Raw genomic sequence first — 57,671 nt, 5'->3', positions numbered from 1 at the left:
CGCGGGTTCTTCGCACCGGCCTCGACCAGCACTTCGCGGACGTTCTCGGCGTCGTTCTCGATGGAGGAGGCGACGGCGTTGACGCCGACGATCCACTGGCTGTTCTTGCTCATGCGGGCGGGGACCGGAAAGGGGGTGGCTATGGTAGAGCATCGGCGGGCCGGGCGCTGCGGCGGGGCCCCTGTTGAGCCGAGCCTGCGCTCGCTGCCGGGCTGAGGCCGCGGCGACCTGCCAGCCGAGCCTGGGCTCGGCGCTACAGGGGCGTTACCGGCTGCGCGGCGGCCAGTGCGGCGTGTCGTGGTCCGGGTGCTGATGGGACACGATGGTGGCCAGGAACTCCAGCGCCGCGATGTCTTCCTCGGTACGACGGGCCGGCAGGCTGGCCAGCGTATCGACGAACGGCAGCTTGCGCTCGACCCCGTACTGGATCGTCGGCGGCAGGCGCTCGGGTTCGTCAAAGGCACCGGCCGCCACCGCCACACCGTCCGGCGCCTCGTAGCTCAGCGGCGTGCCGCAGTCGGCACAGAAGCCCCGGCGCACCACGTTGGAGGACTGGAAATAGCGCGGCTGGCCACGGGTCCAGCTGAACTGCACGCCGCGCACCGACACCAGCGGTGCGTAGTAGGCACCGAAGGCCTTCTGGCACATCCGGCAATGACAGATCGAACTGTCGGTCAGCGCGCCACGCACCTGGAAGCGGATCGCGCCGCACTGGCAGCCGCCACTGTATTCGGGTTGGCCTTGCATGCGATGTCTCCTGGTGGTGCCGGCCGCTGGCCGGCAACCCGTCGGTGCCGAGGGTGCCATGGATGCCGGCCAGCGGCCGGCACTACCACGGTCATCAGTATTTCTCTTTCTTCCGCTTGGCCGGCTTGCCACGCTCCGGCAGCGGCGGCAGGCCATCGCCTTCGTCCTCGCCCTTGTGTTCGACCAGGCGGAAGTCGATCTTGCGCTCTTCCATGCTGGCCTTCAGTACCAGGATCCGCACGCGGTCACCCAGCCGGTAGCTGCTGCCGCGGCGCTCGCCGGTCAGCGTCTTGCGCGTGGCGTCGAACTTGTAATAGTCCTGCGGCAGCTGGGTCACGTGCACCAGGCCCTGCACCTTCGACTCGTCCAGCTCCACGAACAGGCCGAAGCTGGTCACGCCGCTGATCACGCCATCGAACTGGCCACCCACGTGCTTTTCCATCCACGCCGCGCGGTAACGCTCGTCGACCTCGCGCTCGGCTTCATCGGCACGGCGCTCGCGCTCGGAGCACTGCAGCGCCAGCGCAGCCATTTCGCGCGCGTTGTAGGTGAACTTGTCCAGCGGCTTGCCGGACAACGCGTGCTTGATCGCGCGGTGTACCAGCAGGTCGGGGTAACGACGGATCGGCGAGGTGAAGTGCGCGTACGCCTCCAGTGCCAGGCCGAAATGACCGTGGTTCTCCGGGCTGTAGATCGCCAGGCTCTGGCTGCGCAGCAGCACCGATTCCAGCAGCGTGGCATCGGGGCGGTCGCGGATCTTCTTCAGCAGCTTGGTGTAATCGCCCGGGCGCACCTTCGACCATGGCGGCAGGCTCAGCTTGAACTCCTTGAGGAATTCCAGCAGGTCGGCGTACTTGGTTTCCGGCGGCTTTTCGTGGATGCGGTACGGGGCCGGCACATGGCGCGACAGCAGGTACTTCGCCGCCTCCACATTGGCCGCGATCATGCATTCCTCGATCAGCTTGTGCGCGTCATTGCGCACCAGCATGCCGGCCTGGGTCACTTCACCGCGGTTGTCCAGCACGAAGCGCACTTCGCTGCTTTCGAACTCGATGGCGCCACGCTTGGCACGCGCCTTGGACAGGACCTTGTACAGCTGGTGCAGGCGCTGCACCTGCGGCAGCAGGTCGCCCATCCAGGCTTTGGTATCGGCATCGTCCTCACCCACCGCCTTCCACACCTGGGTGTAGGTCAGGCGCGCATGCGAGTTCATCACCGCTTCGTAGAAGCGCGAATGCGTGACCAGGCCGTCGCGGTCGATCTGCATGTCGCAGACGAAGCACATGCGGTCGACCTTCGGCATCAGCGAACAGATGCCGTTGGAGAGCGTCTCCGGCAGCATCGGCACTACGAAGCCCGGGAAGTACACCGAGGTGGCACGCTTCTGCGCCTCTTCGTCCAGTGGCGTGCCGGGCCGGACGTAGTTGGAGACATCGGCAATCGCCACCACCAGCCGGAAGCCATCGGCGTTCGGCTCGCAGTACACCGCGTCGTCGAAGTCCTTGGCATCTTCACCGTCGATGGTGACCAGCGGCATGCTGCGCAGGTCCACGCGGTCGCCGATCATCGCCGGCTCGACCACCAGCGGCACCGAGGCGGCTTCGTCCAGCACTTCCTGCGGGAACTCGAACGGCAGTTCATGGCCGTGGATGGCGGTCTCCACCACCAGCGAGGCGGTCAGCTTGTCGCCGAGCACGGCGATGATGCGGCCGATCGGCGGGCGACGGCTGTCCGGCGCCTGGGTCAGTTCGCAGACCACCAGCTGGCCGTCGCGCGCACCACCGGTCTGGTCCGGCGGCACCTGCACGTTGCGCTGCACGCGCTTGTCGTCGGGCACCACATAGTTGATGCCCATCTCGATGCTGAAGCGACCGATCAGACGGGTCATGCCGCGCTCCAGCACGCGGGCGATGCTGCCTTCGCGGCGGCCACGGTGGTCGATGCCGGTCACGCGGGCCAGCACCTTGTCGCCGTGCATGACCTTGCGCATTTCATACGGCGGCAGGAACAGGTCGTCGCCGCCCTCGACCGGGCGCAGGAAGCCGAACCCCTCCGGGTTGGCGATCACCACGCCGGTGACCAGGTTCAGGGTCTGGATAGGGGCGAAGCCGCCGCGGCGGTTCTGCACCAGCTGGCCGTCGCGGACCATGGCGCCGAGCCGGCGCGACAGTGCTTCGGCACGGTCCGGGGCGGTCAGGCCCAGGCGTGCGCCCAGTTCCTCTGCCGTCTGCGGCCCTTCGCAACGCTCCAGCAGGGCCAGGATGGCTTCGCGGCTGGCGATGGGCTGTTCGTACTTCTCTGCTTCGCGGGCGGCATAGGGATCGTCGATCACCTTGCCGGTCGGCGGCAACTTGCGGCCCGGGGCCGGGCCCGGTGCGTCGCTGCTGCGGACCTTGCGGCCACGCGGCGGTGCGCCGCCTTCATTCAATTCAGGGAACCAGCCCGGCAACGGCTTGCCCGGCTTGGTGGCGCGGGCCGTGCCCGCCTTGGCGCCCTTCTTCGGGGCCTGGCCGCGGGAGGTGCTCCCGCCCTTGCTTGGTTTTTTGGTAGTCATCGCCCTACATGGTAGCCGTTGACGGCGTGCAGAACGGGTCAGTGGCCGTCCTGAAGGCCTTGCGTGAAAAATATTCAGGAAGTCGTTGACAGCCTGCGGATTCATCTTCACAATTGCGCCTCTGGAACGCCCAGGTGGCGGAATTGGTAGACGCACTAGTTTCAGGTACTAGCGGGTAAAACCGTGGAGGTTCGAGTCCTCTCCTGGGCACCAACGAAAAAACTCCTCGCTTCGGCGGGGATTTTTTTTGCCTGCAATCCAGCAACGGGGCCGAATTCCTTTCCGAAGGAAAGCGCTCCGACCCCAAGCGAGTGAGATGGGGTCAGAGCCCGCTCCGCAGGCGAAACGACGTCCGACACCGGATCCAGAAAAAGTGTTGACACCCCCGTAACAACACCCCATAATCTCGCTCCTCGACGCCCAGGTGGCGGAATTGGTAGACGCACTAGTTTCAGGTACTAGCGGGTAAAACCGTGGAGGTTCGAGTCCTCTCCTGGGCACCACGTCGAGAATGAGAAAAACCCGCGAGAGCGGGTTTTTTCATGCCCGGCATCAGAGCAGCGGCCGCAGCACCAGTTCCAGCCCGAGCAGCAGCAGGAAACCCAGGAAGCAGCCCCGGAACACCCGCGCACTGATGCGCTGCCGGATCACCTGCCCCAGCCACATGCCCAGCAATGCCGGCAGCACCGCCAGCGCACTCAGCCCCAGCTGCTGGATGCCGAATGCGCCATGCAGCACCAGGCCGGCGGTCAGCGAAATCGTTGACACCGTGAACGCCAGCCCCAACGCCTGCACCAGCTCCTCGCGCTGCAACCCCAGCGACTGCAGGTACGGCACCGCCGGCATCACGAACACGCCGGTGGCGCCGGTCACCACGCCCGACAACGCCCCCACCAGCGGCCCCAGCCAACGCTCGCGCCGCTGCTGCACGCGGAACACCGGCGCAAGCAACGCATAGGCGGCATAGACCACCAATGCCACGCCCAGCGCAACGCGCGACCAGGTGCGATCGACCCGCACCAGCAGCGCGGCCGAGCCCAGCGTCACCATCACCACCGCCAGCATCATCGGCCACAGCCGCCGAACGATGTGGCCCAGCGACGGCCCCGACAACAGCTGCCACGCATTGGTGACGAAGGTGGGAATGAACAGCATCGACGCCGCCGCCACCGGCGACAGCGTACTGCCGAGCAGCCCCATCGCCACCGTCGGCAACCCCATCCCAGTCACACCCTTGACCACACCGGCCAGCACGAACACCACCACCAGCAACAGATAGAAGTACGTCGATTCATTCATGCCGTCATTGGATCGGGCCGTAGCCAGGCGCACAATGCGGTCTTCCCGGCCTCGCCTTCGGCTGATCCGAAGGCGCAGCCGTTGCGATGAGGGCATCACATGCGGATGGATATCGCCGACCTGCGCCTGTTCCTGGCGATTGCCGAGGCGGGCAGCATCACGGCCGGCGCAGCGCAGGCAAACCTGGCACTGGCGTCGGCCAGCGAACGCCTGCGCACGATCGAAGCCGATGCCGGCACCGCGTTGTTGAACCGGCATCCGCGCGGTGTCAGCCTGACCGAAGCCGGTGCCGCCCTCGCCCACCATGCACGCCTGATCCTGCAGCAGCAGGCACAGCTGCGCGGTGAACTGCAGGCGTTTGCACACGGTGCGCGCGGCACCCTGCATCTGTATGCCAACACCGCAGCGCTGACCAACTACCTGCCCTCGCGGCTCGCGCCATGGCTGGCCGAACGCCCGCGCCTGCACGTGGAACTGCTGGAGCGCACCAGCCCTGAAGTCGTGCGTGCGATCAGTGCTGGCCAGGCCGAGGCCGGCATCATCAGCGATGCCGTCGACGCTGCCGGCCTGCAGCAGCATGTGGTCGCCGAAGATCCGCTGGTGATGCTGCTGCCCGCAGACCATCGCTTCGCATCGCGGCGCAGCGTGGCCTTCACCGATGTTGCCGGCGAGACCTTCGTTGCCCTGGCCGATGGCAATGCACTGCAGACCTACATCGAAGACCAGGCGCGCGACATCGGGCGTCGCCTGGACGTGCGCATCCGCATGAAGACCTTCGAGGGAGTCTGCATCATGGTCGGCCACGGCATTGGTGTCGGCATCGTGCCGCGTACCATTGCGCGCCAGCATCGACGCAGTACGCGTACCGTTGCGGTGCCGCTTGCAGATGCGTGGGCACAACGCCGCCTGTGCGCCTGTTTCACCGGATGGGCGCAGCTTTCACCGGCGATGCGCAGCCTGCTGCTTCACCTGGGCGTGCAGCCGCAGAAAAATGTGTGAAATGTTGTTGACACACTCTCTGCCGTCCCGCACAATTCATCTCCTGAGTCGCCCAGGTGGCGGAATTGGTAGACGCACTAGTTTCAGGTACTAGCGGGTAAAACCGTGGAGGTTCGAGTCCTCTCCTGGGCACCACGACTCAAGATGATCAAACCCGCGAAAGCGGGTTTTTTCGTTTCCGGGGTTTGGCGATCCTGGCATCGCAACCGCCACTCGGACTGTCGTATCTCGCACCGTCAGGGCGTCGTCTGCGGGTGCATACCTACTCCCGGCGCGTCGTCACCGGACCTTGAACGGCCCCCTTTTGGGGCGCATTTCACGTTCCCCGTTCAATTCGTACTTTTCCTAGTCGAGATCCACCCGATTCCTTTTCGGTGGGAGGCAGATTTGCGGGAGCCGGCTGCGGGTGTATCGCCACGACCTGACCAGCGCCCCTCCTCTCCCCCAAAGGACGCACCAATGCAGCGCAGCATCATCTGCCCACACTGCCATACCGGCTCGAACCACGGCGTAAGCGTATGCGTGGGATGCCAGGCCGAGGTCCATTACGGCGCATCAAAGGAGGCCGTAATGCTTGTCTTTGTCGCCGCCATCATCTGCGGCGCACTTGTCGGCAGCCGATTTCAGGCCACTGCCGGCTGGCTCGCATGCGGCGCCGTACTTGCGGCGGGGATCTGGGCCATTTCCCGATTGTCTTCCGACCGGGTGGTGTTCAAACGCGTCTATCGCACGCGCTGAACCTGCGCCGTTGCACCACCCCGAGGGCAATGCCCGCGCGACCAGCGTCGCCCCAACAAAAACCCCGCCTCGCGGCGGGGTCAAAATACAGCACGGTGTTTCCAGGGAGTTTCAGTGCCCACCACCGGCGGCTGCACCCGCACCTGCGCCGAATGGCGGCTTGGCCAGCCACAGGAACGTGATGATCGCCAGGAAGATCCAGCCCAGCAGGAAGAAGATGTCGTTGAAGCCCATCTGCGATGCCTGGTGGTTGATCATGTTGTTCAGTACCGCTGCGCCGTGCTGCAGGTCGCCCTGCCCCATCGCCGCCACTTGGTCCTGCATGCCCGGCTGATAGGCCGAGATATGCTCGGTCAGGTCGGCATGGTGCACCTGGGTGCGCCGCGCCCACAGCCACGTCGTCAGCGACGCCGCGAAACTGCCACCCAGCGTACGCAGGAACGTGGCCAGGCCGGAGCCCGCCGCGATCTCGCGTCCATCCAGGTCCGACAGCAGGATCTGCAGCACCGGCATGAAGAACAGCGCGACGCCGATGCCCATGATCAGCTGTACGCCGGCCACGTGCATGTAGTCCACCTGCAGGTTGAAGTTCGATCGCAGGAAGCTGGTCATCGACAACACGATGAACGCGACCGTGGCCAGCATGCGCATATCGAAGCGCGACGCATACTTGCCCACGAACGGGGTCATGATCACCGGCAGGATGCCGATCGGCGCCGTCGCCAGGCCCGCCCAGATCGCGGTGTAGCCCATGTCACGCTGCAGCCACTGCGGGATCAGCAGCGCCACGCTGAAGAACGCTGCGTAGGCCACCACCATCGCCAGCGTACCGGCGCGGAAGTTGCGGTGCCGGAACAGCTTCAGGTCAACGATCGGATCCTTGTCGGTCAGCTCCCAGATCAGGAACACCGTCAGTGTCACCACCGCCACGCAGGCCAGCACCACGATCTTCATCGACGAGAACCAGTCCTCGTCGTTGCCCAGGTCGAGGACCAGCTGAAGCGCACCGACGCCGATCACCAGGGTGACCAGGCCGACGTAGTCCATCTTCGGCTTCTCGATCTGCTCCGGGCGCCCCTTCAGCTGGTTGCCCACCACCAGCGCGGCGAAGATGCCCAGCGGCACGTTGATCAGGAAGATCCACTCCCAGCTGTAGTTGTCGGTGATCCAGCCACCGAGGATCGGGCCACAGATCGGCGCAACCACCGTGATCATCGCCAGCAGTGCCAATGCCTGCCCGCGTTTCTCGCGCGGATAGATCGAGACCAGCAGCGACTGCGTGATCGGGTACATCGGGCCGGCCACGAAACCCTGCAGCGCACGCGACAGCACCAGCATGCCCATGCTCTGCGCCAGGCCGCACAGCAGCGAGGTGATGACAAAGGCCAGCGTGGCCCAGACGAACAGCTTGCGTTCGCCGAAACGGCGGCTGAGCCAGCCGGTCAGCGGCAGCGCGATGGCCGTGCTGACCGCGAACGAGGTGATGACCCAGGTCGCCTGCTGCGAACTGGCGCCGAGATTGCCGGCGATGGTCGGCAGCGAGACGTTGGCGATGGTGGTGTCGAGCACCTGCATGAACGAGGCCATCGCCAGGCCCACGGTGCACAGTGCGACGCTGGGCGGCAGGAACCCGGAGGCCGCACCCGGCGCCGCCGGTGCGCCCGGAGCGCCGGGCGCGGCTGGAGCTTGTGCGGACATGGCGACCTCAGCCCACCTTCGCCTGCTGCTGCGGCAGGTTGCCCTGGATGATCGTGTGGATCACCTCGTCGGCATCATGCAGCTGCTTGGCATACACGTCGGTGTCGAACACCGTGCCCTTGGCCGGAGTGCTCGGCAGCACTTCGCCCTTCTGGTCGCGCAGGCTCACTTCAGCCTTCATCGACAGGCCGATGCGCAGCGGGTGTTCGGCCAGCTGCTTGGCATCGATGGCGATGCGCACCGGCACGCGCTGCACGATCTTGATCCAGTTGCCGCTGGCGTTCTGCGCCGGCAGCAGCGAGAACGCGGAGCCGGTGCCCAGGCCAAGGCTCTGGATGCGGCCCTTGTACTTCACGTCACCGGCGTACAGGTCCGACTTCAGTTCCACTTCCTGGCCCAGGCGCATGTGGCGCAGCTGGGTTTCCTTGAAGTTGGCCTCGACCCACATCTGCTCGGTCGGCACCACGGCCATCAGGGCATTGCCCGGCTGCACGCGCTGGCCGACCTGCACCGAACGCCGGGCGACGTAGCCGGTGACCGGCGCGACGATGCCGGCGCGGGCGTTGTTGAGGAAGGCCTGGCGCAGCTGCGCGGCAGCCGCCTGCACGTCCGGCTGGGTGGCGATCACGGTGTCGTCGACCAGCGCGCGGTTGCGCTCGACGGTCTCGCGCGAGCCGGCCACGGCCGCTTCGGCGGCAGCCAGCTCGTCACGGGCGTGGGCCAGTTCTTCGTTGGAAATGGCGCCGGTGGCGGCCAGGTCCTTGCGGCGGGCGAAGTCTTCGCGCACGCGCTTCAGGGTCACCTGGCGGGCGTTCAAGTCCGCTTGGGCGCCTTCCACGCTGCGGTACAGACCGCGGGTCTGGCGCACCGTCTTGGCCAGGTTGGCTTCGGCCTGCTGCAGTGCCACCGCGGTGTCGGACGGGTCCAGCTGCACCAGCAGCTGGCCGCGCTCCACGCGCATGCCGTCATCGGCGTTGATGGCGACCACGGTACCGGCCACCAGCGGGGTGATCTGCACCTGGTTGCCCTGCACGTAGGCATCGTCGGTCTCTTCGAACCAACGGCCGAACATGAAGTACCACAGCGCCAGTGCGGCAAGCAGCAGCACGACGATCACGAACAGGCCGCGCAGCAGGTTGCCGCGGCGGTTGGGGGCGGCCGGGGCCGCGGTGTCTTGGGTCTGGCTCATGGCGGGCGTCTTCAGGAATGCGAGGAATCGGAATGGGAGGCGATCGGTGCGCGGTCGGCGTCAGCGGGCTGGAAACCACCGCCCAGCGCCTTGCTCAGGCGCACCGAGGACTGCACCTGCTGCGACTGCAGGCCGGCCAGCTGCTGCTGCGACTGCAGCAGGGTGGACTGCGCGGTCAGCACGTCCAGGTAGCTGCCGATGCCGGCGCGGTAACGCTGCTGGGCCAGGTCGAAGGCCGAGCGTGCGGTATCCACCGCCTGCTGCTGCGAGTGCGCCTGCTGCGCCAGCGAGCGCACCGCGTTGACCTGGTCGGCGACGTCGCGCAGTGCGTCGAGCACGGTCTGGTTGTAGTTGGCCACCGCCAGGTCGTACTGCGCATCGGTGTTGGCCAGGTTGGCGCGCAGCTTGCCACCTTCGAAGATCGGCAGGCTCAGCGCCGGGCCGATGTAGGCGAAGGTGGAGCTGCTCTTCAGCAGGTCACCCACGTTCGGGGCGACCACGCCGGCCAGCGCGGTCAGGTTGAAGCTCGGGTAGAACCTGGTCTTGGCAACCTTGATCTGCTTGTCGGCCGCTTCAACGCGCCAGCGTGCGGCAACGATGTCGGGGCGACGGCCCAGCAGTTCGCTGGGCAGCACGCCCGGCAGCTGCAGCGCCACCGGGTTCAGCGGCTGCGGGCGCTGGATCGACAGGCCACGGTCCGGGCCCTTGCCGACCAGCGCGGCCAGTGCGGTGCGGGCCGCGTCGATCCGCTGCTGTGCGGCCTGCACCTGCTGCTGCGCGGCCGGTACGCGGGCCTCGGCCTGGCGCACCTGCAGATCGCTGTCGATGCCGGCGCGGCGGCGCTGGCGGGTCAGTTCCAGCGACTTCTGCGAGCGGGCCAGTTCTTCTTCGGCCACATCATTGAGCTGCCACGCATAGGCGAGGTCGGCGTAGGCCTGGGTGATGCCGGTGGACAGGTTCAGGCGTGCCGCCTGCGCCTCGACGGTGGCCGCATGCGCGCCATCCACGGCGGCTTCCCAGGCGGCGCGCTTGCCGCCCCACAGGTCCACGCCATAGCTGAAGTCGAAGGCGACCTGGCTGCTGCCGGCGTAATGGCCACCGATCTCGCTGCCTGCCATCGACTCAGGCAGGCGCAGCCCGGTATAGCCACCGGACACCGACAGGCTGGGCAGCTCATCGGCACGTGCGGTGCCGACCTGGGCCTGGGCCTGGCGCAGGCGCGCGTCGGCGGCGTCCAGGCTCGGGTGGCCGGCCAGGCCCTCGGCGACCAGCGCGTCCAGCTGCGCATCGCCCAGCGCCTTCCACCAGTCCTGCGCCGGGAAGCCGGTGGCGCTGAGGTCGGTGTCGGCCAGGGTGCGTTCGCTGTGCAGACTGTCCACGTCAAGCACGTGGCCCTGCGGGTTGAGGCCACGACTGCTGGCGCAGGCGGCCAGGGCCAGGGCCAGCGCTGACACCAGCAGCGCGCGCCCGGACCGGCGGAGAGTGGAATGCGGGATCGGGTTCATGGGGTCGTCAGGGAATCGCGGATTCGGGTAAGGAGGGACAGCAGCAGCGTGCGCTCGTCGGCGGAAAGATCACGCAGGGCGTAATCCATCACCGCGTCGCCACGCAGCTTCAACCGCGCCCACAATGCGCGGCCTTCATCGGTCAGCACGATCTGCAGCGCACGCCGGTCCTGCGCATGCGGTTCGCGGCGGACGCAGCCCAGTGCCTCGAGCTTGTCCAGCAGGCGGGTGACTGCGCTGGGTACCTGGTCGATGGCCTGGGCCAGTTCGTTGGCCGTGCACGGGGCCATGTGCGAGAGCACCTTCAACCCGATGTAGTGGGTGAAGCCGATACCCAGGTCTTCTTCAGCCATGGATGCGTCGAGTTGACGGACCAGGCCGTCGCGCACCTGGCGCAGCAGCAGCCCGAAGCTGGGGGGAGTGGTTGCAGGACAGATCATGGGGGAGCATTCTCTTCCAAAAAAAATATTTCTCAATGGAAATATTCGATCTGGCATCGAATGCTGTGTTGCAGCAGTGGGCTGGATCAATGAAGGCGCCTACCTTAATGATCTGGTCAGGTGGCCCGGTAGTACAATTCAGCCAATGGATGACACATTTCAGCCAGCGGACATGATGAACAAGGCAGAAATTCCCGCTCCCAAGCGCCTGCTCAGGGACGACGCACTGGATTGGTTCGAGCGCAACGATGGCCCACCGGTGGTCGCTTTCCGCTTTGACAGCCCGCAGGGGCTGGTCCGGGAGGTGGACTGGCACCACCACCAGCGCGCCCAGCTGATCTGTGTCGAGCGTGGCCTGCTGACCACCCGCACCTCGCACGGGACGTGGTCGCTGGCGCCGGGCTCGGCCGGCTGGATGCCGCCGCTGGAGCCGCATACGGTGACCCTGGATGGTCCGCTGCGCGGCTGGGGCATGGCGCTGGCCGCGCCGGCCTGCGCCACCCTGCCCGCCGATCCCTGCGTACTGGGCCTGTCCAAGCTGGCGCAGGCGCTGGCCGACCGCATCTGCGAATGGCCGCTGGGCTATGACACCACGCCCGAGCGCCAGCACATCATCGAGGTGCTGCTGGACGAGATCCGCACCGCGCCGCGCCAGCGCATGCACCTGCCGATGCCGCACGACCGGCGCCTGCTGAAGATCGCCTCGCAGCTGCTGGCCGACCCGTCCGACGAGCGCAGCCTGGCCGAATGGGCGCATTGGGCCGGCCTGTCGCCGCGCAGCCTGACCCGTCACTTCCGCGACGAGACCACGCTCAGCTTCGCCCAGTGGCGGCAACAGGCCCGCCTGTCCGAAGCCCTGCGCCAGCTGACCGATGGTCGCAGCGTGGCCGACATCGCCCATGCACTGGGCTTCAGCAGCGCCAGTGCCTTCGTCACCGTGTTCCGCCGCCACTTCGGGCTGCCACCGGGGCGCTATCTGGCGCGGGCCGGGCATGGCCTCGAAACCGGGCTGGACCCTGCACGTGGCTTGGCATCCCCCGCCGCATCCGGATAATCACAGGATTGCGAGCGGCGACCGCCGTCGCCGCCTCCCGACATAGGTAACAACGCCGCATGACCGAACTTGCCCGCCCCGTGTTCCACGGATTCGAACAACTGCCGCTGCGCGAGTACGCCGAACGCGCCTACCTCGACTACTCGATGTACGTGGTCCTGGACCGCGCCCTGCCGTTCATCGGCGACGGCCTGAAGCCGGTGCAGCGCCGCATCATCTATTCGATGAGCGAGCTGGGCCTGAATGCTGCGTCCAAGCCGAAGAAGTCCGCGCGCACCGTCGGTGACGTCATCGGTAAGTACCACCCGCACGGCGACAGCGCGTGCTACGAGGCGCTGGTGCTGATGGCGCAGCCGTTCTCGTACCGCTACCCGCTGATCGAGGGCCAGGGCAACTTCGGCTCCAGCGATGACCCGAAGTCGTTCGCGGCGATGCGTTACACCGAATCCAAGCTGACCCCGATCGCCGAAGTACTGCTGGGCGAACTGGGCCAGGGCACCACCGACTGGGCACCGAACTTCGACGGCACCCTGCAGGAACCGACCTGGATGCCAGCGCGGCTGCCGCACCTGCTGCTGAACGGCACCACCGGCATCGCCGTGGGCATGGCCACCGACGTGCCGCCGCACAATCTCAACGAGATCGTCAGCGCACTGCTGCACCTGCTGGACAACCCCGATGCGACCGTGCGCGACCTGTGCGAGCACGTGCAGGGCCCGGACTACCCGTCCAGCGCCGAGATCATCACCGCCGCCAACGATCTGCGGAACATCTACGAGACCGGCAACGGCAGCGTGCGTGCGCGTGCGACCTTCGACAAGGAAGCCAACAACATCGTGGTGACGGCGCTGCCGTTCCAGGTGTCGCCGTCGAAGGTGATCGAGCAGATCGCCGCGCAGATGCGCGCCAAGAAGCTGCCGTGGCTGGAAGACATCCGCGACGAATCCGACCACGCCAACCCGGTGCGCGTGGTGCTGGTGCCACGTTCCAACCGCGTCGACGCCGACCAGCTGATGGGCCACCTGTTCGCGACCACGGACCTGGAGCGCAGCTACCGCGTCAACCTCAACGTGATCGGGCTGGACGGCCGTCCGCAGGTGAAGAACCTGAAGATGCTGCTCAGCGAATGGCTGACCTTCCGCAGCAACACCGTCACCCGCCGCCTGCAGCACCGCCTGCAGAAGGTCGAGCGCCGCCTGCACCTGCTGGAAGGCCTGCTGGTCGCCTTCCTCAACCTGGACGAGGTGATCCACATCATCCGTACCGAGGACGAACCGAAGGCGGCGCTGATCGCGCGCTTCGGCCTGTCCGAGGAACAGGCCGAGTACATCCTGGAAACCAAGCTGAAGCAGCTGGCCCGCCTGGAGGAGATGAAGATCCGCGGCGAGCAGGACGAGCTGGCCAAGGAACGCGAGAAGATCCTCGGCATCCTCGACAGCAAGGCCAAGCTGAAGAAGCTGATCCGCGACGAACTGACGGCCGACGCCAAGAAGTTCGGCGACGCGCGCCGTTCGCCGCTGGTGCAGCGCCAGGCCGCGCAGGCCATCGACGAGACCGAGCTGGTGCCGAGCGAGCCGATGACCGTGGTGCTGTCGGAAAAGGGCTGGATCCGTGCCGCCAAGGGCCATGACGTCGATGCGTCCGCCCTCTCCTACCGCGACGGTGATGCCCTGCAGGGCGCGGTGCGTGCGCGCAGCACCCAGCAGGTCGCGTTCCTCGACAGCGAGGGCCGCGCCTACTCGACGCCGGTGCACACCCTGCCCTCCGCGCGTGGCAACGGTGAGCCGCTGACCGGCCGCTTCTCGCCGGCAGCGGGTACCAGCTTCGTGACCCTGGCCAGTGCCGAGCCGGATGCCCGCTTCGTGCTGGCCTCCAGCCATGGCTACGGCTTCGTCACCCGCTTCGAGAACCTGATCGGCCGCAACAAGGCCGGCAAGGCGATGCTGAACCTGTCGTCCGGCTCGTCGGTGCTCACCCCGTCGATGGTCGCCAACGTGGCCACCGACCGCATCGTGGCGGTGACCAGTTCCGGCAACCTGCTGGCGATCGCCGCCAACGACCTGCCGGAACTGGACAAGGGCAAGGGCAACAAGATCATCGAGATCCCGAAGGCCAAGCTCGCCACTGAACGCGTGGTCGCCATCGTGGCGATCAGCCCGGGGCAGACCCTGCAGGTGCGCAGCGGCCAGCGCACGATGGGGCTGAAGTTCAACGAGCTCGACGCCTACCTCGGCGCCCGCGCCACCCGCGGCCACCTGCTGCCGCGCGGCTGGCAGAAGGTGGAAGGGCTGTCGGTGGAATAAGGGCTGGGCCCTGCCCCTGGCGGGTGTCAACCTTGGTTGAGGTGGGTGTCAACCTTGGTTGACACGCATTACCCCCGGCAAACGCCAACCTCGGTTGGCGTTTTCGATCCCAATGGGGTCAGAGCCGTTTTCGCTGAAAACGGATCCGACCCCGGACACGAAAAAGCCGGGGAATTCCCCGGCTTTTTCGTTGTCGGCTGGCGGGCGGTGGAGCGGCTGGCTGGCGAAGGCTGGCTGGCGGTGCTCCGGTGCTGGCGGGCGACATTGCTTTGTGCGCCTGGTAGAGCCGACCGCTGGTCGGCTGCCTTTTGCTCCTGGTAGAGCCGACTGTCAGTCGGCTGCTCCTTTGCTCCTGGTAGAGCCGACTGTTAGTCGGCTGCTCTGCCGAAAGGCAGCCGACTAACAGTCGGCTCTACCGGGTTGGCTCTACCGGGTCGGCTCTACCGAAAAGAGCGACGTCGGCTCAGTGCGCCGGGGCGCCGTTGCCGTCGATCTTGCTCAGCTGGTACAGCTCCAGGCCGATGCGCTTGATCAGGCCCAGCTGCTGCTCCAGCCACCAGGCGTGGTCTTCCTCGGTGTCCTTCAGCTGCGCCAACAGGATGTCGCGGCTCACGTAGTCACCCTTCTCCTCGCACAGCTTCATGCCGGCGGCGAGATTGTTCCGAACCGCGTATTCAGTGTCGAGATCCTTCTGCAGCATCTCTTCCACGGTCTTGCCCGGCTCGGTGGCATGCGGGCGCATGTCCGGGTCGCCGCCCAGGAACAGGATCCGGCGCAGCAGCGCATCGGCGTGCTGGGTTTCCTCTTCCATCTCGTGGTTCAGGCGTTCGTACAGCGCGAACAGGCCCTGGTCCTCGTAGCGGCGGGAATGGATGAAGTACTGGTCGCGGGCAGCAAGCTCGCCGCGCAGCAGTTCCTTCAGGCAGGCGATGACGTCCGGGTTGCCTTTCATGGGGGGCTCCTGTGAATCGATGCGGCATAGGGTGCCGCATTTCAAAATACGGTGATCTAATCGGAATCAGTCGCAGTTGCGCCTGCGGCTACAATCGGCCCACGAGTTCGGAAAGGACGTGCGATGCGACGTACATGGCGTTGGGTGCTGGGCGTGTTGGTCGCCATCGTGCTGGTCACCGCACTGGTCCTGTGGCTGCTGCTGCTGCGCGGCAGCCTGGCCGACCTGGACGGCAAGCATGCGCTGCCCGGCCTGGCCAGGCCGGTCACCATCGAGCGCGATGCGCTGGGCGTGGTCACCATCACCGCCACCAGCCAGGCCGACGCGATGCGCGCATTGGGCCGCGTGCATGCGCAGGAACGCTATTTCGAGATGGACCTGATGCGCCGCAGCGCGGCCGGCGAACTGTCCGCACTGTTTGGCCCGAAAGCGATCGATGCCGACAAGCGCATGCGCGTGCATCGGCTGCGCGCGCGCACCGAGGCGAACATGCAGGCTGCGCTGGGCGACAACGTCGACGCCGTGAGCGCCTATGTCGGTGGGGTCAATGAGGGCCTGGCCGGCCTCTCCGTGCGGCCATGGGCCTACCTGCTGCTGCGGCAGTCGCCGCAACCGTGGCAGGCCAGCGACAGCGTGCTGACCGGGCTGGCCATGTACGCCGACCTGCAGGACCCCGGCAACCAGACCGAGCTTGCACTGAGCCGCATCCGCGCAGTGGTGCCGCCGGCGCTGTACGCATTGATCGCCCACGACGGCACCGAATGGGATGCGCCGCTGTTCGGCGAACCCACCGGCAACGCTGCCCTGCCCGATGCCAGCCAGCTGGATCTGCGCACATTGCACGCGAAACCGGGCACCGAGCAGGAAGAGGCCGATGTCATCGGCAGCAACAACTTCGCCGTGGCCGGCGCGCTCACCGCCGACGGTCGCGCGATCGTCGCCGACGACATGCATCTCGGCCTGCGCGCGCCGGGTCTGTGGTTCCGCGTGCGCCTGCGCTACCCCGACCCGCAGGCCGCGAGCGGACAGGTTGACGTCACCGGCTTCTCACTGCCCGGCCTGCCAGCGGTGATCGTCGGCAGCAACGGCCACGTCGCCTGGGGCTTCACCAACAGTTACATAGACACCGCCGATTACCGCACTGAACCAGCCAACGCCGCAGTGACCGTGCATGAAGAGCGGATTGCGGTGGCCGGCCAGGCCGACGTGCTGTTCCCGGTGCGCGAAACCGACTGGGGGCCGATCCTGCACACGCATGCCGATGGCAGCGGCGACGCGCTGCGCTGGGTCGCCCACCTGCCCGGCGCGGTGCGCCTGGACTTCGGTGACCTGGCCCGCGCCGGTGACCTGGACAGTGCCCTGCAATTCGCCGACCACGCCGGCATCCCCGCACAGAACCTGGTGGTCGGCGACCGCAGCGGACGCATCGCCTGGCGCCTGATCGGCGCCCGCCCCGACCGCGGTCCGGGCTGTGCACCGGCCGGCTTCACCGCCGCCAACAACCAGGACTGCGCCCCCTGGCCGATCCGCAGCGACGCCTCGCCGGCATTGATCGACCCACCGAACCATCGCCTGTGGACCGCCAACGGCCGCGTCCTCGACGGCGAGGCACTGGCCAATGTCGGCAACGGTGGTTATGACCTTGGCGCCCGCGCGCGGCAGATCCGCGATCTGCTCGCCATCCAGGACCGTTTCGACGAGCACGACCTGCTGGCGATCCAGCTCGACGATCGCGCGGTGTTCCTGCAGCGCTGGTGGGCCCTGCTGCACGACGTCATCGAGCGCAGTGACGACCCTGCACTGAAGCGTTTGAGGGAAGTCAGCCATCAATGGGGCGGTCGTGCCGCGGCCAGTTCGGTCAGCTACCGGGTAGTACGTGAATTCCGCACCCAGGTGATGGAGACGTTGTCCGATGCACTGCTGGCACCGGCCCATGCGCAGCTGGGTGATGACTACCTCGACCCGCGACTGGCGCAGCTGGAAGGCGTGGCCTGGCCGATGCTGCAACAGCGTCCGGCCCATCTGCTGCCACCGGCCTTCGACAGCTGGGATGCGCTGCTGATCGACGCGGCACGCCGTACCGAGAGCGAGCTGGCCAAGCAGGGACCGCTGTCCAAGCGCACCTGGGGCGAACGCAACACTGCGGCGATCTGCCACCCCATCGCACGGGCGCTGCCGGGCATCGCCAAGCGCTGGCTGTGCATGCCCGCCGACCAGCTGCCCGGCGACCGTGACATGCCACGCGTGCAGACGCCGAACTTCGGTGCTTCCGAGCGCATGGTGGTCTCGCCCGGCCACGAGGCCGACGGCATCGTGCACATGCCGGGCGGCCAGAGCGGCCATCCACTGTCACCCTACTGGGGCGCCGGCCACGAGGACTGGGTGCATGGACGGCCGACGCCCTTCCTGCCTGGCAAGGCACAGCACGTGATGACACTGGTGCCGGCGCGGTAGTGCCGGCCGCTGGCCGGCAACCTCTTGCTGCTGAGCACACCTGCGTGGATGCCGGCCAGCGGCCGGCACCACCGTTCAACGCTCAAGCCCTGCGACGCTCGATCAGGTTCAGCAGCGGCCCGGTCATCGCCGTGGTCACCAGCGCCATGACCACCAGCACCGCGAACAGGCGGTCGCCGAGCAGGCCCAGCTCGTAACCCAGGTTGAGCACGATCAGCTCCATCAGGCCACGGGTGTTCATCAACGCGCCCAACCGCCACGCCTCGCGCGTGGGCATGCCGGCACTGCGTGCAGCACTGAAGGTGCCCAGCAGCTTGCCGGCCGTAGCCACCACGATCACCACCCCGCACAACACGATGTCGCTGGCCTGCAGCGAATCGGCACGCATGCGCAGGCCGGTCATGGCGAAGAACAACGGCAGCAGCAGGGTCACCGCAAACGGTTCGACGCGGGCCATCAACAGGTCGCGCAGCTGCACGTTGGACGATACCGCGACGCCCGCAGCGAAGGCACCGAACAGCGCGTGGATGCCCAGCATTTCGGTGATCAGGGCACTACCCAACGACAGCAGCAGGATGCCGAGCAGCCAGCGCCCCTCACGGCCCGGCGCGATCTGCTGGCGGGCAAACCACGGCTTCACCAGCCCCAGCATCAGCGCCACGAAGGCGACCACGCACAGCAGGTTGAGGCTGGCCGGCAGCCATCCACTGGCCTGTGCAGCCGCCACGATCAGTGCCAGCAGGCACCATGCGGTGGCATCGCCCAATGCCGCGCAGGCGATGGCGGTCTGCCCCAGCGACGTCTGCGCGATGCCGCGGTCGGCAAGGATGCGCAGCAGCACCGGGAACGCGGTGATGCTCATCGAGATGCCGACGAAAAGTGCGAAGGCAGTGAAGCCCACGCCCTGCGGGCCGTGCTGCGGATACAGCCAGATCGCCAACGCGACGCCGAGCACGAACGGCACCGCGATGCCGGCATGGCTGACCGTGAAGGCGAAACGCCGGCGGCCGCGCAGTGCTGCCAGGTCCAGCTCGGCACCGGCCACCAGCAGGAACATCAGCACGCCCAGCTGGCTGAGCATGCCCAGCGGCCCCAACGAGCTGGCCGGGAACAACGCACCATGCAACTGCGGCAGCAGGCTGCCGAGCACCAGCGGGCCCATCATCAGGCCGGCCGCCATCTCGCCAATCACCGCCGGTTGTCCAAAGCGCTTGAGCAGCGCACCGGCGCCCTTGGCTACCAGCAGCAGCACCAGCAGCTGCAGCAGGAACAGGCCCAGCGGAGACGCCAGATGCTGCGCCCAGCTGCCTTCGGCAGCAACCGTGGCACGGGCGACCATCTCGGGGGCCGCCGGCCCGGCATACCGCGCCAGCAGCACCCCGGCCAGCAACGGCACCCCGGCCCACGCCAGATAACGCCATCCCCATTTCGTGGGCGGCGCGTTGCCGCCTGCCTGTACGTCCATGAACATTCCCCAATGCGCAGGGGGCGATCATACAAAAAGGGGACGGAGGGGATTAAGTCGTTTATGCCACTTACGACTTAATCCCCTCCGTCCCCTTTTTGGGGCTTAGGCCAGTGCCTGCTCGTGCACGCCGGCGATCGCGCGTCCCGAAGGGTCGGCAGCGGCGGCGAAGCTGGCGTCCCAGGCAATGGCCGCCGGCGACGAGCAGGCGATCGACTTGCCGCCCGGCACGGTCTCCGCTGCCGCACGGCTTGGGAAGAACTGCTCGAACAGGTGGCGGTAGTAATACGCCTCCTTGGTCTGCGGCGGGTTGTGCGGGAAGCGCTTGTCGGCCGCCGCCAGCACGCGGTCACTCACCTGCGCCTCGGCATGCGCCTTCAGGCCGTCGATCCATCCATAGCCGACGCCATCGCTGAACTGCTCCTTCTGACGCCACAGGATGCTGTCCGGCAGGTAGCCGTCGAACGCCTCGCGCAGCACCGCCTTCTCGATGCGACGGCCACCGAACCCGGCGCCCACCATCTTGTGCGCGGCATCGAAGCGCATCGCCACGTCGAGGAATTCACGATCCAGGAACGGCACGCGCGGCTCCACGCCCCAGGCCATCATCGACTTGTTGGCACGCAGGCAGTCGTAGTTGTGCAGCGCGTCGAGCTTGCGCACCAGCTCCTCGTGGAATTCACGCGCATCCGGTGCCTTGTGGAAATACAGGTAGCCACCAAAGATCTCGTCGCTGCCCTCGCCGGAGAGCACCATCTTCACCCCCATCGCCTTGATCCGCCGCGCCAGCAGGAACATCGGCGTGGAGGCGCGGATGGTGGTGACGTCGTAGGTTTCGATGTGGCGGATCACTTCCGGCAGCGCATCGAGGCCTTCCTCGAAGGTGTACTCGAAACCGTGATGCACGGTGCCCAGCGCTTCGGCAGCAATGGCAGCGGCAGCCAGATCGGGCGAGCCCTTCAAGCCGATCGCGAACGAATGCAGGCGCGGCCACCAGGCTTCGGTCTGCCCGCCATCCTCGATGCGGCGACGTGCATAGCGCGCGGCTACCGCCGCCACCAGCGACGAGTCCAGGCCACCGGACAGCAGCACGCCGTACGGCACGTCACTCATCAACTGGCGTTCCACTGCATGCTCGAAGGCTTGGCGCAGTTCGGCCAGATCGGCCTGGCGACCCTGCACGTCGGCATAGTCACGCCACGGTTGCTGGTAGTAGCGCACCAGTTTACCGCTGGCACTGTCGAAATAGTGGCCCGGCGGGAACTGCGCGACATCGGCACAGGTATCGACCAGCGCCTTCATTTCCGAGGCCACGCGCAAGCGCCCCTGGGCGTCGTGGCCCCAGTACAGCGGCACCACACCGACCGGGTCGCGCGCCACCAGCACGCGTCCACTGTCACGGTCCCACAGCGCGAAGGCGAAGATGCCGTTGAGCTGTTCCAGCCACTGCGCCGGCGCGCCGCCCTGGCGGTAGAGCGCGTTGATCACCTCGCAGTCCGAGCCGGTCTGGAAGTCGTAGGTGGTGGTCAGCGCTGCCTTCAACGCCTGGTGGTTGTAGATCTCGCCGTTCACCGCCAGCGCCAGCTGGCCATCGGCCGACAGCAGCGGCTGCGAACCACCGGCCGGATCGACGATGGCCAGCCGTTCATGGACCAGCAGCGCACCTTCGTCGAGGTACACGCCGCTCCAATCCGGGCCACGGTGGCGCTGGCGTTGCGACAGTTCCAGCGCGTGGCGGCGCAGGGTGGGAAGATCGTCACCGGCCTGCAGGCCGAAGATTCCGAAGATCGAACACATGAGGGAGCTCCTGTTGGGGAATTTCACGGGTGGGAAGGTGTTCGACCGGCCATCCAGGCCCGGGTAGGCTGCGCCCGGGCACAAAAAAACCCGCATCGGCTGATGCGGGTTTTCTGGTGTCCGGGCGTGTGTTGCTGTCTATCTACCCAGGGCGCAGTCCCGCATCGGCCGCGCACGATTATTCGCGCGCAGATTATTGCGGTTGTTGTTGTTGACGGCGGTGGCCAGGCGGATCGACATGGCATCGACCCTACCCCGGTTTCCAGCGCGGCGCAACAGTTGCGTCGGCAACCGAGGCACCGGGGCACTGGTTGCCCTGCCCTGCCTGGGCCTGGCGGCCTACCAGACCCTCACCCGCCTTCGGCCCTGCCAGCGGCGGCCGGCTTGTTCGCCAGGCCCCAGGCGCAGCGCTTCTACATGGCGCGCCAAGCTACTGGGAAAAGGCGATCATGCCGCCGTTATTCATCTTTTCGGACCAGGGCCCGGCTGCAGTCCTGCGGAAGGTGTGCCGACCCACGGTCGGCACTCGCCCTCCTCACACCAGCAGCCGTTCCACCAGCCGCTGGTACAGCCCCGGCAACGCTTCCAGATCGTCCACGCGCACATTCTCGTCCACCTGGTGGATGCTGGCATTGACCGGGCCTACTTCGATGCATTGCGCGCCCAATGGCGCGATGAAGCGTGCATCGGAGGTGCCGCCGCCGGTGCTTTCTTCTGGCGCGCGGCCGATGTGCTCGGCCAGCACCGCACGGGCGATGGCGCGCAGCGTGCCTTCCGGGGTGTAGAACGGCTCGCCGCTGCGATGCCACTTCAGCGTGTACTGCAGGCCATGCCGTTCCAGCAGTGCGGTGATCTCCGCCTCCAGCTTCGGCGCATCCCAGTGCGGGTTGTAGCGGATGTTGAAATCCACGTCGAGCTCACCGGGAATCACGTTGTTGGCACCGGTGCCGGCGTGGATGTTGGAGATCTGCAGGCTGGTCGGCGGGAAACTCTCGTAGCCTTCGTCCCAGCGCCGCGCGCATAGTTCTGCCAGGGCCGGCGCCGCCTGGTGAATCGGGTTGCGTGCCTTTTCCGGATACGCCACGTGGCCCTGCACGCCTTGGACGCGCAGTTTGGCCGACAGGCTGCCGCGACGTCCCACGCGCAGCAGATCGCCCAGCGTCGCGGTCGACGACGGCTCACCGGTGATGCACCAGTCGATGCGCTGCCCGCGTGCGGCGAACAGGCGTGCAACGTGGCGCACGCCATCGATGGCATCGCCCTCCTCGTCGCTGGTCAGCAGTACCGCCAGCGTGCCGGGATGGTCGGGATGGTCGGCGACGAACTGCTCGGCGGCCACCACGAACGCCGCCACGCTGCCTTTCATGTCGGCGGCACCGCGCCCATACAGCACGCCATCGCGGATATGTGGGGTGAACGGGTCGCTGGTCCAGGACTCGCGCGGGCCGGTGGGCACCACGTCAGTGTGGCCCAGCAGAACCAGCACCGGCGCGCCCTGGCCATGGGTCGCCCACAGATTGTCAACGTCGCCCAGGCGCAGATGATCGCACTGGAATCCGGCCTGCTTCAGCCGCGCCGCCAACAGCGCCTGGCAACCAGCATCGTCCGGCGTTACCGAAGGTCGCGCAATCAGCTCGCAGGTCAGGTCGAGGACCGCGCTCATGCGTCGCCCACGCCGAAGCGTGCCTTGAAACCATTGTCACTGAAACCCTGGCTGGCTTTGCCATCGGCGGTGACCACCAGCGGGCGCTTGATCAGCTGCGGATACTCGCGCAGCAGCAGCTTCCATTCGGCCTCGGAGTCCGCAGCCTTGCGGTTGTCCGGCAGCTGCCGCCAGGTGGTGGAGGACTTGTTGACCATCGCCGCCAGCCCCCCCAGCTGCGCGGCCCATTCCAGCAGCATTTCCGGGCTGGGTTTGTTCTCGCGGTAGTCGACGAAGGTGTACGGCACGCCGAAGCGGTCCAGCCACTTGGTCGCCTTCTTGCAGGTATCGCAGTTCTTCAAACCGTAGACAGTGGTGCTCATGGCCATCTGTGATGCTGGAAAACAGAGGGCCAGAATCTCACAACAGGCGCTCGGACACGACCCGGAACGGCACTCTCGGCAAGCGGAAGGCCAGGCCCGATGCAAGCGCCACGCCCATCGCCTGCAGGCGCGGGCACTGCAGCTCGCGTTCCAGGCGCAGCGGCTGCAGGTTGTCGAGGTCTACCGGCAGCGCGACGCGGGTGCTGGCCCAGCGACAGTCGCAGGTGCGGGCGATGGCCTCGTCCTGGCAGGTGAGGAAACGCAGGAGGGCCTGATGGCCACCGAAGGCGGCGCCGGCATCGGCCAGCGCCGCGACAGTGCGCGGCGCAGTCGGGTCCAGCGCAGGCGTGCAGCAGGCGCGGCAGCATCCGCCCCAACAGGGTGTCGGACGGATGCCGGTAGATCGCGGACTGCGCCAGATCCTCCGGCGCAGCCACCTTCAGTCGGCCAGGCCGCGCAGCAGGTCGTTGACGCTGGTCTTGCTGCGGGTCCTGGCATCAACCTGCTTGACGATCACCGCGCAGTACAGCGAATGCGTACCGTCCTTGCTCGGCAGCGAGCCGGACACCACCACGCTGTACGGCGGGATGTAGCCGTAGGTGATCTCGCCGGTGGCACGGTTGTAGATGCGGGTGCTCTGGCTGAGGAACACGCCCATGCCGATCACGCTGTGGTGACCGACCACCACGCCTTCCACCACTTCCGAACGCGCACCGATGAAGCAGTGGTCTTCAATGATGGTCGGGCTGGCCTGCAGGGGTTCCAGCACGCCGCCAATGCCGGCACCGCCGGACAGGTGGCAGTGCTGGCCGATCTGCGCGCACGAACCCACGGTGGCCCAGGTATCGACCATGGTGCCCTCACCGACATAGGCACCGATGTTGGTGAAGCTCGGCATCAGCACCACGTCCTTGCCGAAGTACGTACCGCGGCGGGCAATGGCGCCCGGCACCACGCGCACGCCACCACGGCGGAACTTCGCTTCGTCATAACCGGCAAAACGCGATTCGACCTTGTCCCAGAACGGCGCCGGACGTGCGTCGACCACGGCCATGTCGTTGACGCGGAAATACAGCAGCACGGCCTTCTTCAGCCACTCGTTGACCTTCCAGCCACCGTGGCCGTCCGGTTCGGCAACGCGGAATTCGCCGCTTTCCAGGCCATCGATCACACGGTTGACCAGCGGCCTGGTCGAGCCTTCCAGTTCGTGAAGGGTCAGCGTGGCGCGGCGTTCGAAGGCACTTTCGATGCCGAACTTCAGTTCTTCCACGCCCGGCGCGGCCGGCTTGCGCAGCGACTTGCGGGCGATGGTTTCGGCGCGTGCGGCTTCTGCGCTCTTGGCCGGGGCCTTCTTCGGTGCCGCCACCTTCTTCGCCGGCGCCTTCACCACCGCGGCTTTCTTCGGCGCGGCGGCCTTCTTCGCGGCCGGCACGGCGGCAGTTTTCTTGGCCGCTGCGCTCTTGGCGGTGGCAGCAGTCTTCTTAACAGGCTTGGTGGCCATCAGGCGGGGTCTCCGGCGTTTCGATCAGGGTCCAGGCAGGCCAGCATCGCGTCATGCAGCTGCTGCCGGGCAGGTTCAGTCAGGGGGAGGTCGTGTTCGTCACTGATCACGAAGGTGTCTTCGGCGCGTTCGCCGAACGTGGCAATGCGTGCATCATGCACGCGCAGGCCCTGGTTGCGCAGCACGAACGCCACGTCGGCCAGCAGGCCGGGGCGGTCGGGTGCGACCAGGGCAAAACGGGTTGCGCCCGGTTCATCGCGGAACTCGATGCGCGGCGCGAAGCGGAAATGGCGCAGCTGGCGTGGCACCACCCGACGCGACGGGCGCAGGCGCGACAGGTCACCACTGAGTGCCTCGCGCAGCGCGGCCTCCAGGTTGGCGCTGCTGCCATCGGCGAAGCTGTCGGCCGGATTCACTTCGAAGGTATCGAAAATGGTGTCGGCCGGGCCATCCAGCACGCGCGCGCGATGGATCCCGTAGCCCTTGCGGTCCAGGGTCATCACGATGGCGGCAAACAGGCCGTCGCGGTCCGGCGAATGCACGAACACTTCCAGTGCCGGGTCGTCGACACTGATGCGGCGCACCTTCACCAGCGTCTGGCCCTGTTTCACCGGTACCAGCGCGGCGGCCTGCCAGGCCAGCTGCTCGGGGCGCAGGCGAATGAAGCCCTCATCCGGCATCACGGCGAACTGGCGGTCGATGGTGGCGTCGTCGTAACCCTGCTCGCGCACCAGTGCGCGCACGCTGTCGCGCGCCTCTGCCACGCGCTCGGCCGCCGGTACCGGATGCTCGAGCCCTTCGCGCAGCGCGCGCCGGGTGGCGAAATACAGATCGGCCAGCAGGCGGTCCTTCCACGCGTTCCACAGCTTCGGACTGGTGCCGGCGATATCAGCGCAGGTCAGCAGGTACAGATAGTCGAGGCGGTCGCGGCTGCCCACCAGGGTGGCGAAGCGATGGATCACCACCGGGTCGGCGATGTCCTGCTTCTGCGCGGTCACCGACATGCGCAGGTGCTGTTCGACCAGCCACGCCACCAGTTCGGTATCGGACGTGCTCAGCGCATGCGCCTGGCAGAACGCGCGCGCATCGACCGCGCCCAGTTCGGAATGGTCGCCGCCGCGGCCCTTGGCAATGTCATGGAACAGGCCGGCCAGCAGCAGCAGCTCCGGCTTGCGCAGGCGCGGCCAGACTTCATGGGCGATCGAGAAGCGTTCGTCGGCACGGCTGCTGGCGAACAGGCCGATGTTGCGCAGGACCATCAGCGTGTGCTGGTCGACGGTATAGACATGGAACAGGTCGAACTGCATGCGCCCGCTGACCTGGGCGAACGCGGGAATCCACTGGCCGAGCACGCCCAGCCGCGCCATGCGCGAAAGCGTATCGACCGGGCGTTGGCCACGCAGCAGGGTCATGAACTGCTCGCGCGCGTCGGTGTCGGCCTGGTCGTAGGCCGGCAGCAGCGGCAGCGCTTCGGCCAGCGCGCGCGCGGTCAGCGAATGCAGGCCGCGTACCTGCGGATTGTTGGCCCAGCTGGAGAACAGCGCAAACACCTGGCCGATATCGCCACGCGGCCAGTCGGCCTCGTTGGCGGCCAGGTAGCCGCGGCGCAGGGAGAAGCCCACGGTCAGCGGTTCCGGCTGCGCTTCGCCATCGAACTGTTCCTCGAAGCGCTGCAGCAGGCGGTCGCTGATCCGCCGCACCACCAGCGCGGCGCGGTAGAAGCCCTGCATCATCTTCTCGACACCGAGGTTCTCGGCGTCGTCTTCGAAGCCCAGGCGCGCGGCCAGGGTCTTCTGGTAATCGAAACGCAGGCGCTCTTCCGGGCGACGTGCTACCAGGTGCAGGCCGAAGCGCAACCGCGCCAGCACCGCACGTTCGCGCTTGAGCGCCGCGGCTTCGTCGGCACCCAGATGGCCGAGCCCGACCAGGGCTTCCAGGTCGCGCACGCCGAAGGCGCGCAGTGCCATCCAGCCCAGCGTGTTGAGATCGCGCAGGCCACCGGGGCCATCCTTCAGGTCCGGCTCCAGGTTGTCGGCGGTATCGCCGAAACGCTGGTGCCGGTTGCGCAGCTCTTCCAGCTTGGCCAGGAAGAACGCGCGTGCCGGCCACAGTTCGCGGTCGTCGATGGCCTCGCGCAGCGCGCGGCGCGCCGCATCATCAGCCAGGATCGGGCGCGCCTCGATCAGCGCGGTCAGCACGGTCTGGTCCGTCGCCGCCTCGCGGCACTGGGATGCAGAACGCACCGCATGGCTGACCGCCAGCCCGCAATCCCACAGCAGCGCAAACAGGCGCGCCAGTGCCGCTTCGTGCGCCAGCTGTGCCGGCGGGCCGCCGAACACCAGCAGGTCGATGTCCGAGCGCGGGAACAGCTCACCGCGCCCATAGCCGCCCACCGCGAACAGCGACAGGCCACTATCGACTGGCAGGCAGCGCTGCCACGCCAGGCGGATCAGATGGTCGGCGGCACGCGCGCGCAGCGCCAGCAGGCGCTCGATGTTGTCGCCCTGGTCGAAGCGGCGGTACAGGCGCGCGTCGGCCTGCTGCAGCGCCTGGCGCGCGGCAGCAGCCCAGTCCGGGTCGTTGAGCGACGCGGCCGGCGTGTCCAGCAGCGAACTCGCCGGCAGCATCCTCAGGAGACCTGCGACTCGCCCGGCGACAGCGTCAGCACGTCGACGCCGGTCTCGGTGACCGCGATCATGTGCTCCCACTGCGCCGACAGCTTGCGGTCCTTGGTCACCACGGTCCAGCCATCCGGCAGCACCTTGTTGTAACGGGTGCCCTCGTTGATCATCGGTTCGATGGTGAAGGTCATGCCCGGCTGCAGCACCAGGCCCTGGCCCGGGCGGCCGTAATGCACCACCTGCGGCTCGTCGTGGTAGACCTTGCCGATGCCGTGGCCGCAGTACTCGCGCACCACGCTGAAACGCTCGCCTTCGGCATAGCTCTGGATGGCATGGCCGATGTCGCCCAGGGTTGCGCCCGGACGCACCGCACGGATGCCGCGCCACATCGCTTCGTAGGTGGTTTCCACCAGGCGGCGGGCCATCACCGACGGCGTGCCGACGAAGTACATGCGGCTGGTGTCGCCGTGCCAGCCGTCCTTGATGACGGTAACGTCGATATTGATGATGTCGCCATCCTTCAGCACCTTCCCTTCGCTGGGAATACCGTGGCAGATGACGTTGTTGACCGAGGTGCACACGGTCTTCGGGAAGCCGCGGTAGCCGACGTTGGCCGGAATCGCGCCCTGCACGTTCACGATGTGGTCGTGGCAGATGCGGTCCAGCTCCTCGGTGGTGACACCGGGCTTGACGTGGGGGGTGACGATGTCGAGCACTTCGCTGGCCAGGCGGCCGGCGATGCGCATCATCTCGATTTCCTGCGGGGTTTTCAGATTCACGCTCATGGCGCCCATTATCGCCGATCCCGCTGCAATCTGAACGAACGCCACCCAACTGGCGATCCGGGGCATGCACGGTTCCGGCAAGGAAAGTGAAAGCGTGACGATCTCCACCCTTTCGCACGCCTGTTTATCACGGATTACAGACACTTACCCGCAGAAGCTGGCTACGACCGTTGTCAAAGCGGCCCCGAACCTGCCGCCTTCGCCTTGTTCAACAGACCTTCGGGTCAGGGAGGTTGTCCATGCGATCCACGCTCCGCTCACCGCTCGCCTGGGTCCTGACCGGACTGTTGCTGGCCGGCCCCGCACTGGCCGCCGACACCACGACCTTCAACGTGACCCTGGTGGTCACCAAGGCCTGCACCATCACGGCGGCGGCGGCCACCAACGTTGACTTCGGCACGGCGGCCTCGACCACGGCGACCCCCACCCTGGGCCAGGGCACGGTGACCGCCCAGTGCTCGGCCCTGACCCCGTACACGATTTCGCTGAACGCGGGCGCCAATGCCAGCACCGCCAACGACGTCACCACCCGCCGGATGAAGAACACCAACGCCGCGGTGACCGCCAACAACTTCGTTGGCTACCAGCTCTACCAGGACGCCGCTCATACCCTGGTCTGGGGTGCAACCTCGGGCACCAACACCCAGGCCGGCATCGGCACTGGCCTGGCCGTGCCCTACATCGTCTACGGCCAAATCCTGAACCTGAGCACCAACAACCCGGCCACCGGCAACTACCTGGATACGGTCACCGCCACGATCACCTATTGATGGAGCACGCCCGCATGGCCGGACCCCGCCCGTGGCGCGCCACCGGCGTGGCGCTGCTCGCCCTCTCCCTGCTGGCCGCAGCCCCTGCCGGTGCCACCAGCCTCCAGGTCGCCCCCACCAGCCTGCAGCTTGAGGCCCGCCAGCGCGCCGGCGAACTGTGGCTGACCAACAGTGGCACCTCGCCGGTCAGGCTGCAGGTGCGGGTCTTCCGCTGGGTACAGCAGGATGGCCAGGAACAACTGCTGCCCACCGAGGAACTGCTGGCCACCCCTCCGATGCAGGAACTGGGCGCGGGCCAGCAGCAGCTGGTACGGGTCATGCGCCCGAACCACGAACCGCCTGCGACACAGCAGTACTACCGGCTGATCGTCGACGAGGTGCCTGATCTGGCGACCCGCGCCAACGGCATGCAGTTCGTGCTGCGCTATTCGATCCCGGTGTTCGTGCAACCCTCGGGCGGCAAGCTGGCGCCGCGCCTGCAGGCCAGCCTGGTCCGGCTGCAGGACGGACGCAACGGCGTGGAGGTGGCCAACACCGGCAACAGCTATGCACAGATCGCCGACCTGGCGCTGGGCAGCGTCCAGCGCCCGCGCATCGTGCACCCCGGCCTGCTGGGCTATGTACTGCCCGGGCAGGTGATGCGCTGGCCGATCGAGCGCACGGCCATCGACCGCGACAACGACCAGATCACGGCCAAGCTCAATGGCGAGTCGGAACAGACGCCGCTGTCGCCGCCACCGGCTCGCTGAGGCGTTGATGGGCGCGCTGTTTGCTGCCCTGGCTCCTGCGGCGACCGAAGCCGCCGATGTGTCCGGCGTGGCTGCCGCCGGGGCTGCGGACGTCTCCGGGGTGTCGGCCGACGCGATCCTGCCCGCCCCCACGCCCCTGACCGCCAGCCAGACCCTGTACCTGGACGTCTCGCTCAACAGCACGCCCCGCGGCCTGCTGCCATTCACTGAAACCCGTGGCCGGCTGCAGGCCAGTCCGGAAGTGCTGCGCCAGCTCGGCTTCAGCGCCCGCGGCGATGCGCCGGTCTATCTGGACCAGATCAGCGGGGCCGTTGTGCGCTACGACGCGCATATGCAGACCCTGGCCCTGGACGTGCCGCTGGACCAGCTGACCCTGCCGACCACCGTGCTCAGCCAGCCGCAGACCCGGGCACCGGCCAGCACCGCCTCGCCCGGCCTGCTGCTGAACTACGACCTGTATGGCAGCCGGGTCGACATGCTCGGCAACCTCAGCCTCAGCTCGGAGCTGCGCCTGTTCGGGATCGGCAACGGCACCGTCGAGAACACAGCGATCAGCCGGCGCTACCAGCAGCCCGGCGACCGTCGCTGGCGCGGTGAGAGCGTGCGCCTGGATACGCGCTGGAGCCTGGATTTCCCCGACAAGGCGATGACGCTGGAGGTCGGCGATTTCTACAGCGGCTTCGTCGACTGGACCCGTCCGGTGCGTCTGGGCGGCCTGCAGATCGGCCGCAACTACGGCCTGCAGCCGTATCGCGTACTCACCCCCACGCCCAGCTTCCTCGGCCAGGCGGTGGTGCCGTCCACGGTAGAGCTGTACGTCGATGGCCTGCGCCAGTACAGCGGGCAGGTGCCGGTCGGTCCGTTCCAGCTGGCCGCGCAACCCGGCATCAGCGGCACCGGCAGCGCACAGGTGGTGGTGACCGATGCATTCGGGCGCATGCAGACGCTGGATTTCAGTTTCTATGGCACCCAGCAGCTGCTGGCCAAGGGCCTGTCGGACTGGTCGGCCGGCGTTGGCCGCCTGCGTGAGGATTTCGGCCAGCGTTCCTTCGCCTACGACGATCGCACCGTGGCCAGTGCCAGCTGGCGAGGCGGTATCAGCGACACCTTTACCGGCGAAGCACATGCCGAAGGCGGCGGCGGCCTGGCCCAGGCCGGCATCGGCGGCTGGTGGCTGCTCGGCGGCGCGGGCGTGTTCAACGCCGCCTATGCGCACAGTGACTATCACGGCCTGCGGGGCGGGCAATGGGCACTGGGCTACAGCTGGAACAACCGCCGACTCAACTTCAATCTGCGCAGCGTGCGCAGCCATGGCGATTACCGCGACCTGGGCGCACTGCAGGGCAGCCTGCCGCCGAGCATCAGTGAACAGGCCACGGTCGGCGCCGATCTGCTGCGGCTGGGCACGCTCAGCGCCAGCTACCTGCGCCTGCGCTATCCCGACGGAGACGACAACCGCTACGCCAGTCTGTTCTGGTCACGCACCTGGAGCCAGCGGTGGTCGGCCTACCTGTCGGTGAACCAGAACCTGGACAAGAGCGATGACCGCAGCATCTACCTGTCGGTCACCGCCAGCCTGGGCAACAACCGCCAGGCCAGCCTCTCCAGCCAGCGCAACGGCGACAGCCAGAGCTGGGTAGCGGACGTGACCCAGCCGGTGCCCGGCGACGGCAGCGCCGGCGGCGTCGGTTGGCGCGCGCAGGTGCGCCATGGCGAGGACGGCAATGGCGGCCTGGCCGAAGTCGGCATCCTCAATGACGTCGGTCGCTACTCATTCGGCGCCTCGCGCCAGGGCGGCCTGAACTATGCCTACGCCAGCGCCAGTGGCAGCCTGGTGTGGATGGGCGGGCATGCCTTCGCCACCCGCGAAGTCTCCGACGCGTTCGCAGTCATCAGCACCAACGGCGTGGGCGGCGTGCCGGTGCGGCTGGAAAACCGGCTGATCGGCGTGACCGATGATCGCGGCCTGCTGCTGGTCAGCCCACTGCTGTCCTGGCAGCGCAACCGCGTCTCCATCGACACCCTGGACCTGCCCGAGGACATGCGCGCCGATCGCATCGAAGACTGGGTGACACCCCGCCAACGCGCCGGTACCCGCGTGACCTTCGCGCTGCGTTCGCGGCCGTCGTTGAACCTGACCCTGCACGGCATGGACGGGCAACCGCTGGAGGTCGGCAGCGAGGTGCAGCTGCCGGACGGGCGACAGGCGCTGGTGGGCTATGACGGGCTGCTGTACCTGGAAGACGTGTCCGCCGGCAGCGTGCTGTACATCACCACCAGCCGCGGGCAATGCAGGGTGAAGGTACCGGACGTGCCCAAGGTGGTGGCTTCCGGCGCGCGACCGAAGCCGGCACCGCTGGCGTGCATCCCGGAGGTAGCGCCATGAGGACGTTGCTGCTCGGCCTGCTGCTGGTCGCCGGCCTGCTGGCGGCGGCACCGGCCCGCGCCGTCGCGGTGTGCGCCGCCGTCGCCGACCCGACGCTGCCGTTTGGCAACGTCAACAGCAATGCCCCCGGTGCAACCACCGGCACGCTCAACATCACCGTGACCTGCACCACCGCTGCGTTGAGCCTGCTGGCCACCACCGGCGTGCGGGTCTGCGTGGGCATCGGCGCCGGCAGCGGCGGCGGCAGCAGCTCCAGCTGGCGCACGATGAAGACCAGCGCCAGCGACAGCATGAATTTCCAGCTCTACAACACCTCCAACTTCAGCCAGGTAACCGGGCTGACCCCGCGTGGCACGCCGCCGGCACAGGAACTGACCATGACCTACAGCGTGCCGTTGCTGACCGGTGGCAGCGGTGCGCAGTCGACCCAGCTGTTCGCGCAGATCCCGGCCAACCAGATCCTGGCGTCGGGCGCTTACAGCAGTACGTTCAGCGGTGCGAACGTGGTGCTGACCTGGGCCTGGAACGAAGTGCTGCTCGGCACCGCCACCGTGCCCGCCACCTGCAACGGCGGCGCCACCGGTACCAACAGCGCCAGTGCCGCCTTCAGCTTTACCGCCACCGCCAACGTGTTGCCGCAGTGCGGAAGCTATGTCACCACCAACATGAACTTCGGCAACGTCACCGGCGGCATTCCCGCCAACATCGACCAGACCGCCACCTTGACCCTGACCTGCCTGAAGAACACGGCCTACCAGGTCAGCCTCAACAACGGCCAGAACAATCCCACCGCCACCAGCACGCGGCGCATGGCCACCACCATCGGCGGCAGCACCTACTACCTCACCTACGAGCTGTACCGCGATGCCGCGCGCAGCCTGCGCTGGGGCAACACCCTCAACGTCGATACCGTTGGCGGCACCGGAAGTGGCAGCGCGCAGCAGCTCACGATCCATGGCCGGGTGCCGCCGGTCACCGGCCAGCCCCCGGCCGGCATCTACAACGATGTGGTGCAGGTGACGATCACTTATTGACCTGTGTGCCGACCAACGGTCGGCACCCACCAGGCAGGTTTCGGACGATCGACGCCCACCGGGGCGGTTTCGGCAGATCCACGTCATGCGTGGATGCGCGCATCATTCCTGTGCCAGGAGCAGTCGACTGACAGTCGACGCTACAGATTCGGCCGATCCAGCCGATACCGCGCAGCGAGATCTTTCAGCACGGTGGTTGCCAGGTGGCTCGCGCATTTCTGATCGGGGCGATACTGTTCGCCAGCACATCGGCGTGGGCCGAACCCGGCCCCAGCAACCTGCAGATCCGCCTGACCGTGGTCGAAGCCTGCCGCGATGACCCCGGCAGCACCCACTGCCCCGCACCCCACCAGCGCAGCGACACACCGCAACTTCCGCCCCAGGTCCGCGAGCTCGCGCCTCCCGCCGACGACGAAGACACGACGTCCGCCGTGACCGTCATCTACTGATGCGGGCACTTCTGACCCTGCTGGCGATGCTGCTGGCGTTGCCTGCCGCGGCATTGGACCTGTTGCCGACCACACTGCAGCTGCCCGCCGAAGGTGGCCAGGGCGAACTTTGGCTCTTCAACCCCGGCCCCGGCCGCTGGCAGGGCCGGGTACAGATCCTTGCGTGGGACCAGCAGACCGACGCGGACATGCTGCGTCCCACCGACCAGGTGCTCGCCAGCCCCACCCTGCTCGACATCCCGCCCGGCGTCCGACAGCGCATCTGGCTGCTGCCACGCCAGCCGGCATCCGCTGTCGGCGAACAGGCCTATCGGGTCGTCCTGGCCCCCACTACGCCAGGCCTGCAGCGCTATTCGCTGCCGTTGTTCCGCGGGCACGCCACACCAATGGCCCAGTCGCGGCTGCATGCAGGGATCGAACCCGGCCAGTCACATACCTTCCTGCGACTGAGCAACACCGGTACCCTGCACGCACGCCTGAACGATCTCGCCTACATCACCAGCGGCGGTCAGCGCACCCTGCTGCTGCCCGGTCTGGCCGGGTATCTGCTGGCCGGCCATGAGCGCCGCTGGGCCCTGCCCGCCCGCGCTGATGGCTACGCCGGCGGTCATTTCCAGGCCCGGCTGCAGGATGGCCGGATGGTCGATCTGGTCGCTCCAGGCCCGGCAATTGCAGCCAGCGCACCGAGCGGGCTATAATCGACCGGATTCCTGCCGCCTGCGTGCGCGGGAACCCGTCCACACCGGACGTCACCGGTGAATCCACACCTGCTGCCCCCATCCGTGCCGGGGTGCTCCGCAAGGAGTTCGGCCACGGAGGCAACAGGGAAGCCCAACCCCGGAACCGATCGCGCTTCCACGCGTCCCGCATACCTATCCCCGCGGGCGGAATCGCTGGTTCCATATCAGGAGTATTGCAATGCCCCAGGTCACCATGCGTCAGATGCTGGAAGCCGGCGTCCACTTCGGCCACCAGACCCGCTACTGGAACCCCAAGATGGCTCCGTACATCTTCGGCGCCCGCGGCAAGATCCACATCATCAACCTGGAAAAGACCGTCCCGCTGTTCAACGACGCGATGAACTTCATCTCGTCGGTTGCCCAGAAGCGCGGCACCGTCCTGTTCCTGGGCACCAAGCGCAGCGCCCGCGAAACCATCAAGGAAGAAGCCGAGCGTTGCGGCATGCCGTTCATGAACCAGCGCTGGCTGGGCGGCACCCTGACCAACTTCCGCACTGTCAAGCAGTCGGTTGCCCGCCTGAAGGAACTGGAAGCCGGTGAAACCGACGGCACCTTCGAGAAGCTGGTCAAGCACGAAGTGCTGGGCCTGCGTCGCGAGCGCGACAAGCTGGAAGCCTCGCTGGGCGGCATCAAGGACATGAACCGCCTGCCGGACGCCATCTTCGTGATCGACATCGGCCACGAAGACATCGCGATCAAGGAAGCCAAGAAGCTGGGCATCCCGGTCATCGCCGTGGTCGACACCAACTACAACCCGGAACTGGTGGACTACGCCATCCCGGGCAACGACGACGCCATCCGCGCTGTGCAGCTGTACGCCCGCGCCGCTGCCGACGCCGTGCTGGAAGGCAAGGCTGCTGCTCCGCACGCTGCTTCGGTGCGTGAGGAAGAGTTCGCTGAAGCCGCTGCTGAAGGCGAAGAGAAGCCGGCCCGCCGCGCTCCGGCCAAGAAGGCTGCCAAGAAGGGCGACGACGCCCAGGCCTGATCCAGGCCCGGGGTGGACGCCCGGCGTCCACCCTCCCTGCGCGCAGCCTTTGGCGCGTGACAGGACCGTGTCACACGGGCCGGCCACCATGCCGGCCCAACCCCTTTCTTTCGTGAGGTAATCCCGTGGAAATCACTGCTTCCCTGGTCAAGGAACTGCGCGAGCGCACCGGCGCCGGCATGATGGAATGCAAGAAGGCGCTCACCGAAGCCAACGGCGACATCGACGCTGCTGCTGAAGCCATGCGCAAGTCCGGCGCTGCCAAGGCCGACAAGAAGGCTGACCGCGTGGCCGCCGAAGGCCGTCTGGGCCTGGCCCAGGATGGCGGCAAGGCCGTGCTGGTCGAAGTCAACTCGGAAACCGACTTCGTCGCCAACGATGACAACTTCAAGTCCTTCGTCAATGCCGTTGCCGCTGCCGCCCTGGCATCGGGCGCCACCGACGTTGAAGCCGTGAAGGCTGCCAAGCTGGCCGATGGCCGCACCGTTGAAGAAGCCCGCGCCACCGCCGTGCAGACCCTGGGTGAGAACATCCAGATCCGTCGCATGGTGAATGTCGACACCACCGGCAACATCGGTGCGTATGTCCACACCAACGGCAAGGTCGGCGTGCTGGTCGATCTGATCGGCGGCGACGTCGAGCTGGCCCGTGGCCTGGCCATGCACGTGGCTGCGCTGAAGCCGCCGCACAACAAGGCTGCGGACGTTCCGGCCGACTTCGTCGAGAAGGAAAAGGAAATCGAGCTGGCCAAGATGTCCGAAAAGGACAAGGCCAAGCCGGCCGACATCCTGGAAAAGATCATCAGCGGCAAGATCAACAAGATCGTCAGCGACGTGACCCTGTACGGCCAGACCTACGTGCTGGGCGACACCACCGTCGAGCAGGTGGTCAAGGCCGCTGGCGCCGATGTTGCTGGCTTCAAGCTGCTGATCGTCGGCGAAGGCATCGAGAAGGTGGTGGAAGACTACGCCGCCGAAGTTGCCAAGGCGATGCAGGTCTGATTCCAGCCTTCCGGCTGTGAAGCAACCAGAAGGAGCCGCGGGAGACCGCGGCTCTTTTTTTATGCCGGCGGCCCTGTGGGGTGCGCACAGCGGCACCTTTGCGTTGCGCGCGAATCAAGCCGATACTCGGCACAGGGAATCAACAGTCATTTAGCAGGAACGAAAATCGCGGACTGTGATGCATTCCTAGGTATTCTTGTCCCAATGGAATTGAACGACCCGACATGCCTCCCGAGCTGACAGCTGCCCTGGCGCTCTGCCGCAACCTGCCCTCGCCACCCGGTATTGCCCTGCGCATCATCGAACTGGCACAGGACCCGGAAGCGGATATCGCCACCGCCGCCGACATCATCGCCATCGACATGGCGCTGAGCGCTCGCATGCTGCGCATCGCCAATTCGCCGCTGTACGCCAGCCGCCGCCGGATCGAGAACCTCGGCCAGGCACTGACCATGCTCGGCCTGAATGCCACGATCAGCCTGGCCCTCGGCTTCACCGTCACCCAGGGGCTGACCGGCGGCACCGGCGCCGACCACGACCTGCGCCAACGCGCCTGGAAGCGCAGCATCCTCAGCGCGCTGGCTGCCAGCCAGCTGGGCCAGGCCCGCGGCCTGCGCCGGCTGGAAGAACTGATGCTGGCCGGCCTGCTGCAGGACCTGGGCGTACTGTGCCTGGCCCAGGCCGAATCGGAGCGCTACCTGCCGCTGCTGCGCGAAGCACGCGACAACATCGACCTGGTCGCGCGCGAGCGCGACGAACTGGGCTGCAGCCACGCCGAGGTCGGCGCCTGGGTGGCCGAGCAGTGGGGCCTGCCGCGCTACCTGGTGGAGAGCATCAGCCACAGCGAAGACCTGGACGCCGCGGAATCGCCGTTCCAGGCCTGCGTGCAGCTGTCCGGTGCCGTGGCCGACATCTGGCTGGACGATGACGCCGATGCCGCCCGCGAGCGCGCCCTGCAGCAGGTGCATGACCGCCTTGAACTGGACAGCGCCCGTTTCGACCAGGTCCTGACCCGCATCAGCGAGGCCCTGCCGGACATCGCCAGCCTGTTCGAGGCCGGCCTGAATTCCCCCTCGCGGGTGCGCGAGCTGATCGACCACGCGCAGGAGCTGGCCACCCTGCGCAACCTGCGCGAACTGCAGGATGCCGACCAGGCCCGTCGCCGCGCTGACGAATTCGAAGCCCGGGCCAAGCGCCTGGCCGACCAGGCCCATCGAGATGCCCTCACCGGCGTGCTCAACCGGCGCCAGCTGGAAGCCGTGCTGGAGCAGGAATTCCTGCGCGCCGGTCGCCAGGGCTGGCCGCTGTCGGTGGCCTTCATCGACCTGGACGACTTCAAGAAGATCAACGACGCCCATGGCCACCTGACCGGCGACGAGGTGCTGCGGGCCTTTGCCGGCAAACTGCAGGGCCAGCTGCGCCACAGCGACACCGTGGCCCGCTTCGGCGGCGAGGAGTTCGTCGCGCTGCTGCCCAACACCAGCGAAACGGTAGCACTGGACGTGATCCGCCGGGTACTGGCCAACATCGTTGCCACGCCGATGGCCGAACTGGAAGGCGGCCCGCTGTTCGTCACCTTCTCCGCCGGCGTGGCCACCCAGGGCGGCTACGAACGCTTCGCCGACGTGCAGGACCTGCTGCGCGCCGCCGACGACGTGCTGTACCGCTCCAAGAACCTCGGCCGCAACCGGGTGATCGCGCGCTCCCCCGGCGCCCTCGGCCACGACGAGCTGTCAGCGACCGCGGGCGCCGAGCTGGGCTGAACCGGAAGCCCCGGATGACCAGGGCGAACGCCAGGATTTTACGCCGCAGTGCACAAAACACTATGGCCCGACGCCGCATGCGCGTAGAATCGCCCGCGATTTCCACGCACCCGAGGTCCCCATGTCCAAGCTCGCCTATCGCCGCATCCTTCTGAAACTGTCCGGGGAGGCGCTGATGGGAGATGAGGACTACGGCATCGACCCGAAGATCATCAACCGCCTGGCCCGTGAGGTCATCGAAGCCCAGCAAGCCGGTGCCGAAGTGGCGCTGGTGATCGGCGGCGGCAACATCTTCCGCGGCGCCGGCCTGGCCGCAGGCGGCATGGACCGGGTCACCGGCGACCAGATGGGCATGCTGGCCACGGTCATCAACGCCCTGGCCATGCAGGACGCCCTGGAGAAGCTGGGCGCCAAGGCGCGCGTGATGAGCGCGATCAAGATCAACGACGTGTGCGAGGACTACATCCGCCGCCGCGCCATCCGCCACCTGGAAAAGGGCCGCCTGGTGATCTTCGCCGCCGGCGTCGGCAGCCCGTTCTTCACCACCGACTCCGGCGCCGCCCTGCGCGCGATCGAGATCGGCGCCGACCTGCTGCTGAAGGCCACCAAGGTCGATGGCGTGTACGACAAGGACCCGAACAAGCACAGCGATGCGGTCCGCTTCGACAGCCTGAGCTATGACGAAGTGATCCGCCGCGGCCTGGAAGTGATGGATACCGCCGCCTTCGCACTGGCCCGCGACAGCGACCTGCCGATGCGCGTGTTCGACATGGGCCAGCCGGGCGAGCTGCTGAAGATCCTCAACGGCGAGAACATCGGCACCCTGGTCCAGGGCCGCGATCCGGCCTGAGCCTGAGCGCGCGGCGACAACCGGGCCGATTCAGGCCCGGCAGCGTCCCGTATTCGCCTATAATCGCCCGATTCCAGATACATCCAGGACCGGGCGATGCTCAACGACATCAAGAACAACGCGCAGACGCGCATGGCCAAGAGCATCGACGCTCTGAAGCACACCCTCACCTCCATCCGGACCGGGCGTGCCACGCCGGCCCTGCTGGACCGCGTGACGGTCAATGCCTACGGCAACGCCAGCACCCCGCTGAACCAGGTTGCCTCGATCTCCAACGCCGATGCGCACTCGCTGCTGGTCACCCCGTTCGACAAGGGCATGATCAAGGAGATCGAGAAGGGTCTCTACAACGCCGAGTTCACCCCGAACACGCTGGGCACCGCGATCCGCATCAACATGCCGCCGCCGACCGAAGAGCGCCGCAAGGAGCTGGTCAAGCAGGTGCAGAAGGAAGGCGAAGGCGCCAAGATCGCGATCCGCAACATCCGTCAGGACGCGAACAAGGAAATCGCCAAGCTGGTCAAGGACAAGGCGATCAGCGAGGACGAGAAGAAGCGCGGTGAGGACGACATCCAGAAGTTGACCGACACCAACATCAAGGACGTCGACAAGGTCGTTGCCGACAAGGAAAAAGAACTGCTGTCGGTCTGAAGTCGATGCCTTCAGTCCCGCCTCCGTTGCCGGCCACCCTGCCCCGCCACGTCGCCATCATCATGGATGGCAACGGGCGCTGGGCACAGCAGCGCCGCCGCCCGCGCGTGATCGGCCATCGTGCCGGCGCGCGCGCGGTCAACCGCACCATCGAGCGCTGCCTTGAACTGGGCATTCCGGCGCTGACCCTGTTCGCGTTTTCCAGCGAGAACTGGGGCCGGCCGCAGGAAGAAGTCGACGCCCTGATGAAGCTGTTCCTCGGCGCGCTCGACCGCGAAGTGGACGAACTGCACCGACGCGGCGTGCGCGTACGCTTCATCGGCGAACGCGAGCGCTTTGGTGCCGGACTGGTCAGCCGCATGCAGCTGGCCGAGCAGCGGACCGCCGACAACACCACCCTGACCCTGTCGATCGCCGCCAGCTACGGCGGTCGCCAGGACATCGCCCGTGCCGCGCGCGCACTGGCCGCTGAAGTCGCCGCAGGACGCCTGCTGCCCGAACAGATCGACGAATCGCTGCTGGGCAGCCAGGTCGCCCTGGCCGACCTGCCGCCGCCGGATCTGTTCATCCGCACCGGTGGCGACACCCGCATCAGCAACTTCCTGCTGTGGCAACTGGCCTACACCGAGCTGTGGTTCACCGAGGCGCTGTGGCCGGACTTCGATGCCGCCCTGCTGCAGCAGGCGCTGGATGCCTATGGCAGCCGCGAGCGTCGTTTCGGCCTGACCAGCGCCCAGATCGCCGCACTGGCCACCGAGACCTCCAGCCCATGACCAAGACCCGAGTCCTCGCCGCGCTGATCATGGCGCCGCTCGCCATTGCCGCGATCCTGCTGCTGCCGACGCAATGGCTGGCCGCCGCCGCCGCCGCCGTGCTGCTGATCGGCCTGTGGGAATGGCTGAAGCTGGCCGGCATCGAAGACACCCTCGCGCGCACCGTGCTGCTGGTGCTGAACCTGCTGCTGATGGTGCTGCTGGTGTGGGCCGATGGCAGCACGCTGGTGCTGTTCCAGATCACCACACTGGCAGGTGTTGCCTGGTGGCTGGCGGCGCTGGCCTGGCTGCGCTTCTTCAACTTTGGCGCCCAGCCGACGGCCCCCTCCCGGATCGTGAAGATGCTGGCCGGCACCCTGGCCATCGTTCCTGCCTGGGCAGCGCTGGTACTGATCCACGCTGGCGGTGACCCGCCAGGCAAGCAGGGCCACCTGTGGCTGCTGGCGGCACTGGCACTGGTCTGGGCAGCTGATTCGGGCGCCTATTTCGCCGGCCGTCACTTCGGCAAGCACAAGCTGGCGCCGCGGATCAGCCCCAACAAGACCTGGGAAGGCCTGTTCGGCGGCCTGCTGGCCGGTGTCGCCGTGGCCCTCGGACTGGGCTGGCTGGCCGGCATCGACATCGCGCACCTGCCGGGCCTGCTGATCACCTCGGTGGTGGCCGTATTCGCGTCGGTGCTGGGTGACCTGTTCGAAAGCCTGATCAAGCGCCACGCCGGTGCCAAGGACTCGGGCAACCTGATTCCGGGCCATGGTGGCGTGCTCGACCGCGTCGACGGCGTCCTCGCCGCCGTGCCGGTGTTCGCGCTGGGCAAGGAAATCTTCGGGTTCTGACCATGAATGCTGTCGCAGACCTGCGCCGGGTCGCCGTATACGGCGCCACCGGCTCGATCGGTGCCTCCACGCTGGACGTCATCGCCCGCCACCCGCAGCGCTACCAGGCCACGGTGCTGGCCGCCGGCCGCCAGGTGCAGGCACTGCTGGCCCTGTGCCGCCAGCACAAGCCCGCGCACGCGGTCATCGCCGACGAAGCGCTGTTCACCGAACTGCGCGACGGCCTCCGCGATGCCGGGCTGTCGACCGAGGCCCACGCCGGTCATGCCGCACTGGATCAGCTGGCAGCAAGCGATGCCTGCGACACGGTCGTCGCGGCCATTGTCGGTGCTGCAGGGCTGTCCTCGACCCTCGCCGCCGCTGCGGCCGGCAAGCGCATCCTGCTGGCCAACAAGGAATCGCTGGTACTGGCCGGCGAGCTGCTGACCCGCACCGCCGAGCGCGCCGGCGCCGAGATCATTCCGATCGATAGCGAGCACAGCGCGATCTTCCAGTGCCTGCGTTCGCGCGACGCCAGCATCGACGGCGCCGGCGTGCGCCGCATCCTGCTGACCGCGTCGGGCGGCCCGTTCCGCGGCCGCAGCCGCGCCGAGCTGGCCGAGGTCACCCCGGCCCAGGCCGTGGCTCACCCGAAGTGGTCGATGGGCCCGAAGATCTCGGTCGATTCGGCGACGTTGATGAACAAGGGCCTGGAAGTCATCGAGGCGCACCATCTGTTCTCGGTGCCCGGCGAGCGCATCGAGGTGCTGGTGCACCCGCAGAGCCTGGTCCATTCGCTGGTCGAATTCGTCGACGGCTCGACCCTGGCCCAGATGGGCCTGCCGGACATGCGCACCACCCTGGCGGTCGGCCTGGGCTGGCCGCAGCGCATCGAATCGGGCGTGGCCGGGCTGGACCTGCTGGCGCAGGGCCGGCTGGATTTCGAGGCGCCTGACACCGACGCCTTCCCCTGCCTGGCGCTGGCCTGGCAGGCCATGCAGGCCGGCGGTACTGCCCCGGCGGTGCTGAACGCCGCCAATGAAGAGGCGGTTTCAGCATTTCTTCAGGGCCGGATCGGTTTCCTGACCATCCCGGAGCTGGTTGCTAACGCTCTTTCAACACTGCCGACCCAGCCAGCCGATACACTGGAGGTCCTGTTGTCCGCCGACCAGCGGGCACGCCAGCTCACCCTGAACGCCATCGACGCCGCCTGAACGACCGCCTCGCCCAGCATGACGCCGCCGCCCCTGCCCGCCACTGTGAGCCTGCATGACTGACTTCCTCGGATCGGTCTGGTGGATGATTGTCAGCCTCGGGCTGCTGGTCACGTTCCACGAGTTCGGGCATTACTGGGTCGGCCGCCTCTGTGGGGTCAAGATCCTGCGCTTCTCGGTCGGCTTCGGCCGTCCGCTGTGGTCGCGCCGCGACAGGCACGGCACCGAGTTCGCCATTGCCGCCATCCCGCTGGGTGGCTACGTGAAGTTCCTCGACGAACGTGAGGTCGAGGTCCATCCCCACGAGCGCGGCCAGGCCTTCAACCACAAGACCGTGTGGCAGCGCATCGCCATTGTTGCTGCAGGGCCGATCGCCAATCTGCTGCTGTGCATCCTGCTGCTGTGGGCGATGTTCGTGATCGGCAAGCAGGACTACTCGCCGACGATCGGCCGGGTTGACGGCATCGCCGCCAGCGCCGGCCTGCTCAGCGGTGACCGCGTTCTGCGGGTGGATGAGCGCCAGGTCGCCACCCTGGGCGAGGCCAGCATGGCGCTGACCGCCGCCGCGATGGATCGCCGCGACGTCACGCTTGAGGTACTCGACCCTGCGGACCAGGTGCGCGTGCGCACCCTGCCGCTGTCGCAGCTGCCCGCCGGCTTCGATGAACGACGGGTACCGATCCTGGCCGGCCTGTACTGGCAATCGTGGCTGCAGCCGGCGCTGGTCGACTCGCTCACCGCCGATTCGGTGGTCACCGGGCTGCTGCAGCCGGGCGACCTGATCGTGGCGATCGACGGCCAGCGCATCGACAGCGTCGACCAGGTGATCGGCGAGATCCAGGCCCTCGGCCGTGCCGGAGGCCCCGGCATGATCGAGGTCCTGCGAGGCGGTGAACGCCTTGCACTGGAAGTCACGCCCCGCCAGGGCAAGGATGGCAAGGGCAACCCGGTCTGGCAGATCGGCGTCGGCTTCCCCACCACCTACAGCCCCTCCTACGACACCCTGCTGCGCTATGGGCCGCTGGATGCAGTGACCGTCGCCGTACGTGAAACCGGCCGGCTTGCCGCCGATTCGCTGGGCATGATGGCCCGCATCGTCACCGGCAAAGCCTCGCTGCAGAACGTTTCCGGGCCGGTCACCATCGCCCGCGTGGCCAATGTCTCGGCCAAACGCGGCCTCGACTGGTTCCTGCAGTTCCTTGCCCTGCTGTCACTCAGCCTGTGCATCATCAACCTGTTGCCGATCCCGATCTTGGACGGCGGGCACCTGCTGTATTACCTTATCGAGTTGGTCAAGGGCAGCCCGCTGAGCGAGCGTGCCATCGCCGCCGGCCAATACATCGGCCTGGCGTTGCTGGCCGGGCTGATGGGGTTGGCGTTCTACAACGACATCCTCGGCCTGGTCCCGCGATGAACTTTTCCACGTTGTTGCCGTCTACAGCGTCGGCATCCCGCACCAATGAAATCGACCTTCCTACCGGACGTGACATGACGCGACTCCCCAATCGCCGCCTGCTGGCCCTCGCCCTCGCCGCCGTCACCGGCGCTCCCGCCCTGGCCCAGGCAGCCGAGCCCTTCACTGTCAGCGACATCCGCGTCGATGGCCTGCAGCGCATCAGCTCGGGCACGGTGTTCACCTACCTGCCGGTGGAACGGGGCGAGACGATCACCGACAACAAGGTCGGCGAGACCATCCGCGCGCTGTACAAGACCGGCTTCTTCGAAGACGTGCAGCTGGACCGCCAGGGCAGCATCCTGGTGGTGACCGTCAAGGAACGCCCGGCGATCAACAAGCTGACCGTGACCGGCAACAAGGACATCAAGTCCGAGCAGCTGCTCAAGGGCCTGTCCGATATCGGCCTGACCGAGGGCGGCACCTTCGACCGCCTGAGCCTGGACCGCGTGACCCAGGAACTGCGCCGCCAGTACAACGACCGCGGCAAGTACACCGTCGAGATCACCCCGACCGTGAGCCCGCTGGACCGCAACCGCGTGGACATCGCGATCGCCATCAAGGAAGGCAAGGCGGCCAAGATCCGCCACGTCAACCTGGTCGGCACCGAGAAGTTCGAGAGCAAGGACATCCTGGAGACCTGGGAGTCCAAGGAGCACAACTGGGCGTCGTGGTACCGCCGTGACGACCAGTACTCCAAGGAAAAGCTGTCCGGCGACCTGGAAAAGCTCAACTCGTGGTACCTGGACCGCGGCTACGTCGACTTCAGCATCGATTCCACCCAGGTCTCGATCAGCCCCGACAAGCGCGACATGTTCCTCACCGCGGGCGTGACCGAGGGTGCGCAGTACAAGATCTCCGAGATCAAGGTCAGCGGCGACACCATCCTTCCGCAGGAGGACGTCGAGCGCATGGTGATCCAGAAGCCGGGCGACACGTTCTCGCGTGCCCTGCTGGAATTCAGCTCGGACACCATCACCAACTCGCTGTCCAACATCGGCTACGCGTTCGCCAAGGTGAACCCGATCCCGACCACCAACCGTGCCGAACAGACGGTAGGGATCAACATGCAGGTCGTGCCCGGCCCGCGCGTGTCGGTGCGTCGCATCCTGTTCCGTGGCAACACCCGCACCTCCGACGAAGTGATGCGTCGCGAAATGCGCCAGTTCGAGAACAGCTGGTACTCGCAGGCCGCGATCGACCGCTCCAAGATCCGCCTGCAGCGCCTGGGCTACTTCGAGTCAGTGGACGTCGAGACCCCGGCCGTCAGCGGCAGCAACGACCAGGTCGACGTCGTCTACAACGTCAAGGAAACCACCTCCGGCAGCTTCGTGTTCGGCCTGGGCTATTCGCAGTCCTACGGCATGACCACCTCGGTGCAGCTGTCGCAGAACAACTTCCTCGGCGGCGGCAACCGCGTGTCGGTCGAAGCCTCGCGCAGCAGCTACCTGCAGCGCTACGGCTTCAGCTACACCAACCCGTACTTCACCGACGACGGCGTTTCGCTGGGCTACAACCTGTCCTGGCGTGAACTGGACTACTCCGACTTCAACACCGCGCAGTACAACAGCACCAATGGTTCTGCGCAGGTGGTGTTCGGCGTGCCGCTGACCGAGACCGACACCGTCTCGCTGATGTTCGGCATCGACAGCAACCAGATCACCACGTACCAGGGCTCGACCCCGCAGTCGATCATCGATTACATCAACGTGCTGGGCAGCAGGACGTTCCATGCCTGGCGCACGGAGCTGGGTTGGGCGCGTGACTCGCGCAACGACTACTTCATGCCGACCCGCGGCACCTATCAGCGTGTTGGCCTGGAAACCACGCTGCCGGGCTCGACCATCGAGTACTACAAGCTGAACTACCAGATCAGCAAGTACTGGCCGATCATGCCGTCGCTGGTGATCAACACCCGCGCCGAGATCGGCTACGGCGACAGCTACGGCAGTGACAAGACCGCAATGGTCCCAGACGAGAACGGCAACCTGCGCTCGGTCACCGCCAAGGGGCTGCCGTTCTACGAGAACTTCTACGCCGGTGGTACCAACTCCGTGCGCGGCTTCGAGGACAACACCCTCGGCCCGCGCGAAGTAACCCGCGGTTATCCGGAAGGCCAGCCGCTGGGCGGTTCGCTGAAGACCGTCGGTTCGGTCGAAGCCTACTTCCCGCGTTTGTTCGACAGCCCGTCGGCCCGCGTGTCGGCCTTCGTCGACTTCGGCAACGTCTACAACGGCGCCGATAACTTCAAGGCCAACGAACTGCGAGTGTCTACCGGTGTAGCCCTGCTGTGGCGCGCCCCGGTCGGTCCGATCTCGATCAGCTACGCCTTCCCGCTGAAGAAGGAAGACGGCGACAAGATCGAACGTCTGCAATTCACCTTCGGCGGTCAGTTCTAAGAACTGACCACCGAAGGTGCGCCGCGGCTTGCTGCGCAAGCAGCGGGTCCCGACCTACCTCCTATCCCCCGCGCCATTGGCGCGCCCCCCTTAACAGAAGGGGGGCTCTCCACCAGACGGGGTGCGAATCGCCGGGCTCTGCCCGGCGTTTTCGTTTTACTTGCTCACCACCGTTACTTCCCGCGCTCGCGTGAAATCATCTGGTGATGGCGCAGGGGGCTGACCAGGACCGTTGGCGCCATGGATGGCGCCATCGAGCCCCCAGGGATGGGTCTACGGCGTGTCCTGGGCAGCCCCCTGCGCCATCACCCCGGGACATCAGGCAGGCGCCGCTTTTGACCCCGCATGACCGCAATGGCGTCACACGTTAAACTCCCGCCGTGAATACTCCCACCTACACCGCCCAGCAACTCGCCGAGCAGTTCGGCCTGCAGGTCCATGGCGACCCCGCCACCGCCATCCATGGCGTGGCCACCCTCGCCCATGCCGGTCCTGGCCAGCTGACCTTCCTCGCCAATCCACGCTACCGCGCCCAGCTGGCCGACAGCCAGGCCTCGCTGGTCGTGCTGCGCGCCGACGACGCCGAAGCCGCCCCCGGCGCCGCGCTCGTGGCCAAGGACCCGTACACCACCTTCGCCAAGATCGCCGCGCTGTTCGACATCGCGCCCACGCGCCCACCGGGCATCCACCCCAGCGCCGTCATCGATCCCAGCGCCCAGGTCGCCGCCAGCGCCCACATCGGCCCCTTCGTCTCCATCGGCGCGCGCAGCGTGGTCGGCGAGAACTGCATCATCGGCACCGGCAGCGTGATCGGCGAAGACTGCAGCCTGGACAGCGGCTGCGAACTGATCGCCCGGGTCACCCTGGTCACCCGGGTCAAGCTCGGCAAGCGCGTGCGCGTGCACCCCGGTGCCGTGCTCGGTGCCGATGGCTTCGGCCTGGCGATGGACGCCGGCAAGTGGATCAAGGTGCCGCAGCTCGGCGGCGTGCGCATCGGCGACGATTGCGAAATCGGCGCCAACACCTGCGTCGACCGTGGTGCACTGGAAGACACCGTGCTGGACGAAGACGTGCGCCTGGACAACCTGGTACAGATCGCGCACAACGTGCAGATCGGCGCGCACTCGGCCATCGCCGGCTGCACCGGCATCGCCGGCAGCGCCAGGATCGGCCGCTACTGCCTGCTCGGTGGCCACGTCGGCGTGGTCGGCCACCTCGAGATCTGCGACAAGGTCGTGATCACCGGCAAGTCGGTGGTCCGCAATTCCATCCATGAGCCGGGCGAGTACTCGTCCGGCACCCCGTTGACCGACAACCGCACGTGGCGCAAGAACGCCGCGCGCTTCAAGCAGCTGGACGCATTGGCTCGCCGCGTCCTGGCTGCTGGCAAGGAGAAAGAATGAACGACACGCTGCAGCTTCCGATCGACGTCTGCCAGATCCAGGAACTGCTCCCGCACCGCTACCCGTTCCTGCTGGTGGACCGGGTGCTTGAGCTCGACATCGACGCCAAGCGCATCCTGGCGCAGAAGAACGTCAGCATCAACGAGCCGTTCTTCCAGGGTCACTTCCCGGGCCGCCCGATCATGCCCGGCGTGCTGATCATCGAAGCGCTGGCCCAGGCCGGTGGCGTGATGACCCAGCTGACGCTTGGCCGCGATGCGCAGTCCAAGCTGTTCTACATGGTCAAGGTGGAAAACGCCCGCTTCAACAAGCAGGTCGTGCCCGGCGACGTGCTGATGCTGGATGTGCAGATGAAGCGCCTGATCCGCAACATGGGCTGGTACTACGGCGAGGCCAAGGTCAACGGTGAAGTCGTTGCCTCGGCCGAGGTCATGTGCGCCGGTGCCAAGGGCTGATCCACGGGAGGCAGCAATGACTGACAACGCACCACGGATCCACCCGACTGCCGTCATCGATCCGGCCGCGCGCCTGGCCGACGACGTCCAGGTCGGCGCGTTCACCCTGATCGGTGCCGATGTGGAAATCGGCGCCGGCACAGTGGTCGGCCCCCATTGCAGCATCCACGGCCCGACCAGGATCGGCCGTGACAACCGCTTCATCGGTCACGCCGCGATCGGTGGCGAGCCGCAGGACAAGAAGTTTGCCGGCGAACGCACCGAACTGGTGATCGGCGACCGCAACGTGTTCCGCGAGTTCGTCACCCTGAACCGTGGCACCGGCGGCGGCGGCGGCATCACCACGATCGGCAACGACAACTGGATGCTGGCCTACACGCACGTGGCGCACGACTGCCATGTCGGCAACTTCTGCGTGTTCTCCAACAACACCACCCTGGCCGGCCACGTGACCGTGGGCGACTACGTGATCATCAGCGGCTTCGCCGGTGCCCACCAGTTCTGCCGCATCGGTGCCCACGCCTTCCTCGGCATGGGCGCGCTGACCAACGGCGACGTTCCGCCGTTCACCATGGTCGGCACCGATTCGCTGGGCCGCCCGCGCGGCATCAACAGCGAAGGGCTGAAGCGTCGTGGCTTCGACGCCGAGCGCATCTCCGCCATCAAGCGCGCCTACCGCACCCTGTACGTGGCGGGCCTGCCGCTGGCCGAAGCCAAGGTGCAGCTGACCGAACAGGCACGCGACAGCGATGACGTGAAGGCCATGCTGGACTTCATCGAGCACGCTGAGAGGCCCTTGCTGCGATGAGCAGCACGACCGGCCAGGCGCCGGCCGGCGCCGCCGTGATTCCGCTGGCCTCGATGGCCGGCAGCGTCCCCGCGCAGCGGGTGCTCAGCGAGCGCCCGTTGCGGATCGCTCTGGTGGCCGGTGAGGCCTCCGGTGACCTGCTGGGTGCGGGCCTGGTGCGTGAGCTGAAGGCACGCTTTCCGAATGCCGAATTCGCCGGCATCGGTGGCGATGCCATGCGCAGCGCCGGCTGCCTGACCTGGCACGATGCCAGCGAGCTGGCGGTGATGGGCCTGACCGAAGTGCTGCGCCACCTGCCACGCCTGCTGAAACTGCGTTCCGCGTTCCGCCAGCGTGCACTGGAATGGCAGCCGGACGTGTTCATCGGCATCGACGCGCCCGACTTCAACCTGGGCATCGAACGCTGGCTGAAGCAGCGCGGCGTGCGCACCGTGCACTACGTCAGCCCCTCCGTCTGGGCCTGGCGCGAGAAGCGCGCCGAGAAGATCGGCAGCAGCGCCGACCTGGTGCTGTGCCTGTTCCCGATGGAACCCCCGATCTATGCCAGGCACGGCATCGACGCGCGCTTCGTTGGCCATCCGATGGCCGATGACATCCCCCTGCAGGGCAACCGCGAGGAAGCGCGCGCCGCGCTTGGCCTGCCGACCTCGGCCAAGGTGCTGGCGGTGCTGCCGGGCAGCCGCCTGGGCGAAATCTCGCGCCTCGGTGAACCGTTCTTCGAGGCCGCCTGGCAGGTCTCCGAGCGCATCCCCGGCCTGCACGTGGTAGTGCCTGCCGCCAACCCGGCCTGCAAGCGCCTGATCGAAGAGCAGCTGTCACGCTCGGCGCTGCCGGTAGCCTTCTCGCATGTACTCGACGGTGAGGCGCGCAACGCGATGATCGCCGCCGATGTGGTGGTGCTGGCCTCGGGCACCGCGACGCTGGAGGCGATGCTGGTCAAGCGGCCGATGGTGGTCGGTTACCGCGTCAACGAGCTGACCTACCGCCTGGTCAAGGCGCTGGGCCTGATCAAGGTCGACCGCTTTGCCCTGCCCAACATCCTGGCGGGCCAGGACCTGGCGCCGGAACTGATGCAGCACGACTGCACGCCGGACAAGCTGGCGGCGGCCATCCAGCAATGGTTCGACCACCCGCAGCGGGTGACCGACCTGCAGGACACCTATGCCCGCCTGCATCAACGACTGCGCCGCAATGCCTCGGCCCGCGCGGCCGACGCTGTGGGCGAGCTGTTGATGCGCGACCAGGCCCAGGCATGAGCCGCCGCCACGCCGCAGCGGCCAGCCTGGCCCTGTTCGACGGTGCTGCCGTGGTCGAGCCGGAGCGTCTGGTCGCCGGCGTCGACGAAGCCGGCCGCGGTCCGCTGGCCGGACCGGTCGCGGTGGCGGCGGTGGTGTTCGACCCGGCACGGCCACGCATCAACGGCCTGGACGATTCCAAGCAACTCACCGCAGCCCGCCGCGAGCAACTGCATGACCGCATCATCGAACGTGCCCTGGCCTGGCACGTGGTGCTGGTGGACGTGGACACCATCGACCGCCTGAACATCTACCAGGCCACCCTGCAGGGCATGCGTGACGTCGTTGCAGCGGTCGCCCACGTGGCCGGCTTCGCCCGCATCGACGGCAACGTGGTGCCCAAGGGCCTGGTACTGCCGGCGCAGGCACTGGTCGGCGGTGATGGCATCGACCGCGCGATCATGGCCGCCTCGATCCTGGCCAAGGTCTCGCGCGACCGCTACATGCAGGACGTGCATGCCCGCCACCCGCAATACGGCTTCGAGCAGCACAAGGGCTACGGCACCCCGGCCCATCTGGCCGCCCTGCGCGAGCACGGCCCCTGCATGGAGCACCGGCGCAGCTTCGCCCCGGTGCGCGAGTGCCTGGAAAACCCGGCAGCTGTGACCGCAGACATCGCAATCGCCTGAATCGCCTGAACGGTCGCTGCACCCGGCTGCGAAAGCAGGGTCAGGCGGGGCCCGCGGTTCGCCTGCGAACCGTGGGGAGCGATAGCGCGGATGCGATATCGCATGCCGTCAAGAGCTTGTCGCGCCCTCCAGCCCTCGCTACCCTGACCGGGCACTCCAGCGCTTCCCGACCCCGGCGACGATTCCCCCGTCAGCACCCGGGGCCCGCGCGCTCCAACCTGGTCCGGCATGTCCAACTCCCGCTTCGTACATCTCCACGTCCACACCGAGTTCTCGCTGGCGGACTCCACCATCCGTGTGCCGGCCAAGCCGGACCAGGCGGACCCGAAGAAGGCCAAGCAGGCCAACCTGCTGTCACGCTCGGTCGAACTCGGCCTGCCCGCGCTGGCGGTGACCGACCTCAACAACCTGTTCGCCCTGGTCAAGTTCTACAAGGCGGCCGAAGGCGTGGGCATCAAGCCTATCGCCGGCGCCGACGTGCTGATCGCCGAGGAAGGGCAGGATCCGTGGCGGATGACCCTGCTGTGCCGCGACCGCGAGGGCTACCTGAGCCTGTCGCGGCTGCTGACCCGCGCGTGGATGGAAGGCCATCGCCCCGAAGGCGGCGTGGCCATCCATCCGGACTGGCTGAAGGCCGGCAACGCCAACCTGTTCGCGCTGGCCGGCCGGCAGAGCCTGGCCGGGCGCCTGGCGCTGGACGGCAAGCATGAACTGGCCGAGCAGCAGCTGGCCGATTGGCAGCGCGTGTTCGGCGATGGCCTGCACCTGGAGCTGACCCGCACCGGCCGCGAGGGCGAGGAAACCTTCAACCAGTTCGCGCTGATGGCCGCCGGCCAGCGTGGCCTGCCGGTGGTGGCCAGCAATGATGTGCGCTTCCTGGCGCCCACCGATTTCAGCGCGCACGAAGCGCGCGTGTGCATTTCCACCGGCCGCGTGCTGGACGACCCCAAGCGCCCGCGCGAGTACAGCGACCAGCAGTACCTGAAATCGGCCGAAGAGATGTGTGCGCTGTTCGCCGACATTCCCGATGCCATCGACAACACGCTGGCGCTGGCCGAGCGCTGCAACATCGAGATGCGGCTGGGCACCTACTTCCTGCCCAATTACCCGGTGCCCGACGACGAGACCCTGGACACCTGGATCCAGAAGATGTCGCGCGACGGCCTGGAAGAGCGCCTGGAGAAGAATCCGCTGGCGCCGGGCAAGACCCGCGAAGATTATTTCGAGCGCCTGGAGTTCGAGCTCAACACCATCATCAAGATGGGTTTCCCCGGCTACTTCCTGATCGTGGCCGACTTCATCCAGTGGGGCAAGAACCAGGGGATCCCGATCGGCCCGGGCCGTGGTTCGGGTGCCGGTTCGCTGGTGGCGTGGGCGCTGAAGATCACCGATCTGGACCCACTGCCGTACAACCTGCTGTTCGAGCGCTTCCTGAACCCGGAACGCGTGTCGATGCCCGACTTCGACATCGACTTCTGCATGGACCGCCGCGACGAGGTGATCGACTACGTCGCGCGCAAGTACGGGCGCGAGCGCGTCAGCCAGATCATCACCTACGGCACCATGGCCGCCAAGGCGGTGGTGCGCGACTCCGGCCGCGTGCTCGGCTTCCCGTACGGCCTGGTCGACGGTGTTTCCAAGCTGATCCCGAACATCCTCGGCATCCACCTGAAGGATGCACTGGGCAAGGGCAAGGAAGGCCCCAGCTCGGAAATGGCGTCGCCGGAACTGATCCAGCGCTACGAGACCGAGGACGATGTCCGCGACCTGATCGACCTGGCGCTGCAGCTGGAAGACCTGACCCGCAACGCCGGCAAGCACGCTGGTGGCGTGGTGATCGGGCCCGAGCCGCTGAGCGAGTTCTGCCCGCTGTACGCCGAACACGACGAGAACGGCCTCGGCAAGAACCCGGTCACCCAGTTCGACAAGAACGACGTGGAAGAAGTGGGCCTGGTGAAGTTCGACTTCCTCGGCCTGCGCACGCTGACCATCATCGACTGGGCGGTGAAGGCGATCAACAAGCGTCATGAGCGCGCCGGCATTCCGCCGGTGGACATCGCCGCGATTCCGCTGGACGACACGCCCACCTACAAGGACATCTTCGCCAACGGCAATACGGGCGCAGTGTTCCAGTTCGAATCCTCGGGCATGCGCCGCCTGCTGAAGGACGCGCGCCCCGATCGTTTCGAAGACCTGATCGCGCTGGTGTCGCTGTACCGCCCCGGCCCGATGGACCTGATTCCCTCCTTCAATGCGCGTAAGCACGGCCAGGAAGAAATCATCTATCCCGATCCGCGCACCGAAGCGATCCTGAAAGACACCTACGGCATCATGGTGTACCAGGAGCAGGTGATGCAGATGGCGCAGATCGTCGGCGGCTACTCGCTGGGCGGCGCCGACCTGCTGCGCCGTGCGATGGGCAAGAAGGTGCCGGCCGAAATGGCCAAGCACCGCGAGATCTTCCGCGAAGGTGCGGCCAAGGACGGCGTGGACGAAGCCAAGGCCGACGCGATCTTCGACCTGATGGAGAAGTTCGCCGGCTACGGCTTCAACAAGTCGCACGCCGCCGCCTACGCGCTGGTCAGTTACCAGACCGCATGGCTGAAACGCCATTACCCGGCCGAGTTCATGGCGGCCACGCTGTCGTCCGATCTGGACAACACCGACAAGGTGGTCGGCTTCCTCGACGAGGTGCGCAACCTCGGCCTGACCGTGCTGCCGCCCAAGGTGAACCAGTCAGCCTTCATGTTCGAAGCGGTGACGCCGGACACCATCCAGTACGGCCTCGGTGCGATCAAGGGCGTCGGCCAGGGTGCCTGCGAGGCGGTGGTCGAGGAGCGGCTGAAGGGCGGCCCGTTCAAGGACCTGCTCGACTTCTGCACCCGCGTCGGCTCGGCCAAGCTCAACCGGCGCACGCTGGAAGCGATGATCAACTGTGGTGCGTTGGACGAGCTTGGCCGCAACCGTGCCTCGCTGATGCTGCAGCTGCCGGAGGTGATCAAGGCTACCGACCAGATGGCCCGCGAGCGCGCTTCGGGACAGAACTCGCTGTTCGGTGGCCCGGACCCGAGCGCGACCACGATCCAGCTGGATCTGCCCGAAGCCGAAGAATGGCCGCTGCTGCAGCGCCTCAACGGCGAGCGCGACACGCTGGGCTTCTATCTCAGTGGCCACCCGTTCGATCCATGGCGCGACGATGTACGCGATCTGGTCGGCAACGACCTGGGTTCGGTGGAGAAGATCTGGAGCGCCAACAGCGGTGGTGGCGGCGGCGGCGAAAAGCGCTGGCGCCCGGAAGTACAGACCGTGCTGGCCGGCCAGGTGGTCGGTGTGCGTCGCAAGGGCGAGAGCCAGATCTTCATCCAGCTGGAAGATGGCCGCGGCCGCGTCGAGTGCAGCGCGTTCTCCGACGCGATGGCCGAGTTCGGGCACCTGATGACCAAGGACCGCATCCTGGTGGTCAAGGGCGGCTTGCGCGAGGACGAGTTCAACGGCGGCTACGCACTGCGCATCCGCCAGTGCTGGGACTTCGACGAAGTCTGCGCCAACTACGCCACGCGACTGTCGCTGCGCCTGGACCTGCGCCAGCAGCGCCCGGTCTGGGAGCGCATCGATGCGCTGCTCGACCGCCATCGCCCGGGGCGCACACCGCTGCGCCTGGACCTGCTGCTGAAGGGCCCGCACGGCGGCGTCGCCGGCATGCTCGATGTGTCCGGGCAGAGCGCGGTGCGCATCGATTCCAAGTTGATGGAGGCGCTGCGCGCCGACCCCGCCGTGCGCACGCTGAAAGTGCGCTACAGCCCACCGTGGGCCAGCTGAGGTCGGCTCCTCCGTATTCCTGTTTTTCCCGTTCCAGTCATCAAGGACGATTGCCAATGAAGACCCTGCTGTTCCCGTTCGCCGCCGCGCTGGCCCTGGCCGCCTGTTCGCCCTCGAAGGTCGAGTTCCAGATCGACAACCCGACCGACGCGCCGCTGGCACTGAGCATCGACGGCAAGGACCTGCCGGTAGCCGCACAGGGCTCGCGCCCGATCTCGCTCGCTGTCGGTGAGCACCGCCTGCACACCGACAAGCTCGGCGACGTGCGCTTCATCGTCTACGTCGATGGCCGTGGCGGCCTGATCAACCCGACCCTGAGCGAGTACGTGATCGCCCGCGAGGTCTATGTCACCGACGAGAGCAAGCTGAAGAACTTCGGCACCGGCAAGGCCGGCATCGAACTTGGCGGGGTCGACTTCGAAGGCCCGTTCGAAAAGAGCCACGACCTGTTCATCGACAAAACCTGGACCTACGGCGTGCGCGAGCCCTTCCCGAAGGAAAAGGTGGTGGCCCACGTCGACGCCAGCGGTGGCCAGATCGTGGCCAAGGTGTTCACCGCGCCAGACTTCATCGCTTACGTGGAAGAAGGCATGGGCGAGCCCGGCGCCTTCAAGCGCGAGCAGCCGGCCGGCTACGTGGCCCCGGCGTTCAGCCTGGAACCGGCCCCGGCCAGCCTGCCGGCGCTGGTGCCCGCCTTCGAGGCCCACGCCGCGCCGCTGCGCGAGGTCTATGCGCGCTGGCTGAAGGCGACCACCGCCGATGAACAGAAGGCGCTGCGCAAGCAGGACTTCGCCGCGCAGATGGCCTTCACCTCGGCCACCGCCACCCTGGGCAGCGGGCTGGGACGTGACGCCAACGAGGCCTACAACGACTTCGTTTCCCAGCGCAGCCAGCTGATGGGCCGCAGCGCCCTGGTGGTGCCCTGAGCTGACTGGCGCGCCCCGCCCGGCTGCGCTACCGTCGCCTTCCAGACGAAGGCGTACGGGTGGTTTGCGCGCATTCGGCTAGAATTCCCCTCTTCTTTACACGACGGCTTCCGATGAATCCGAACTACCTCGACTTCGAGCAACCCATCGCCGACCTGGAAGCCAAGATCCAGGAACTGCGCAACGCCAGTGCCGGGCCGGCGGTCAATGTCGAGGCGGAAGTGCACGCGCTGCAGGACAAGCTGCGCATGCGCACCGCGCAGATCTTCCGCAACCTGACCTCGTGGCAGGTGCTGCAGCTGGCCCGTCATCCGTCGCGCCCGTACACCGCCGACTACCTCCGCGTCATGTTCGATGAGTTCCAGGAGCTGGCCGGCGACCGTGCCTTCGCCGACGACAAGGCGATCATGGGTGGCCTGGCCCGCATCAACGGCCGTGCAGTGATGGTGATCGGCCACCAGAAGGGCCGTGACACCAAGGAGAAGATCAAGCGCAACTTCGGCATGCCCAAGCCGGAGGGCTACCGCAAGGCCCTGCGCCTGATGAAGATGGCCGAGCGCTTCGGCCTGCCGGTGCTGACCCTGATCGACACCGCTGGCGCCTGGCCGGGCATCGACGCCGAATCGCGCGGCCAGTCCGAAGCGATCGCGCGCAACCTGATCGAGATGGCCGAACTGAAGGTGCCGATCATCTGCACCGTGATCGGCGAAGGCGGCTCCGGCGGCGCGCTGGCGCTGGGCGTGGGCGACCGCACCGTGATGCTGGAATACGCGGTGTACTCGACCATCACCCCGGAAGGCTGCGCCTCGATCCTGTGGAAGGACGCCGGCAAGGCCAAGGACGCGGCCGAACAGCTGGGCCTGACCGCCCCGCGCCTGAAGAGCCTGGGCCTGGTCGACAAGGTCGTGCGCGAGCCCACCGGCGGCGCCCACCGCAACCCGACGCAGATGGCCAAGCGCCTGAAGGCGGTGCTGCTGAACGAGCTGGATGCGCTGGACAAGCTGTCCACCGAACAGCTGCTGGAACAGCGCTACGCGCGCCTGCGCAGCTACGGCACGTACGAAGCAGCCTGAAGTAGTGCCGGCCGCTGGCCAGCATGCAGGTAGGCCTGGTAGTGCCGGCCGCTGGCCGGCAACACGCAGGTGATTGCAGAAACGAAAGCGCCGGGCGTTTGCCCGGCGCTTTCGTTTGCGCCCTGACGGCATCCACGCATGGCGTGGATCTACCGGGTGCAGATGACCCCGCCTCAGAACGGCTTGGCCAGCACCAGCCATACGATCGGAATGAAGGCCAGCAGCGGGATCTCGTTGATCCAGCGCAGCGCGCGCGACGACGGCAGCGCCCTGCCCTTGGCCACGCCCTTGAGCAGGCGGCCGATCCAGCCGAAGTACACCAGCAGCACCACCACCAGTCCCAGCTTGGCATGCAGCCAGCCGGCGCCACCAGGCGCGACCATGGTCGGGAAATCGGGGATGACCTTGTAGCCCAGCCACAGCACCAGGCCCAGCAGGAATGCCAGGCCGAACATCGAGTGGCCGAAGCGGTACAGGCGCTGGCCCATCAGCTGCAGGCGCTCGGTCACCGCCGGCTGGCCCGCAGTCTCGGCCAGGTTCACCAGGATGCGCGGCAGGTAGAACACCGTGGCCATCCACGCCACCACGAACACGATGTGGAAAGTCTTGACCCAGTAGTAGCTCTGCATGCGCTCGCTCCGGCGGCTGGCGTAGATGGGTACCCATTGTCGCAGTAGAGCCATCCCATGGGTGGCTGCCGCGTCCAATCGCCGCAGCATGGCAGCCACCCATGGCGTGGCTCTACTGCAGGTCCGCCACACCCGGGGGCGCAACACCGTACGATAGGCGCCGTTTTCCCCGATCGCGCACCGCCCCATGGACAAGACCTACGACGCCGCCTATTTCCAACGCTGGTACCGCCGTGCCGACATCGGCGGCAGCGCCCGCCTGGCGCGAAAGGTCGCCCTGGCCGTGGCCAGTGCCGAGTACTACCTGGAACGACCGATCCGCAGCGTGCTGGACATCGGCTGCGGCGAAGGCGCCTGGCGCGCACCGCTGCTGAAGCTGCGTCCGAAGGTCGAATACCTCGGCTTCGACAGCAGCGAGTACGCTGTGCGCCGCTACGGCAGGACCCGCAACCTGCACATGGCCCGCTTCGGCGATTTCG

The 57,671-nt window shown here is 67.1% G+C and carries 47 protein-coding genes, 3 tRNA genes and 1 pseudogene (2 of these 51 running past the window's edge); 33 read left to right on the top strand and 18 right to left on the bottom strand.

Annotated features, from left to right (window positions below; all coding sequences use genetic code 11):
• The 3 genes from rlmB to rnr form a co-directional block, all read right to left on the bottom strand.
• On the bottom strand, positions 1 to 113 hold the beginning of the coding sequence (gene rlmB, locus AC5P6S_RS11200) for a 23S rRNA (guanosine(2251)-2'-O)-methyltransferase RlmB (RefSeq protein WP_005408775.1). Its footprint begins 631 nt before the window's first position; only the first 113 of its 744 coding nucleotides appear in the window; its start codon is at positions 111 to 113; its stop codon lies beyond the left edge, outside the window.
• Positions 114 to 264: 151 nt separating this feature from the next.
• Positions 265 to 747 carry a GFA family protein gene (locus AC5P6S_RS11195; RefSeq protein WP_005408774.1) on the bottom strand — a complete coding sequence of 161 codons (483 nt, stop codon included), beginning with the start codon at positions 745 to 747 and terminating at the stop codon, positions 265 to 267.
• Positions 748 to 841: 94 nt separating this feature from the next.
• Positions 842 to 3,301: a ribonuclease R gene (gene rnr / locus AC5P6S_RS11190; protein WP_060380821.1), complete on the bottom strand. Its 2,460-nt coding sequence runs from the start codon at positions 3,299 to 3,301 to the stop codon at positions 842 to 844.
• 128 nt (positions 3,302 to 3,429) lie between these two features.
• Between rnr and AC5P6S_RS11185 the strand changes: the two genes are divergently transcribed.
• Positions 3,430 to 3,514, top strand: a tRNA-Leu gene (locus AC5P6S_RS11185).
• Between the two features lie 205 nt (positions 3,515 to 3,719).
• Positions 3,720 to 3,804, top strand: a tRNA-Leu gene (locus AC5P6S_RS11180).
• 49 nt (positions 3,805 to 3,853) lie between these two features.
• Here the strand turns inward: AC5P6S_RS11180 and AC5P6S_RS11175 are convergent.
• Entirely contained in the window at positions 3,854 to 4,600 is a 747-nt protein-coding gene (locus AC5P6S_RS11175) for a sulfite exporter TauE/SafE family protein (protein ID WP_049395410.1), read from the bottom strand.
• 99 nt (positions 4,601 to 4,699) lie between these two features.
• Between AC5P6S_RS11175 and AC5P6S_RS11170 the strand changes: the two genes are divergently transcribed.
• The 3 genes from AC5P6S_RS11170 to AC5P6S_RS11160 all read left to right on the top strand — a co-directional run bounded on the left by AC5P6S_RS11170 (position 4,700) and on the right by AC5P6S_RS11160 (position 6,337).
• Positions 4,700 to 5,599 (top strand): LysR family transcriptional regulator, encoded by a 900-nt coding sequence (locus AC5P6S_RS11170; protein ID WP_049395411.1) that lies wholly within the window; start codon positions 4,700 to 4,702, stop codon positions 5,597 to 5,599.
• A 50-nt stretch (positions 5,600 to 5,649) separates the two neighbouring features.
• Positions 5,650 to 5,734 (top strand) — tRNA-Leu (locus AC5P6S_RS11165).
• Positions 5,735 to 6,058: 324 nt separating this feature from the next.
• Positions 6,059 to 6,337, top strand: a complete 279-nt coding sequence (locus AC5P6S_RS11160; RefSeq protein ID WP_049395927.1) for a hypothetical protein — start codon at positions 6,059 to 6,061, stop codon at positions 6,335 to 6,337.
• Positions 6,338 to 6,448: 111 nt separating this feature from the next.
• Here the strand turns inward: AC5P6S_RS11160 and emrB are convergent, their stop codons facing one another.
• The 4 genes from emrB to emrR are packed head-to-tail and all read right to left on the bottom strand — an operon-like array spanning position 6,449 to position 11,169.
• Positions 6,449 to 8,035 (bottom strand): multidrug efflux MFS transporter permease subunit EmrB, encoded by a 1,587-nt coding sequence (gene emrB, locus AC5P6S_RS11155; RefSeq protein WP_032966542.1) that lies wholly within the window; start codon positions 8,033 to 8,035, stop codon positions 6,449 to 6,451.
• A gap of 7 nt (positions 8,036 to 8,042) precedes the next feature.
• Positions 8,043 to 9,224 (bottom strand): multidrug efflux MFS transporter periplasmic adaptor subunit EmrA, encoded by a 1,182-nt coding sequence (emrA, locus tag AC5P6S_RS11150; protein ID WP_005408768.1) that lies wholly within the window; start codon positions 9,222 to 9,224, stop codon positions 8,043 to 8,045.
• 11 nt (positions 9,225 to 9,235) lie between these two features.
• A complete protein-coding gene (gene emrC / locus AC5P6S_RS11145; RefSeq protein WP_065183058.1) occupies positions 9,236 to 10,729 on the bottom strand; it encodes a multidrug efflux transporter outer membrane subunit EmrC in 1,494 nt (497 codons plus the stop codon).
• Positions 10,726 to 11,169 carry a multidrug efflux system transcriptional regulator EmrR gene (gene emrR, locus AC5P6S_RS11140; protein WP_005408766.1) on the bottom strand — a complete coding sequence of 148 codons (444 nt, stop codon included), beginning with the start codon at positions 11,167 to 11,169 and terminating at the stop codon, positions 10,726 to 10,728. The genes emrC and emrR overlap by 4 nt, the downstream gene beginning before the upstream one ends.
• 172 nt (positions 11,170 to 11,341) lie before the next feature.
• Here emrR and AC5P6S_RS11135 point away from each other — a divergent pair, with 172 nt between their 5' ends.
• The gene (locus AC5P6S_RS11135) at positions 11,342 to 12,223 is read left to right on the top strand and encodes a helix-turn-helix domain-containing protein (RefSeq protein ID WP_005408765.1); all 882 of its coding nucleotides are present in this window, start codon (positions 11,342 to 11,344) and stop codon (positions 12,221 to 12,223) included.
• A 59-nt stretch (positions 12,224 to 12,282) separates the two neighbouring features.
• The gene (gene parC / locus AC5P6S_RS11130; protein ID WP_495204616.1) at positions 12,283 to 14,526 is read left to right on the top strand and encodes a DNA topoisomerase IV subunit A; all 2,244 of its coding nucleotides are present in this window, start codon (positions 12,283 to 12,285) and stop codon (positions 14,524 to 14,526) included.
• Between the two features lie 463 nt (positions 14,527 to 14,989).
• On the opposite strand, the gene bfr is transcribed toward parC, so the two are convergent.
• A complete protein-coding gene (gene bfr, locus AC5P6S_RS11125) occupies positions 14,990 to 15,478 on the bottom strand; it encodes a bacterioferritin (RefSeq protein WP_005408763.1) in 489 nt (162 codons plus the stop codon).
• A 123-nt stretch (positions 15,479 to 15,601) separates the two neighbouring features.
• Here bfr and AC5P6S_RS11120 point away from each other — a divergent pair, with 123 nt between their 5' ends.
• Positions 15,602 to 17,932, top strand: coding sequence for a penicillin acylase family protein (locus AC5P6S_RS11120; RefSeq protein WP_495204615.1), 2,331 nt, complete (start codon positions 15,602 to 15,604; stop codon positions 17,930 to 17,932).
• A gap of 82 nt (positions 17,933 to 18,014) precedes the next feature.
• Here AC5P6S_RS11120 and AC5P6S_RS11115 read toward each other — a convergent pair whose 3' ends face one another.
• From AC5P6S_RS11115 to map, 8 genes and pseudogenes are all read right to left on the bottom strand, one after another.
• Positions 18,015 to 19,403, bottom strand: coding sequence for a cation:proton antiporter domain-containing protein (locus AC5P6S_RS11115; protein ID WP_495204614.1), 1,389 nt, complete (start codon positions 19,401 to 19,403; stop codon positions 18,015 to 18,017).
• A gap of 99 nt (positions 19,404 to 19,502) precedes the next feature.
• Positions 19,503 to 21,194: an asparagine synthase B gene (gene asnB / locus AC5P6S_RS11110; RefSeq protein WP_012479619.1), complete on the bottom strand. Its 1,692-nt coding sequence runs from the start codon at positions 21,192 to 21,194 to the stop codon at positions 19,503 to 19,505.
• A gap of 535 nt (positions 21,195 to 21,729) precedes the next feature.
• A complete protein-coding gene (gene dapE, locus AC5P6S_RS11105) occupies positions 21,730 to 22,857 on the bottom strand; it encodes a succinyl-diaminopimelate desuccinylase (protein ID WP_049395930.1) in 1,128 nt (375 codons plus the stop codon).
• Positions 22,854 to 23,225: an arsenate reductase gene (locus AC5P6S_RS11100; RefSeq protein WP_005412750.1), complete on the bottom strand. Its 372-nt coding sequence runs from the start codon at positions 23,223 to 23,225 to the stop codon at positions 22,854 to 22,856. The genes dapE and AC5P6S_RS11100 overlap by 4 nt, the downstream gene beginning before the upstream one ends.
• Positions 23,226 to 23,256: 31 nt before the next feature.
• A pseudogene (locus tag AC5P6S_RS11095) lies at positions 23,257 to 23,523 on the bottom strand (hypothetical protein); the annotation flags it as partial.
• A gap of 135 nt (positions 23,524 to 23,658) precedes the next feature.
• A complete protein-coding gene (gene dapD / locus AC5P6S_RS11090; RefSeq protein ID WP_005408756.1) occupies positions 23,659 to 24,720 on the bottom strand; it encodes a 2,3,4,5-tetrahydropyridine-2,6-dicarboxylate N-succinyltransferase in 1,062 nt (353 codons plus the stop codon).
• Positions 24,720 to 27,329 carry a [protein-PII] uridylyltransferase gene (locus AC5P6S_RS11085; protein WP_447177726.1) on the bottom strand — a complete coding sequence of 870 codons (2,610 nt, stop codon included), beginning with the start codon at positions 27,327 to 27,329 and terminating at the stop codon, positions 24,720 to 24,722. The genes dapD and AC5P6S_RS11085 overlap by 1 nt, the downstream gene beginning before the upstream one ends.
• Before the next feature lie 20 nt (positions 27,330 to 27,349).
• Entirely contained in the window at positions 27,350 to 28,192 is an 843-nt protein-coding gene (gene map / locus AC5P6S_RS11080; RefSeq protein ID WP_005408754.1) for a type I methionyl aminopeptidase, read from the bottom strand.
• Between the two features lie 173 nt (positions 28,193 to 28,365).
• Here map and AC5P6S_RS11075 point away from each other — a divergent pair, with 173 nt between their 5' ends.
• The 24 genes from AC5P6S_RS11075 to AC5P6S_RS10960 all read left to right on the top strand — a co-directional run bounded on the left by AC5P6S_RS11075 (position 28,366) and on the right by AC5P6S_RS10960 (position 56,563).
• Positions 28,366 to 28,896: a Csu type fimbrial protein gene (locus tag AC5P6S_RS11075; RefSeq protein WP_043034862.1), complete on the top strand. Its 531-nt coding sequence runs from the start codon at positions 28,366 to 28,368 to the stop codon at positions 28,894 to 28,896.
• Entirely contained in the window at positions 28,896 to 29,645 is a 750-nt protein-coding gene (locus tag AC5P6S_RS11070; RefSeq protein ID WP_043034861.1) for a fimbrial biogenesis chaperone, read from the top strand. Before AC5P6S_RS11075 ends, AC5P6S_RS11070 begins: the two co-directional genes overlap by 1 nt.
• Positions 29,646 to 29,652: 7 nt before the next feature.
• A complete protein-coding gene (locus AC5P6S_RS11065; RefSeq protein ID WP_100438041.1) occupies positions 29,653 to 32,031 on the top strand; it encodes a fimbria/pilus outer membrane usher protein in 2,379 nt (792 codons plus the stop codon).
• Positions 32,028 to 33,065, top strand: a complete 1,038-nt coding sequence (locus AC5P6S_RS11060) for a Csu type fimbrial protein (RefSeq protein ID WP_043034859.1) — start codon at positions 32,028 to 32,030, stop codon at positions 33,063 to 33,065. Before AC5P6S_RS11065 ends, AC5P6S_RS11060 begins: the two co-directional genes overlap by 4 nt.
• 203 nt (positions 33,066 to 33,268) lie before the next feature.
• The gene (locus AC5P6S_RS11055) at positions 33,269 to 33,514 is read left to right on the top strand and encodes a hypothetical protein (RefSeq protein ID WP_012479612.1); all 246 of its coding nucleotides are present in this window, start codon (positions 33,269 to 33,271) and stop codon (positions 33,512 to 33,514) included.
• On the top strand, positions 33,514 to 34,212 hold the full coding sequence (locus AC5P6S_RS11050; RefSeq protein ID WP_043034858.1) for a fimbrial biogenesis chaperone: 699 nt from the start codon (positions 33,514 to 33,516) through the stop codon (positions 34,210 to 34,212). Before AC5P6S_RS11055 ends, AC5P6S_RS11050 begins: the two co-directional genes overlap by 1 nt.
• Before the next feature lie 220 nt (positions 34,213 to 34,432).
• On the top strand, positions 34,433 to 35,239 hold the full coding sequence (rpsB, locus tag AC5P6S_RS11045) for a 30S ribosomal protein S2 (protein WP_005408748.1): 807 nt from the start codon (positions 34,433 to 34,435) through the stop codon (positions 35,237 to 35,239).
• A 125-nt stretch (positions 35,240 to 35,364) separates the two neighbouring features.
• Entirely contained in the window at positions 35,365 to 36,240 is an 876-nt protein-coding gene (gene tsf, locus AC5P6S_RS11040) for a translation elongation factor Ts (protein ID WP_005408747.1), read from the top strand.
• 224 nt (positions 36,241 to 36,464) lie between these two features.
• Positions 36,465 to 38,003, top strand: a complete 1,539-nt coding sequence (locus tag AC5P6S_RS11035) for a GGDEF domain-containing protein (RefSeq protein WP_005412741.1) — start codon at positions 36,465 to 36,467, stop codon at positions 38,001 to 38,003.
• Positions 38,004 to 38,124: 121 nt separating this feature from the next.
• The gene (pyrH, locus tag AC5P6S_RS11030) at positions 38,125 to 38,853 is read left to right on the top strand and encodes a UMP kinase (protein ID WP_005408745.1); all 729 of its coding nucleotides are present in this window, start codon (positions 38,125 to 38,127) and stop codon (positions 38,851 to 38,853) included.
• 96 nt (positions 38,854 to 38,949) lie between these two features.
• Complete coding sequence (frr, locus tag AC5P6S_RS11025) at positions 38,950 to 39,504, top strand: ribosome recycling factor (protein ID WP_005408744.1); 555 nt, start codon at positions 38,950 to 38,952, stop codon at positions 39,502 to 39,504.
• A 5-nt stretch (positions 39,505 to 39,509) separates the two neighbouring features.
• Entirely contained in the window at positions 39,510 to 40,277 is a 768-nt protein-coding gene (gene uppS / locus AC5P6S_RS11020) for a polyprenyl diphosphate synthase (RefSeq protein ID WP_005408743.1), read from the top strand.
• Positions 40,274 to 41,110 carry a phosphatidate cytidylyltransferase gene (locus AC5P6S_RS11015; RefSeq protein WP_005408742.1) on the top strand — a complete coding sequence of 279 codons (837 nt, stop codon included), beginning with the start codon at positions 40,274 to 40,276 and terminating at the stop codon, positions 41,108 to 41,110. Before uppS ends, AC5P6S_RS11015 begins: the two co-directional genes overlap by 4 nt.
• Before the next feature lie 2 nt (positions 41,111 to 41,112).
• Positions 41,113 to 42,303, top strand: a complete 1,191-nt coding sequence (locus AC5P6S_RS11010; RefSeq protein ID WP_005408741.1) for a 1-deoxy-D-xylulose-5-phosphate reductoisomerase — start codon at positions 41,113 to 41,115, stop codon at positions 42,301 to 42,303.
• 55 nt (positions 42,304 to 42,358) lie between these two features.
• Positions 42,359 to 43,717: an RIP metalloprotease RseP gene (gene rseP, locus AC5P6S_RS11005; protein WP_005408740.1), complete on the top strand. Its 1,359-nt coding sequence runs from the start codon at positions 42,359 to 42,361 to the stop codon at positions 43,715 to 43,717.
• A 74-nt stretch (positions 43,718 to 43,791) separates the two neighbouring features.
• Entirely contained in the window at positions 43,792 to 46,155 is a 2,364-nt protein-coding gene (bamA, locus tag AC5P6S_RS11000) for an outer membrane protein assembly factor BamA (protein WP_049395932.1), read from the top strand.
• A 380-nt stretch (positions 46,156 to 46,535) separates the two neighbouring features.
• On the top strand, positions 46,536 to 47,558 hold the full coding sequence (gene lpxD / locus AC5P6S_RS10995) for a UDP-3-O-(3-hydroxymyristoyl)glucosamine N-acyltransferase (protein ID WP_005408738.1): 1,023 nt from the start codon (positions 46,536 to 46,538) through the stop codon (positions 47,556 to 47,558).
• Positions 47,555 to 48,013: a 3-hydroxyacyl-ACP dehydratase FabZ gene (fabZ, locus tag AC5P6S_RS10990; RefSeq protein WP_005408737.1), complete on the top strand. Its 459-nt coding sequence runs from the start codon at positions 47,555 to 47,557 to the stop codon at positions 48,011 to 48,013. The genes lpxD and fabZ overlap by 4 nt, the downstream gene beginning before the upstream one ends.
• Positions 48,014 to 48,029: 16 nt before the next feature.
• The gene (lpxA, locus tag AC5P6S_RS10985) at positions 48,030 to 48,821 is read left to right on the top strand and encodes an acyl-ACP--UDP-N-acetylglucosamine O-acyltransferase (RefSeq protein ID WP_005412736.1); all 792 of its coding nucleotides are present in this window, start codon (positions 48,030 to 48,032) and stop codon (positions 48,819 to 48,821) included.
• Positions 48,822 to 48,874: 53 nt separating this feature from the next.
• Positions 48,875 to 50,077: a lipid-A-disaccharide synthase gene (lpxB, locus tag AC5P6S_RS10980; RefSeq protein ID WP_043034888.1), complete on the top strand. Its 1,203-nt coding sequence runs from the start codon at positions 48,875 to 48,877 to the stop codon at positions 50,075 to 50,077.
• Positions 50,074 to 50,745 carry a ribonuclease HII gene (rnhB, locus tag AC5P6S_RS10975; protein ID WP_005412735.1) on the top strand — a complete coding sequence of 224 codons (672 nt, stop codon included), beginning with the start codon at positions 50,074 to 50,076 and terminating at the stop codon, positions 50,743 to 50,745. The genes lpxB and rnhB overlap by 4 nt, the downstream gene beginning before the upstream one ends.
• Positions 50,746 to 50,973: 228 nt before the next feature.
• Complete coding sequence (gene dnaE, locus AC5P6S_RS10970; protein ID WP_043034852.1) at positions 50,974 to 54,564, top strand: DNA polymerase III subunit alpha; 3,591 nt, start codon at positions 50,974 to 50,976, stop codon at positions 54,562 to 54,564.
• A gap of 56 nt (positions 54,565 to 54,620) precedes the next feature.
• Positions 54,621 to 55,490, top strand: a complete 870-nt coding sequence (locus tag AC5P6S_RS10965; RefSeq protein ID WP_150359594.1) for a hypothetical protein — start codon at positions 54,621 to 54,623, stop codon at positions 55,488 to 55,490.
• Positions 55,491 to 55,603: 113 nt separating this feature from the next.
• A complete protein-coding gene (locus tag AC5P6S_RS10960; protein ID WP_005408731.1) occupies positions 55,604 to 56,563 on the top strand; it encodes an acetyl-CoA carboxylase carboxyltransferase subunit alpha in 960 nt (319 codons plus the stop codon).
• 173 nt (positions 56,564 to 56,736) lie between these two features.
• Here AC5P6S_RS10960 and AC5P6S_RS10955 read toward each other — a convergent pair whose 3' ends face one another.
• On the bottom strand, positions 56,737 to 57,192 hold the full coding sequence (locus AC5P6S_RS10955; protein ID WP_414498351.1) for a CopD family protein: 456 nt from the start codon (positions 57,190 to 57,192) through the stop codon (positions 56,737 to 56,739).
• Positions 57,193 to 57,379: 187 nt separating this feature from the next.
• Here AC5P6S_RS10955 and AC5P6S_RS10950 point away from each other — a divergent pair, with 187 nt between their 5' ends.
• On the top strand, positions 57,380 to 57,671 hold the beginning of the coding sequence (locus AC5P6S_RS10950; RefSeq protein ID WP_414498352.1) for a class I SAM-dependent DNA methyltransferase. Its footprint extends 299 nt past the window's final position; only the first 292 of its 591 coding nucleotides appear in the window; the start codon lies at positions 57,380 to 57,382; the stop codon falls past the right edge of the window.

The organism is Stenotrophomonas sp. YJH_SMC_119, from assembly GCF_059368315.1.
This window is presented reverse-complemented; position numbering and strand designations above follow the sequence as displayed.

Bases quoted from the DNA above. Each gene is read 5' to 3' on its own strand.
- AC5P6S_RS11195 (WP_005408774.1), bottom strand. From the start codon at position 747: ATGCAAGGCCAACCCGAATACAGTGGCGGCTGCCAGTGCGGCGCGATC.
- rnr (WP_060380821.1), bottom strand. From the start codon at position 3,301: ATGACTACCAAAAAACCAAGCAAGGGCGGGAGCACCTCCCGCGGCCAG.
- AC5P6S_RS11175 (WP_049395410.1), bottom strand. From the start codon at position 4,600: ATGAATGAATCGACGTACTTCTATCTGTTGCTGGTGGTGGTGTTCGTG.
- AC5P6S_RS11170 (WP_049395411.1), top strand. From the start codon at position 4,700: ATGCGGATGGATATCGCCGACCTGCGCCTGTTCCTGGCGATTGCCGAG.
- AC5P6S_RS11160 (WP_049395927.1), top strand. From the start codon at position 6,059: ATGCAGCGCAGCATCATCTGCCCACACTGCCATACCGGCTCGAACCAC.
- emrB (WP_032966542.1), bottom strand. From the start codon at position 8,035: ATGTCCGCACAAGCTCCAGCCGCGCCCGGCGCTCCGGGCGCACCGGCG.
- emrA (WP_005408768.1), bottom strand. From the start codon at position 9,224: ATGAGCCAGACCCAAGACACCGCGGCCCCGGCCGCCCCCAACCGCCGC.
- emrC (WP_065183058.1), bottom strand. From the start codon at position 10,729: ATGAACCCGATCCCGCATTCCACTCTCCGCCGGTCCGGGCGCGCGCTG.
- emrR (WP_005408766.1), bottom strand. From the start codon at position 11,169: ATGATCTGTCCTGCAACCACTCCCCCCAGCTTCGGGCTGCTGCTGCGC.
- AC5P6S_RS11135 (WP_005408765.1), top strand. From the start codon at position 11,342: ATGATGAACAAGGCAGAAATTCCCGCTCCCAAGCGCCTGCTCAGGGAC.
- parC (WP_495204616.1), top strand. From the start codon at position 12,283: ATGACCGAACTTGCCCGCCCCGTGTTCCACGGATTCGAACAACTGCCG.
- bfr (WP_005408763.1), bottom strand. From the start codon at position 15,478: ATGAAAGGCAACCCGGACGTCATCGCCTGCCTGAAGGAACTGCTGCGC.
- AC5P6S_RS11120 (WP_495204615.1), top strand. From the start codon at position 15,602: ATGCGACGTACATGGCGTTGGGTGCTGGGCGTGTTGGTCGCCATCGTG.
- AC5P6S_RS11115 (WP_495204614.1), bottom strand. From the start codon at position 19,403: ATGTTCATGGACGTACAGGCAGGCGGCAACGCGCCGCCCACGAAATGG.
- asnB (WP_012479619.1), bottom strand. From the start codon at position 21,194: ATGTGTTCGATCTTCGGAATCTTCGGCCTGCAGGCCGGTGACGATCTT.
- dapE (WP_049395930.1), bottom strand. From the start codon at position 22,857: ATGAGCGCGGTCCTCGACCTGACCTGCGAGCTGATTGCGCGACCTTCG.
- AC5P6S_RS11100 (WP_005412750.1), bottom strand. From the start codon at position 23,225: ATGGCCATGAGCACCACTGTCTACGGTTTGAAGAACTGCGATACCTGC.
- dapD (WP_005408756.1), bottom strand. From the start codon at position 24,720: ATGGCCACCAAGCCTGTTAAGAAGACTGCTGCCACCGCCAAGAGCGCA.
- map (WP_005408754.1), bottom strand. From the start codon at position 28,192: ATGCCCCGGATCGCCAGTTGGGTGGCGTTCGTTCAGATTGCAGCGGGA.
- AC5P6S_RS11075 (WP_043034862.1), top strand. From the start codon at position 28,366: ATGCGATCCACGCTCCGCTCACCGCTCGCCTGGGTCCTGACCGGACTG.
- AC5P6S_RS11070 (WP_043034861.1), top strand. From the start codon at position 28,896: ATGGAGCACGCCCGCATGGCCGGACCCCGCCCGTGGCGCGCCACCGGC.
- AC5P6S_RS11065 (WP_100438041.1), top strand. From the start codon at position 29,653: ATGGGCGCGCTGTTTGCTGCCCTGGCTCCTGCGGCGACCGAAGCCGCC.
- AC5P6S_RS11060 (WP_043034859.1), top strand. From the start codon at position 32,028: ATGAGGACGTTGCTGCTCGGCCTGCTGCTGGTCGCCGGCCTGCTGGCG.
- AC5P6S_RS11050 (WP_043034858.1), top strand. From the start codon at position 33,514: ATGCGGGCACTTCTGACCCTGCTGGCGATGCTGCTGGCGTTGCCTGCC.
- rpsB (WP_005408748.1), top strand. From the start codon at position 34,433: ATGCCCCAGGTCACCATGCGTCAGATGCTGGAAGCCGGCGTCCACTTC.
- AC5P6S_RS11035 (WP_005412741.1), top strand. From the start codon at position 36,465: ATGCCTCCCGAGCTGACAGCTGCCCTGGCGCTCTGCCGCAACCTGCCC.
- pyrH (WP_005408745.1), top strand. From the start codon at position 38,125: ATGTCCAAGCTCGCCTATCGCCGCATCCTTCTGAAACTGTCCGGGGAG.
- frr (WP_005408744.1), top strand. From the start codon at position 38,950: ATGCTCAACGACATCAAGAACAACGCGCAGACGCGCATGGCCAAGAGC.
- uppS (WP_005408743.1), top strand. From the start codon at position 39,510: ATGCCTTCAGTCCCGCCTCCGTTGCCGGCCACCCTGCCCCGCCACGTC.
- AC5P6S_RS11015 (WP_005408742.1), top strand. From the start codon at position 40,274: ATGACCAAGACCCGAGTCCTCGCCGCGCTGATCATGGCGCCGCTCGCC.
- AC5P6S_RS11010 (WP_005408741.1), top strand. From the start codon at position 41,113: ATGAATGCTGTCGCAGACCTGCGCCGGGTCGCCGTATACGGCGCCACC.
- rseP (WP_005408740.1), top strand. From the start codon at position 42,359: ATGACTGACTTCCTCGGATCGGTCTGGTGGATGATTGTCAGCCTCGGG.
- bamA (WP_049395932.1), top strand. From the start codon at position 43,792: ATGACGCGACTCCCCAATCGCCGCCTGCTGGCCCTCGCCCTCGCCGCC.
- fabZ (WP_005408737.1), top strand. From the start codon at position 47,555: ATGAACGACACGCTGCAGCTTCCGATCGACGTCTGCCAGATCCAGGAA.
- lpxA (WP_005412736.1), top strand. From the start codon at position 48,030: ATGACTGACAACGCACCACGGATCCACCCGACTGCCGTCATCGATCCG.
- lpxB (WP_043034888.1), top strand. From the start codon at position 48,875: ATGGCCGGCAGCGTCCCCGCGCAGCGGGTGCTCAGCGAGCGCCCGTTG.
- rnhB (WP_005412735.1), top strand. From the start codon at position 50,074: ATGAGCCGCCGCCACGCCGCAGCGGCCAGCCTGGCCCTGTTCGACGGT.
- dnaE (WP_043034852.1), top strand. From the start codon at position 50,974: ATGTCCAACTCCCGCTTCGTACATCTCCACGTCCACACCGAGTTCTCG.
- AC5P6S_RS10965 (WP_150359594.1), top strand. From the start codon at position 54,621: ATGAAGACCCTGCTGTTCCCGTTCGCCGCCGCGCTGGCCCTGGCCGCC.
- AC5P6S_RS10960 (WP_005408731.1), top strand. From the start codon at position 55,604: ATGAATCCGAACTACCTCGACTTCGAGCAACCCATCGCCGACCTGGAA.
- AC5P6S_RS10955 (WP_414498351.1), bottom strand. From the start codon at position 57,192: ATGCAGAGCTACTACTGGGTCAAGACTTTCCACATCGTGTTCGTGGTG.